At 54.0% G+C, this 54,436-nt stretch carries 54 protein-coding genes, 4 tRNA genes and 1 pseudogene (2 of these 59 running past the window's edge); 24 read left to right on the top strand and 35 right to left on the bottom strand.

Going from position 1 to position 54,436, the window contains the following annotated elements; genetic code table 11:
- The 8 genes from glmM to ACZ5ER_RS03165 form a co-directional block, all read right to left on the bottom strand.
- Positions 1-1,052: the 5' portion of a phosphoglucosamine mutase gene (gene glmM / locus ACZ5ER_RS03200; protein ID WP_050002056.1), read on the bottom strand. Its footprint begins 298 nt before the window's first position; only the first 1,052 of its 1,350 coding nucleotides appear in the window; the start codon lies at positions 1,050-1,052; its stop codon lies off the left edge, out of view.
- Positions 1,053-1,134: 82 nt separating this feature from the next.
- The gene (locus ACZ5ER_RS03195; protein ID WP_050002057.1) at positions 1,135-1,518 is read right to left on the bottom strand and encodes a hypothetical protein; all 384 of its coding nucleotides are present in this window, start codon (positions 1,516-1,518) and stop codon (positions 1,135-1,137) included.
- Positions 1,519-1,531: 13 nt separating this feature from the next.
- Positions 1,532-2,197, bottom strand: coding sequence for a hypothetical protein (locus tag ACZ5ER_RS03190; RefSeq protein ID WP_464934790.1), 666 nt, complete (start codon positions 2,195-2,197; stop codon positions 1,532-1,534).
- A complete protein-coding gene (locus ACZ5ER_RS03185) occupies positions 2,194-3,576 on the bottom strand; it encodes a hypothetical protein (protein ID WP_050002059.1) in 1,383 nt (460 codons plus the stop codon). Before ACZ5ER_RS03185 ends, ACZ5ER_RS03190 begins: the two co-directional genes overlap by 4 nt.
- Positions 3,577-3,702: 126 nt before the next feature.
- Complete coding sequence (locus tag ACZ5ER_RS03180) at positions 3,703-4,485, bottom strand: BtpA/SgcQ family protein (RefSeq protein WP_464934789.1); 783 nt, start codon at positions 4,483-4,485, stop codon at positions 3,703-3,705.
- Positions 4,486-4,575: 90 nt separating this feature from the next.
- On the bottom strand, positions 4,576-6,723 hold the full coding sequence (locus tag ACZ5ER_RS03175; RefSeq protein WP_050002061.1) for an alpha-amylase family glycosyl hydrolase: 2,148 nt from the start codon (positions 6,721-6,723) through the stop codon (positions 4,576-4,578).
- A gap of 129 nt (positions 6,724-6,852) precedes the next feature.
- On the bottom strand, positions 6,853-8,136 hold the full coding sequence (locus ACZ5ER_RS03170) for a TldD/PmbA family protein (protein WP_050002062.1): 1,284 nt from the start codon (positions 8,134-8,136) through the stop codon (positions 6,853-6,855).
- A complete protein-coding gene (locus ACZ5ER_RS03165) occupies positions 8,133-9,494 on the bottom strand; it encodes a TldD/PmbA family protein (protein ID WP_464934788.1) in 1,362 nt (453 codons plus the stop codon). Before ACZ5ER_RS03165 ends, ACZ5ER_RS03170 begins: the two co-directional genes overlap by 4 nt.
- Before the next feature lie 82 nt (positions 9,495-9,576).
- Here ACZ5ER_RS03165 and ACZ5ER_RS03160 point away from each other — a divergent pair, with 82 nt between their 5' ends.
- Genes ACZ5ER_RS03160 through ACZ5ER_RS03150 form a run of 3 tightly spaced genes read left to right on the top strand, consistent with a single transcriptional unit; the run spans position 9,577 to position 12,336 of the window.
- Positions 9,577-10,083, top strand: a complete 507-nt coding sequence (locus ACZ5ER_RS03160; protein ID WP_050002064.1) for a winged helix-turn-helix transcriptional regulator — start codon at positions 9,577-9,579, stop codon at positions 10,081-10,083.
- Positions 10,083-10,337, top strand: a complete 255-nt coding sequence (locus ACZ5ER_RS03155; RefSeq protein WP_464934786.1) for a hypothetical protein — start codon at positions 10,083-10,085, stop codon at positions 10,335-10,337. Before ACZ5ER_RS03160 ends, ACZ5ER_RS03155 begins: the two co-directional genes overlap by 1 nt.
- Positions 10,338-10,395: 58 nt before the next feature.
- The gene (locus ACZ5ER_RS03150; protein ID WP_050002066.1) at positions 10,396-12,336 is read left to right on the top strand and encodes a S16 family serine protease; all 1,941 of its coding nucleotides are present in this window, start codon (positions 10,396-10,398) and stop codon (positions 12,334-12,336) included.
- On the opposite strand, the gene ACZ5ER_RS03145 is transcribed toward ACZ5ER_RS03150, so the two are convergent.
- The 8 genes and pseudogenes from ACZ5ER_RS03145 to ACZ5ER_RS03110 all read right to left on the bottom strand — a co-directional run bounded on the left by ACZ5ER_RS03145 (position 12,267) and on the right by ACZ5ER_RS03110 (position 18,748).
- Positions 12,267-13,595, bottom strand: a complete 1,329-nt coding sequence (locus ACZ5ER_RS03145; RefSeq protein ID WP_464934785.1) for a phosphoadenosine phosphosulfate reductase domain-containing protein — start codon at positions 13,593-13,595, stop codon at positions 12,267-12,269. The two genes, ACZ5ER_RS03150 and ACZ5ER_RS03145, sit on opposite strands and share 70 nt — an antisense overlap.
- Before the next feature lie 34 nt (positions 13,596-13,629).
- Entirely contained in the window at positions 13,630-14,607 is a 978-nt protein-coding gene (locus ACZ5ER_RS03140; protein ID WP_464934784.1) for a transposase, read from the bottom strand.
- Positions 14,608-14,657: 50 nt separating this feature from the next.
- Positions 14,658-14,828 carry a hypothetical protein gene (locus ACZ5ER_RS03135; protein ID WP_158506630.1) on the bottom strand — a complete coding sequence of 57 codons (171 nt, stop codon included), beginning with the start codon at positions 14,826-14,828 and terminating at the stop codon, positions 14,658-14,660.
- Between the two features lie 291 nt (positions 14,829-15,119).
- Entirely contained in the window at positions 15,120-16,229 is a 1,110-nt protein-coding gene (locus tag ACZ5ER_RS03130) for a M20 family metallopeptidase (RefSeq protein ID WP_464934783.1), read from the bottom strand.
- The gene (locus tag ACZ5ER_RS03125) at positions 16,216-16,764 is read right to left on the bottom strand and encodes a hypothetical protein (RefSeq protein WP_464934782.1); all 549 of its coding nucleotides are present in this window, start codon (positions 16,762-16,764) and stop codon (positions 16,216-16,218) included. Before ACZ5ER_RS03125 ends, ACZ5ER_RS03130 begins: the two co-directional genes overlap by 14 nt.
- Positions 16,765-16,811: 47 nt before the next feature.
- Positions 16,812-16,889 (bottom strand) — tRNA-Ala (locus ACZ5ER_RS03120).
- An 89-nt stretch (positions 16,890-16,978) separates the two neighbouring features.
- Positions 16,979-18,159 (bottom strand): annotated as a pseudogene (locus ACZ5ER_RS03115) (RNA-guided endonuclease InsQ/TnpB family protein).
- Complete coding sequence (locus ACZ5ER_RS03110) at positions 18,140-18,748, bottom strand: IS607 family transposase (protein WP_050002071.1); 609 nt, start codon at positions 18,746-18,748, stop codon at positions 18,140-18,142. Before ACZ5ER_RS03110 ends, ACZ5ER_RS03115 begins: the two are co-directional and overlap by 20 nt.
- A 146-nt stretch (positions 18,749-18,894) precedes the next feature.
- Between ACZ5ER_RS03110 and ACZ5ER_RS03105 the strand changes: the two genes are divergently transcribed.
- Positions 18,895-19,644, top strand: coding sequence for a lipoate--protein ligase family protein (locus tag ACZ5ER_RS03105; RefSeq protein WP_464935068.1), 750 nt, complete (start codon positions 18,895-18,897; stop codon positions 19,642-19,644).
- 1 nt (position 19,645) lies between these two features.
- On the opposite strand, the gene taw3 is transcribed toward ACZ5ER_RS03105, so the two are convergent.
- Complete coding sequence (gene taw3, locus ACZ5ER_RS03100) at positions 19,646-20,284, bottom strand: tRNA(Phe) 7-((3-amino-3-carboxypropyl)-4-demethylwyosine(37)-N(4))-methyltransferase Taw3 (protein WP_464934781.1); 639 nt, start codon at positions 20,282-20,284, stop codon at positions 19,646-19,648.
- Between the two features lie 142 nt (positions 20,285-20,426).
- Here taw3 and ACZ5ER_RS03095 point away from each other — a divergent pair.
- The 3 genes from ACZ5ER_RS03095 to enfR all read left to right on the top strand — a co-directional run bounded on the left by ACZ5ER_RS03095 (position 20,427) and on the right by enfR (position 21,922).
- Positions 20,427-20,503 (top strand) — tRNA-His (locus tag ACZ5ER_RS03095).
- 338 nt (positions 20,504-20,841) lie between these two features.
- Positions 20,842-21,369, top strand: coding sequence for a cob(I)yrinic acid a,c-diamide adenosyltransferase (gene cobO, locus ACZ5ER_RS03090; protein WP_464934780.1), 528 nt, complete (start codon positions 20,842-20,844; stop codon positions 21,367-21,369).
- Positions 21,370-21,481: 112 nt separating this feature from the next.
- Positions 21,482-21,922: a transcriptional factor EnfR gene (gene enfR / locus ACZ5ER_RS03085; protein WP_464935067.1), complete on the top strand. Its 441-nt coding sequence runs from the start codon at positions 21,482-21,484 to the stop codon at positions 21,920-21,922.
- On the opposite strand, the gene ACZ5ER_RS03080 is transcribed toward enfR, so the two are convergent.
- Together ACZ5ER_RS03080 and ACZ5ER_RS03075 are read right to left on the bottom strand one after the other, a co-directional pair.
- Positions 21,890-22,561, bottom strand: coding sequence for a CidB/LrgB family autolysis modulator (locus ACZ5ER_RS03080; RefSeq protein ID WP_050002079.1), 672 nt, complete (start codon positions 22,559-22,561; stop codon positions 21,890-21,892). The two genes, enfR and ACZ5ER_RS03080, sit on opposite strands and share 33 nt — an antisense overlap.
- Positions 22,558-22,905 carry a CidA/LrgA family protein gene (locus ACZ5ER_RS03075; RefSeq protein WP_464934779.1) on the bottom strand — a complete coding sequence of 116 codons (348 nt, stop codon included), beginning with the start codon at positions 22,903-22,905 and terminating at the stop codon, positions 22,558-22,560. The genes ACZ5ER_RS03080 and ACZ5ER_RS03075 overlap by 4 nt, the downstream gene beginning before the upstream one ends.
- Before the next feature lie 84 nt (positions 22,906-22,989).
- On the opposite strand from ACZ5ER_RS03075, the gene ACZ5ER_RS03070 reads away from it, so the two are divergent.
- The gene (locus ACZ5ER_RS03070) at positions 22,990-24,456 is read left to right on the top strand and encodes a DUF2139 domain-containing protein (protein WP_464934778.1); all 1,467 of its coding nucleotides are present in this window, start codon (positions 22,990-22,992) and stop codon (positions 24,454-24,456) included.
- An 11-nt stretch (positions 24,457-24,467) separates the two neighbouring features.
- On the opposite strand, the gene ACZ5ER_RS03065 is transcribed toward ACZ5ER_RS03070, so the two are convergent.
- The 3 genes from ACZ5ER_RS03065 to tes form a co-directional block, all read right to left on the bottom strand.
- Positions 24,468-26,777, bottom strand: coding sequence for a methyl-accepting chemotaxis protein (locus ACZ5ER_RS03065; protein WP_464934777.1), 2,310 nt, complete (start codon positions 26,775-26,777; stop codon positions 24,468-24,470).
- A 220-nt stretch (positions 26,778-26,997) separates the two neighbouring features.
- Positions 26,998-27,297 (bottom strand): DUF3213 domain-containing protein, encoded by a 300-nt coding sequence (locus ACZ5ER_RS03060; RefSeq protein WP_050002083.1) that lies wholly within the window; start codon positions 27,295-27,297, stop codon positions 26,998-27,000.
- Positions 27,298-27,307: 10 nt separating this feature from the next.
- Entirely contained in the window at positions 27,308-29,083 is a 1,776-nt protein-coding gene (gene tes, locus ACZ5ER_RS03055) for a tetraether lipid synthase Tes (protein WP_464934776.1), read from the bottom strand.
- Positions 29,084-29,237: 154 nt separating this feature from the next.
- Here tes and ACZ5ER_RS03050 point away from each other — a divergent pair, with 154 nt between their 5' ends.
- The 6 genes from ACZ5ER_RS03050 (at position 29,238) to ACZ5ER_RS03025 (ending at position 35,077) form a co-directional block, all read left to right on the top strand.
- On the top strand, positions 29,238-29,588 hold the full coding sequence (locus ACZ5ER_RS03050; protein ID WP_464934775.1) for a hypothetical protein: 351 nt from the start codon (positions 29,238-29,240) through the stop codon (positions 29,586-29,588).
- 5 nt (positions 29,589-29,593) lie between these two features.
- The gene (gene udg / locus ACZ5ER_RS03045) at positions 29,594-30,181 is read left to right on the top strand and encodes a type-4 uracil-DNA glycosylase (protein WP_050002086.1); all 588 of its coding nucleotides are present in this window, start codon (positions 29,594-29,596) and stop codon (positions 30,179-30,181) included.
- Positions 30,182-30,491: 310 nt separating this feature from the next.
- The gene (locus ACZ5ER_RS03040) at positions 30,492-32,150 is read left to right on the top strand and encodes a Na+/H+ antiporter NhaC family protein (RefSeq protein WP_050002087.1); all 1,659 of its coding nucleotides are present in this window, start codon (positions 30,492-30,494) and stop codon (positions 32,148-32,150) included.
- Between the two features lie 63 nt (positions 32,151-32,213).
- Positions 32,214-33,128, top strand: coding sequence for a pantoate kinase (locus ACZ5ER_RS03035; RefSeq protein WP_464934774.1), 915 nt, complete (start codon positions 32,214-32,216; stop codon positions 33,126-33,128).
- Positions 33,125-33,349: a hypothetical protein gene (locus ACZ5ER_RS03030; RefSeq protein WP_050002089.1), complete on the top strand. Its 225-nt coding sequence runs from the start codon at positions 33,125-33,127 to the stop codon at positions 33,347-33,349. Before ACZ5ER_RS03035 ends, ACZ5ER_RS03030 begins: the two co-directional genes overlap by 4 nt.
- A gap of 48 nt (positions 33,350-33,397) precedes the next feature.
- Complete coding sequence (locus ACZ5ER_RS03025) at positions 33,398-35,077, top strand: ATP-dependent DNA ligase (RefSeq protein ID WP_464935066.1); 1,680 nt, start codon at positions 33,398-33,400, stop codon at positions 35,075-35,077.
- Here ACZ5ER_RS03025 and ACZ5ER_RS03020 read toward each other — a convergent pair.
- On the bottom strand, positions 35,061-35,882 hold the full coding sequence (locus ACZ5ER_RS03020) for a PrsW family glutamic-type intramembrane protease (protein WP_464934772.1): 822 nt from the start codon (positions 35,880-35,882) through the stop codon (positions 35,061-35,063). The genes ACZ5ER_RS03025 and ACZ5ER_RS03020 overlap by 17 nt on opposite strands.
- A gap of 123 nt (positions 35,883-36,005) precedes the next feature.
- Here ACZ5ER_RS03020 and pyrE point away from each other — a divergent pair, with 123 nt between their 5' ends.
- Entirely contained in the window at positions 36,006-36,554 is a 549-nt protein-coding gene (gene pyrE / locus ACZ5ER_RS03015) for an orotate phosphoribosyltransferase (protein ID WP_464935065.1), read from the top strand.
- Here the strand turns inward: pyrE and ACZ5ER_RS03010 are convergent.
- Both ACZ5ER_RS03010 and ACZ5ER_RS03005 read right to left on the bottom strand, forming a co-directional pair.
- Positions 36,516-37,340 (bottom strand): MinD/ParA family ATP-binding protein, encoded by an 825-nt coding sequence (locus tag ACZ5ER_RS03010; RefSeq protein WP_050002092.1) that lies wholly within the window; start codon positions 37,338-37,340, stop codon positions 36,516-36,518. The genes pyrE and ACZ5ER_RS03010 overlap by 39 nt on opposite strands.
- A 48-nt stretch (positions 37,341-37,388) precedes the next feature.
- On the bottom strand, positions 37,389-37,604 hold the full coding sequence (locus tag ACZ5ER_RS03005; RefSeq protein WP_050002093.1) for a hypothetical protein: 216 nt from the start codon (positions 37,602-37,604) through the stop codon (positions 37,389-37,391).
- Between the two features lie 109 nt (positions 37,605-37,713).
- Here ACZ5ER_RS03005 and rlmD point away from each other — a divergent pair, with 109 nt between their 5' ends.
- Both rlmD and lrpA read left to right on the top strand, forming a co-directional pair.
- Positions 37,714-38,964: a 23S rRNA (uracil(1939)-C(5))-methyltransferase RlmD gene (gene rlmD / locus ACZ5ER_RS03000; RefSeq protein WP_464934771.1), complete on the top strand. Its 1,251-nt coding sequence runs from the start codon at positions 37,714-37,716 to the stop codon at positions 38,962-38,964.
- 68 nt (positions 38,965-39,032) lie between these two features.
- A complete protein-coding gene (gene lrpA / locus ACZ5ER_RS02995) occupies positions 39,033-39,458 on the top strand; it encodes an HTH-type transcriptional regulator LrpA (protein WP_050002095.1) in 426 nt (141 codons plus the stop codon).
- Between the two features lie 164 nt (positions 39,459-39,622).
- On the opposite strand, the gene ACZ5ER_RS02990 is transcribed toward lrpA, so the two are convergent.
- Positions 39,623-39,700, bottom strand: a tRNA-Tyr gene (locus ACZ5ER_RS02990).
- 78 nt (positions 39,701-39,778) lie between these two features.
- On the opposite strand from ACZ5ER_RS02990, the gene ACZ5ER_RS02985 reads away from it, so the two are divergent.
- Together ACZ5ER_RS02985 and ACZ5ER_RS02980 are read left to right on the top strand one after the other, a co-directional pair.
- The gene (locus tag ACZ5ER_RS02985) at positions 39,779-40,357 is read left to right on the top strand and encodes a hypothetical protein (protein ID WP_464935064.1); all 579 of its coding nucleotides are present in this window, start codon (positions 39,779-39,781) and stop codon (positions 40,355-40,357) included.
- Entirely contained in the window at positions 40,354-40,911 is a 558-nt protein-coding gene (locus ACZ5ER_RS02980) for an aldolase (protein ID WP_464934770.1), read from the top strand. The genes ACZ5ER_RS02985 and ACZ5ER_RS02980 overlap by 4 nt, the downstream gene beginning before the upstream one ends.
- Before the next feature lie 18 nt (positions 40,912-40,929).
- Here ACZ5ER_RS02980 and ACZ5ER_RS02975 read toward each other — a convergent pair whose 3' ends face one another.
- The 3 genes from ACZ5ER_RS02975 to ACZ5ER_RS02965 form a co-directional block, all read right to left on the bottom strand.
- Positions 40,930-41,181 (bottom strand): UPF0147 family protein, encoded by a 252-nt coding sequence (locus tag ACZ5ER_RS02975; RefSeq protein ID WP_050002098.1) that lies wholly within the window; start codon positions 41,179-41,181, stop codon positions 40,930-40,932.
- Between the two features lie 232 nt (positions 41,182-41,413).
- Positions 41,414-41,491: transfer RNA gene (locus ACZ5ER_RS02970), tRNA-Gly, on the bottom strand.
- A gap of 13 nt (positions 41,492-41,504) precedes the next feature.
- Positions 41,505-42,137 (bottom strand): class I SAM-dependent methyltransferase, encoded by a 633-nt coding sequence (locus ACZ5ER_RS02965; protein ID WP_464934769.1) that lies wholly within the window; start codon positions 42,135-42,137, stop codon positions 41,505-41,507.
- 56 nt (positions 42,138-42,193) lie between these two features.
- Between ACZ5ER_RS02965 and ACZ5ER_RS02960 the strand changes: the two genes are divergently transcribed.
- Positions 42,194-42,829: a hypothetical protein gene (locus ACZ5ER_RS02960; protein ID WP_464934768.1), complete on the top strand. Its 636-nt coding sequence runs from the start codon at positions 42,194-42,196 to the stop codon at positions 42,827-42,829.
- On the opposite strand, the gene ACZ5ER_RS02955 is transcribed toward ACZ5ER_RS02960, so the two are convergent.
- From ACZ5ER_RS02955 to ACZ5ER_RS02935, 5 genes are all read right to left on the bottom strand, one after another.
- Positions 42,826-43,122 (bottom strand): DUF2103 domain-containing protein, encoded by a 297-nt coding sequence (locus ACZ5ER_RS02955; protein WP_464934767.1) that lies wholly within the window; start codon positions 43,120-43,122, stop codon positions 42,826-42,828. The genes ACZ5ER_RS02960 and ACZ5ER_RS02955 overlap by 4 nt on opposite strands.
- Before the next feature lie 31 nt (positions 43,123-43,153).
- Positions 43,154-44,860, bottom strand: coding sequence for an archaeosine synthase subunit alpha (gene arcS / locus ACZ5ER_RS02950; RefSeq protein WP_464934766.1), 1,707 nt, complete (start codon positions 44,858-44,860; stop codon positions 43,154-43,156).
- 9 nt (positions 44,861-44,869) lie between these two features.
- The gene (locus ACZ5ER_RS02945) at positions 44,870-45,775 is read right to left on the bottom strand and encodes a coiled-coil protein (protein WP_050002104.1); all 906 of its coding nucleotides are present in this window, start codon (positions 45,773-45,775) and stop codon (positions 44,870-44,872) included.
- A 219-nt stretch (positions 45,776-45,994) separates the two neighbouring features.
- Positions 45,995-46,939 (bottom strand): carbamate kinase, encoded by a 945-nt coding sequence (gene arcC, locus ACZ5ER_RS02940; RefSeq protein ID WP_050002105.1) that lies wholly within the window; start codon positions 46,937-46,939, stop codon positions 45,995-45,997.
- Between the two features lie 142 nt (positions 46,940-47,081).
- Positions 47,082-48,341 (bottom strand): phytoene desaturase family protein, encoded by a 1,260-nt coding sequence (locus ACZ5ER_RS02935; RefSeq protein WP_464934764.1) that lies wholly within the window; start codon positions 48,339-48,341, stop codon positions 47,082-47,084.
- 397 nt (positions 48,342-48,738) lie between these two features.
- Here ACZ5ER_RS02935 and ACZ5ER_RS02930 point away from each other — a divergent pair, with 397 nt between their 5' ends.
- From ACZ5ER_RS02930 to ACZ5ER_RS02915, 4 genes are all read left to right on the top strand, one after another.
- Entirely contained in the window at positions 48,739-49,395 is a 657-nt protein-coding gene (locus tag ACZ5ER_RS02930; protein WP_050002107.1) for a 4Fe-4S cluster-binding domain-containing protein, read from the top strand.
- The gene (locus tag ACZ5ER_RS02925; protein ID WP_464934763.1) at positions 49,392-50,300 is read left to right on the top strand and encodes an ABC transporter ATP-binding protein; all 909 of its coding nucleotides are present in this window, start codon (positions 49,392-49,394) and stop codon (positions 50,298-50,300) included. The genes ACZ5ER_RS02930 and ACZ5ER_RS02925 overlap by 4 nt, the downstream gene beginning before the upstream one ends.
- Positions 50,297-51,013 (top strand): hypothetical protein, encoded by a 717-nt coding sequence (locus ACZ5ER_RS02920; protein ID WP_464934762.1) that lies wholly within the window; start codon positions 50,297-50,299, stop codon positions 51,011-51,013. The genes ACZ5ER_RS02925 and ACZ5ER_RS02920 overlap by 4 nt, the downstream gene beginning before the upstream one ends.
- Before the next feature lie 210 nt (positions 51,014-51,223).
- Positions 51,224-52,606, top strand: a complete 1,383-nt coding sequence (locus ACZ5ER_RS02915; protein ID WP_050002110.1) for a hypothetical protein — start codon at positions 51,224-51,226, stop codon at positions 52,604-52,606.
- 57 nt (positions 52,607-52,663) lie between these two features.
- Here ACZ5ER_RS02915 and gor read toward each other — a convergent pair whose 3' ends face one another.
- Positions 52,664-54,436, bottom strand: partial view of a glyceraldehyde-3-phosphate:ferredoxin oxidoreductase gene (gor, locus tag ACZ5ER_RS02910; RefSeq protein WP_464934761.1) — the 3' portion only. The gene runs 186 nt beyond the window's last position; 1,773 of the gene's 1,959 nt are visible here — the last part of the coding sequence; its start codon lies beyond the right edge, outside the window; its stop codon occupies positions 52,664-52,666.

Genomic DNA, 54,436 nt, shown 5'->3' with positions numbered 1-54,436 from the left:
TCGCTCAGCGGGCCGAGCCTGTCAATCATCTCAAGGACGAGCGCCCCGGCAAAGATGCCATCGGGAGTGAGGTTCCACTGGGGGATTATCCACGTCCCGCTCGGCTCTCCGCCGAAAATCCCGCCGTGCCTGGCCAGCTCGTCCGCGACGGCCACATCCCCAACGCGAGTCCTTATGACCTCGCCGCCGAGGGGCCTGACGTAGTCATCTAAAGCAAAGCCGGCATCGACGGTGGTAACTATCTTTCCCTTCCCGAACTTCCTCAGCATGTAGCCGGCCATGAGCGAGAGCATGACCTCATACTCAACAAACTTCCCTCGATCGTCTACAACTCCAATCCTGTCCGCGTCGCCGTCGTGCGCTATGCCAACGTCGGCCTTCATGGCCTTGACCGTCTTCGCCAGTGCGGAGAGGCTCTTAGCGTTAGGCTCAAGCTCCCTCACGAAGAAACCCGTCGGGTGGGAGTTAAGGCTTATAACGCGGTTTCCAAGCTCGCGCTGGAGGTACGGGGAAAGAATGCTCCCGGCACCGTTTCCAGAATCGACGACGACGGTGTAAGAGTTATCGAGGTGGACCATCTCAAGGGCCTTTTTTATGTACTCGGCCTTCGGGTCGGCCCTTCTGAGGCTTCCAATCTCGTTCCAAGGGGCCTTCCTGAAGTTGCCAGACTCCAGAATCGCCTCAAGCTCGTTCTCCATCTCAGGGGTGTACGCCATCCCGTTGGGCTGCCACACCTTTATGCCGTTGTATTCAGGCGGATTGTGAGAAGCGGTGATAGTAACGCCAGCGTCCGCACCGTAGAGCCTGATTGCAAAGCCCGTGAGAGGGGTCGGCGCGAGGCCGATGTCTATAACATTAACTCCCGTGCTCAGGAGTCCACTTATTACCGCCCGCTTGAGGGTCTCACCGCTCGTTCTCGTGTCCTTACCGACCACCACCGTGCCGCCACCGAGGTACGTTCCAAGCGCCTTTCCGACTTTGAGGGCAAGCTCCGGCGTCAGCTTCTCGTTGACGACCTCTCGAATCCCGCTGGTTCCAAAGTACTTCCCCATGGGCACCACCTAAATTAGATTGACGAAGATGAAATTAAGACGTAACAGGAGAGAGTAAAAGGGAAAAAATATAACGCTTTCGTCACTTCTTGACGAGGCGGTAAATGCCAACGGAAACGGTGTAGCTGTCCACGTTAACTGGAGCTTTGTAGTCAACTCTAACCTGGAAAGGCTGGCTTGAGCCGTAGATAAGGCTGTTAGTCTCGGACTCCGTCAGGACATTGCCGTTCTCATCCAGGATTGTTATTTTCTCCACGGTCCCCTCGCTCTCGGCGGTTATCTTGTACTTGCCCGGCTCAAGCACGTGGCTGAGGTAGAAGACGTCGCCACTCACGGTCTCGGTCTTGACCTCGACTGGAACCTTATCGTAGGCTGTATCGTAATAGTACTGCATTCCAAAGATTGCCGCAACTCCGATGAAGAGGAGCAGGAAGAAGCCGACTATCAGTTTCTTCAGGATTCCCATTTTCTCACCCCCCTCAAGTTGAATCCTCCCTAACCGCATTCGCAAGTTCTTCGGCGGTAAGCTTCCCCTCCCACGCGTGGAGCAGATTCTCACTCGATATGGAGAACGTTGCATTCCTCTCGCCGATGTAAGTTATCCTGACTTCTTCGACCCATGGAGCGTTCTCCAGAACTGCGAATGCCATCTTGAAGTAGTCATTCCAGAAGGAACCCCCGTCCGCAAGGTATTCAAGCGATACCGCGGCGGTCTCGTTGGTAACGTCCACATCAAACACGTTCACGTCAAAGAGGGCAAGGTCAGTCCTTATCCTGAACTCCGGCGTTTTGATGTCCTCAAAGGTGTAGCTCCCGTTGGTCTTCGTGAGCCTCAGAACTGGCTCACCGAGGTAGTAAGCGTCAACCCTCGTCGCGTTCCTCTCGACCGCAACTCTGTAAAGCAGGCCCGTGAGGTTCTCGTTGACGGCCGGAACGTCCAGCCTGACGTAGGTGCTCCCGTTCACGGTCGAAACGCTGACGTTGCCCGGTATCTCTGAAGGCGTTAGGGTTGAAGTCGCGTCGCCGTTCTCCTTCCCTGTGAGGTCATTCACGGCCGAACGGACGTCGTCCGGGGAGATGTAGCCGTTGACGTAGGCGTAGGCCCCGAGGAGGAGCAGGATTAGAAAAATAACCTTCCCCTTCATAGCTTCCCCTCCTCGAAGAGCTTGTTTATGTAGAGCCTTATTCTGGCCTCCTGGTCAGAGTAGTCACCGCCAGAGTTCCGGTTGAGCATTTGAACCTTCTTCATGCCCTGTGTGGTTTCCATGACCTCGTTCACCGTGTTCCTGATAATGTCCCTGTACTTCAGTCCCATCTTCTTGTAGCGGACGGCGGTTTCCGCGGTCTTCCTGAACTCCCATTCGTAGTTCTGGGCGAGCGTCTTCTTTATGGCGACTCCCATTGACGAGAGAACAGTTTCAATGGGTTTTGTGGCAATCGAGGTCGGAACCGCGTTTTTGTAAGGGGATAGGGCTTTTTCCCTTGACTCAATCGAGTTCATCGTGTTGTACAAAGAGGCGCTTCTCTCGTTTACGTGAAGGTCTTTGGCCGTTTTCCTGACCGATTCGCTTTCGTTGAAGACGAGTGAGTCCTTGTATCCCTTGACGTAGTCCTTAAACAGACCGAGCGGACTGGGCAGGAGCGACGAGGCGCCGTCGATTAGGGAATCTAGGGCTTTGTTGCCGTAGTACTTGGCCTTCCAGCCGAGGGCGGTGCTGGCCCTTCCTGAGCTGAGCTTCACAAGTTTTCCGTTGGGGGTTTGGAGCTCTATGGAATCCCCGAGCGAGGCTATCCTCGCGGTTGTCGTCTTCATTCTCTCACGGGCAGAGGGGCTCAGAAAACCTCCCGAGCTCTCTGAGATGTTGTCGTTACCACTCGAAGTCTCGCCAGAGCCCTCTATCGAGACGTTTTCAGGAACCCTGACGGTGTTCCCCTCGAACTTGCTCAGGTAGAGGTTGAAGAGCCTCGGGAGAAGGGCATCAATACTGCACGGGGGCGAGTAGCTTGTCTGGTAGTACTTGGTCGAATAATGGGTGTTCAGCGTGACGATGTAGTCCCCAATGAGGGCATAGTAATAGTACCAGTAAACCTGGTAGTCCCGGCTGGAGTCGTAGTAGTCGTAGTCCTCAATCTGAAGGACGAAGAAGTAGTCATCGTCACCCGAAATCTCGTAGTGAATGCGGTGCGTCCCTATGACCTCCCCGCTCCAGAAGTCCTCAAGGGGACTCTCTTCCTCCTTGCGCCCCATAAAGTCTTGATAATACGCTCTAAACTCCTTCCCCGCACGGCCGTCCGGGTAATACGTCGCCATCAGCGTTATCGTGGTGTACGGCTCGCGGTCGTTGAGGCATATGAAGTCCTGGTATGAATTGGAGCCCCCACCCGGAACGCTTCCACCGCCGCCGTAGCTTATCCTGAGCCCCAGGGAGGAAGCCTCCTCCTGTGTTACGTGGGGAAACTGGGGCGTGGCCACGACTAAACCTGCGCTGATTAGAAAAAGGAGTACTGCAAAGAGCCTTCTCATTTTCTCACTTCCCAAACAACCCATCTCGCGGAAGAGAAAAGCGGGACAGGGTCACTTTGTACAACTTACGCGCTCAAGGGTAATAAGGCTTTCGGAAAAGAAAATTCGAAGAATGCTGAAGGAAAGCTAAGAACTTCTCCTCAACTTCTCAGCCAGCTCGACGAGCTTTTTAGCCCTCTCAAGGGAGACCTCGTTCTCGACCTTTCCGTCGCGCTTGAGCCACGTGCCGACGATGAAGGCATCGGCGTGCTTCCACAGCTTGGGCAGGTTGTCATAGGTCGTCCCCGAACCGACCACGACCGGAACGGGGGAGATTCTCTTCGCGAGGGCGAGCTTTTCTAAATCTACGGGCTTTCCGGTAGCTTTCCCGCTCACCACCACTGTATCGGCCAGACCGCGCTCGACGGTGTCCCTTATCGCGCCCTCGAAGTCGAAGAAGTGAACCGCGTGCTTGACGTGGACGTCGGCAAAGACCTTAATTTTGCTTGGGAGGAGCCTTCTGAGCCTGGCCAGCTCGTGGGCGATGCCCTCTATGACTCCCTGGTCGGTGAAGGCAATTCCACTCAGCACGTTAACCCTTATGAAGTCCGCTTTAATCGCGTAGGCTATTGAATAGGCCGCTATCCCGTCGTTCCTGAGGACGTTAATCCCAACTGGAACGCTCACCTCGTCTCTAACGGCCTTAGCTACCGTCGTGAAGGAAGCGACCGTCACCTTGTCAACGGTCTTTGGAAACGGGACATCGCCAAAGTTCTCAATCATTATCGCGTCGAAGCCCGCCTCTTCGAGAGTCTTGGCGTCCCTCAGGGCGAGCTCAATAACAGTCTCAAGGTTGCCGTCGTAGAGGTACGAGCCAGGGAGGGGCTTGAGGTGAACCATGCCGATGAGCGGTTTCCTCTCGAAGTCCATGCCTTATCACCGGTAGGGGTTGAGGGAGGGAGTATTAAACTTTGCCGGCGGGCCGCAGAAATGGAAAAAGAAAATGGCTCGCCAAAGCGTTTAGCCACGCTTCCGCTTCCAGACCGCGAGGAGAACCAGGAGAAGGGCCGCCATTCCGGCATAGAGCGGCCAGTTCTCTGACTGTCCCCGCGATTTGGTTTCCCCAGGTTGTACCGGTTGCTTAGGGGGTTCGTCGCTCAGGAGGACGACCGTGGAGTTCACGAAGCCGTAGAGGGTGACGTTGATGGGCTCAAGCTCTCCCCAAGGCGAACCGGCGTAGAGCTCGACCGAGAAGGCCGTCCCGTTGGGCAGGGGTGCAACTGTGAAGTAGTAGCCTGTGCTCGACCTCAGCATGGGCCTCGGCTCGGCCAGCTCAGGGATATCGCCCTTAATCCAGAGCTGGCCCGTGATGTTTGTGGCGTTAACGACGACGAGCGCGGGGACGTCGTTCCCGGAGTAGTAGCGCAGTTTTGCAGGGGCGCTTGTCCTACCGCCCCTCTCGACCACCACATCTACCCATGCGCTCTCCGTTTTGAGCTCAGGAACCTCGATGAGTATCTCAATCGGGCTCCACGAGAGAACCCTTGCCTCAACGCCGCCTACGAGAACCCTTCCGGAGGAGCCGAAGCCGGCCCCACCTATGAGGACTTTCTGGCCGGGCTGGGCGGCGTAGGGCGTCAGGGAGCCGATGAGGGGTTCTTTCTGCTCTCCCTCGATGTGGAAGACGTAGAAGCTGTTGTGCGGGAGCTCAAGTGTAGTCCTACCGTTGGAAACTACCATCTCCCCACCGTAGAGGGCGTCCTCATACCTCCTGTCAGGCCAGTCTATGCTGAGGGTCAGACCGACGGGCGAGCCCTTGTTCATGACAACTAGAAGCTTATGGCTTCCAAAGGTTCTCTCAAAGGCCCATACGGAGTAGTTGGCGTAGAGCGTCTTGAAGTCTCCGAAAGCGAGGGCATCGTTGGTCTTTCTCAGCCCCGCGAGGGTTCTAATTATCCTCGCCGCCTCGGTGGTGTTGTCGAAGACCATCATCGGCCTGTTGTAGGGGTCGCCCTTGCCGTCCCTGCTCACCAGGTAGCTCTCGTCGCCGTAGTAGATGACCGGAATTCCCGGCAGGGTCATCGTGAGGGCAAGGGCCATGTGGAAGCGCTCAACCGCGTCCTTTCTCCTGGCCGCGTTGAGGAAGCGGACGAGGTCGTGGCTGTCGAGGAAGTTCAGCTGCTTGTTAGGATAGACGAAATGAGAGTAGTACTCCTCAAGCGTCTTGGAAAGGGCCTCGAGGCTCCCCACGAAGCCGAGGGTTCTAATGATGTCCTCCCTTATCGGTATGTTGAGAAGGGGCGAGACGTTGGAGTAGCGGTAGAGCTCGTAGAGGTCGTCAGTCTTTTCGGGCGAGAGGGCGTAGTACTCGCCGTAGATGAAGAGCGGACCCCGCGAGTAGAGGCGCAGGTAAAAGCTCTCCAGCCAGCCCAGCTCCATGTGCTTGACCGCGTCTATCCTGAAGCCGCAGGCCCCGGAGTCCGCGAAGAGGAGCGCGCCCTCCGTGAGGTACGAGTCGACCCAGGGATTGAGCTGGTTGAAGTCCGCCAGGCCGAAGAGGTTGGAGTACTTGAGCGGAATGCCTTCCCAGGCGAAGATGTTGCCGTTGTGGTGGTAGATGTTCTCCTTGAGGCCAGTGTATGGGTTCACGGTCGCGTTCTTGATGTCGCGGTAGTAGTCGGTTACGAATGTGCCGTTGTCGTAGAGGGCCCCAAACTCACCGTCGGTTGCCGGGTTGGAGTGGTTTGGGACGTAGTCAACGACGATGCAGATTCCCCGCTTTCTAGCCTCCTCGACGAGCCTGCGGAAGTCCTCCCACGTCCCGAAGTGCTCCTCTATGCGCTTGTAGTCGCGCGTCCAGTAGCCGTGATAAGGGGCGCTCCCGGCGGCCATTTTGTTTATGTTATCGTTGAGCGGGGAGACCCATATCATCGAGACGCCAAGGCTCCTGATGTAGTCGAGCTTCTCTATCAGCCCCTCTATGTCCCCGCCCCAGTAGAGGCGGTAGTTCGTGTGCGTCGGATCGTAAAAGGGCCCGTTGTTGCTCTCGTTCCCGTCGTAGAAGCGGTCAACCATCACCTGATAAACCACTCCCCTCTCGGGGACGCTGTAAGCTCCGACCGGGGGAATCAGAAGGAGCAGTGCCAACAGGAGGGTTATACCACGCATTTTATCACCACAAGTGATACTCAGAGGCGCTTAAAAAGCTCACGCCGGTGCCGGCAGGGTCAGGGACCAACTGAACCAATCGCTATAGAGCAGTCCGCCCTCCAAAAGAGAGCAGAGAGAAGAAGGAAATCAGACGAGCCTTCCCCCCACGAGGACCCTCGGTGAGATAAAGCTCTGAACCCTCTCCGGTTCCTTTCCGGGCCTCAGCGTCCTGAGGAGCTCGAAGACGTTGCCGACGAGCATGTTGTCCTTGAAAGGCTTTAACTCGCCGTTCTCAACGACGTAGCCGAGCTCGACCGTCAGCGAGAAGTCCCCGCTCACTGGGTTTGCGGTGTGCTCTCCGAAGACCTTCCTGACTATGACCCCTTCGTAGTCCTCAAGGCTTTCTTCACCGGGCTCAAGGACGATGTTGCTCGGCCCTATGTGCGGTGTGCTTCTAAAAGTTCTCAGGGCGTTTCCCGTGCTCTCCATGCCCAGGAACGATGCGTAGGTGTGGTCGAGGAGGAAGTTCCTGACAACTCCGTCCCCGACGAGGGTTGTTTTCTGGCCCGGTGTCCCTTCCCCGTCAAAGGAGTAGCTGCCAGGGAGCTCAGGGATGGTTGAGTCATCAACGAGCGTGAAAGAGCCAACTTCCTCGCCGGGCTTAGAGAACCTGCTCCTGCCGTGGTAGACCTCGTCACCGTAGAGGTTGCTCAGGAAGACGCCGATGACCGACTCCAAAGCGGTTGGCTCCAGAACGAGCTCGCCAGAGTAGGGCTCAAGCTTCTCCGCCCTGGCGCTCAGCCTGGCTTCCTCGACGGCCTTCTCAACGGCATTCTCAAGGACTTCAAAGGGCTGGAGCGAGGTAAAGTTCTGGCTGTACGAACCGGTTCCAGGCGGGTCGCTGAGAACCGCGTAGGCGGAGACGCCCATGTAGGTGGAGCTCTCCTCCAGCTCGACCCCGTTGGAGTTGACCACCCCATTCGTCCCGACGGCAAGCGAGATTGAACCCGAGATTGTTTCCCCGGCCTTTTTACCCCTCATGAGCTCAGCGTACTCAAGGGCCAGCCCCTGGGCTTCCTCGAAGGGAATCTCGTCTATCTCCCTGTCGTAGATTCCAGGGACGCGCTTCACATTTTCATGGGCGGGAAAACCCCTAAACGGAACCTCGCTTATCTTTGCCAGCTTTACCGCCCTCTCCACCAGCTTTTCAAGCTCCTCCTCGCTCGGATGGAGTCCCGTGATGTAAGAAAAGCCGAGCCTGCCCTTTAACCCGACCCTGAGGCCTATTCCCGAATAGAACTTCCTCTGGGAGCGCTCAAGAGTTTCTCTCTCGATTTTAAACGACCCAGAGCGGCCGAACTGGTAGAACACTTCCCACTCGACGTCCTCGCGTTCGAGGATGCGGACGAGCCCCTCAACGGCTTCCATCATCTCAATCCCCCCACAAGGGCCCTTGTGAGTATGTGCGGCCCGCCGTCGTCAACGGGAACCCACTGGCCCTTTCCGCAGTAGCCTGGAAACTCCACACGGGTATCGTTTCCGATGGCCCTGATGTTCTTCAGCACGTCGAGGATTTTGCCCGAGAGCGCGACGTCCCTGACGGGTTCCTTGAGCTCGCCGTTTTCGACGATGTAGCCGAGCTTGGCCCCGAAGGTGAAGGTGCCGTTTGCGGTGTCAACCTCACCGCCCTTGTCCCCGAGCATGTAAAGGCCGTTCCTGACCTCTTCAAGCATTTCCTCAAAGCTCCAGTCGCCGGGTTCGACGTATGTGTTGCTCATCCTCACGAGGGGCTGGTAGGCGTAGCTCTCAGCCCTCGCGTGCCCGTTCGGCTCAAGCCCGAAGTACTCCGCGGTCTCCCTGTCGTTGAGGTAGTTAACCAGGACTCCATCGCGGATTATCTCGACGCGCTTCGCCCTAATCCCCTCGTCGTCGTAGGGGTAGCTCCCGAACTTGCCCGGCAAAGTGGGGTCGTCCACAACGTTCAGCCCCTCAACCGCAATTTTCTCCCCGAGCTTCCCAGCAAGGATGCTGTCACCGTTCTTGACTGAATCAGCCTCGACAGCATGTCCCAATGCCTCATGAATGAAGACACCGGTCAGCTCGGGGTCGGCTATGACGTCCATCTCGCCGGACGGGGGAGAGCTAGCCCTCAGGAGCTCAAAGACCTTTTCCTTGATGTGGGAAGTCCAGTAGTCTATGTCAATTCCCTCTATCAGCTCCCAGCCGACTGTGCCTCCGAAGCTCTTCCAGAAGTCCTGCATTGAGCCGTTTTCGCGGGCTGTGACTGAAAAGCCGAGCCTTATCCTCGGCACAACGGTTCTTATCTCACTCCCAAGGGAGTTGAAATATAACGTCTCAACGACGGAGTCGCCGTAGCTGACGTTCCTGTTGACGATTTTCTCTCCCTTGAGCATGCCGTCTATCTCCTTGACGAGCGAGAGGGCTTCCTCGATGTCAACGGCGGTGAAGGGCTTCTTTACCCTGAGCTCTACCTCGTCCCTAACCGGGTCGCCGAGGTAAATCCTCGCGTCTCCCCTGGATAATTTTGCTATCTTCATCGCGGTCTCGATAGCCTTCTCAAAGCGCTCGCGGTCGTTGGCGCTCGAAAAGCCCCACGCCCCGTTAAAGGCCCTCGCACCTACCCCCAGCTCGGAGTTGCTTGAGAGCTCCCTCAGCTGGCCGTTGCTCATGGCGAGCCTTCTCGACGTGACCTTAATGAGCCTGATTTCATAGTAATCGACGCCGTGCTTTCTCGCGAGCTCCTCAGCCCTCTTCATGAGCCACTCCATAATCCCACCGCTCGGCATAAACGGGGAAGGCCTTATATGGATTGCCATAGCGTGATGAACCACAGGGTTTAAGGGTTGAAAGATGGAGCGGAGGAAGGAGATACTCAACTACATCCGCAACAGACCAGGTATAACTTTCCGCGAGCTGGCAAGGGAGCTTGGACTGGGCATAGGCGACCTGCAGTACCACCTGGGAAAGCTTGAGAAAGAGGGGCAGGTGTTTTCAAGGAGGGCCGGAAGGAGGCGCTACATCTTCCCGGCGGGCTTTGAAGAAGATGCCCAGAGACTGCTGATGGCCATATCCACCGAGACAAGAAGGCAGATACTGCTCCTCCTCATGAAGGGGCCAATGAGCCAGGGCGAGATAGCGGAAAAGCTGGGGGTCAGCCAGCCGACGGTGAGCTATCACATGAAGGAGCTCGAAAAGCTCGGCATTGTGAGGGCCGAGAGAACGGGAAAGAGTATAATTTACCGCATCAACTACGACCCTGAGGCCCTCGTGAGGCTCATCAGGGAATACAGGCCAACACTGTGGGAGAGACTGGCGGACGGCCTTATAGACTTCCTCGCTGGGGTGGGTGAAGGTTAATGATGGGAATGCTCGTAGATATGGTGGTGGCCATACTCGCAGTGGCGCTGGTTGGTGTCAGCTATCTGGCGTACCGCAAGAGCCACATGAGGGCGGCACTCTACCTGGCGCTGGCCTTCATTCTCTTCGCCCTCAAGAAAGTCGTGGAGATTTCGGCCGAAGGCGGTGCCATAGAGAGAGACATCGGGCTAATCGTGGACTTCCTAGAAGTTCTCGTTCTCCTGCTCTTCCTGATGGCCATCTGGCGGCGTTAAACTGTTGAACCAAAAACGCTTTATTTAACCCTCTCCAATCCTCGAAACGGGTGAAAAGATGAAGAGAGCAGTCATTTTAGTTCTGGCAGTGCTCCTTCTGCTCCCGTTAGCGACGCCAGTGGTGGCTCAGTGCCCAAGTGAGGGACACACGGTGATAATGCACGCACCGGCAGTGGCCAAAACCTCGACGGGCGAACTGACCGGTGTCGCCACGGAGTTCGTGATTACAGTGGCTCCAGGAAGCGGGCACGTTTACATAGAGACGTGGCCGTTAGCAGAAGTTGACATGCAGGCCAGCGCCAGGCTGGCAACCCAGGTGGCGGGAAGGGTTCTCCAGGTGGACATGAGCCAGTACGATGTTTTTGTCCGGGTTCGTGCCGAGAGCCCCATCATAGGTGGGCCCTCAGCAGGCGCAACCATGACCGTCGGCATAATCGCGGCGCTGATGGGCTGGGACGTCAACCCGAAGGTTATGATGACCGGAATGATTAACCCGGACGGCAGCATCGGGCCCGTTGGTGGAATTCTTGAGAAGGCCTCAGCCGCCCACCAGGCGGGGGCGGAAGTCTTTCTGATTCCAGAGGGGCAGAGAATCCAGTACATCCAGGAGACCCAGAAGAAGGAAATCGGGGGGATTATCCAGATAGTGAACACCGAGACCCAGCCGGTTGATGTCGTTGAGTACGCCAGAGAACGCTGGGGGCTCAAGGTGATAGAGGTAAAGGACATCTACGAGGCAGTTTATTACTTCACGGGCCACAGGCTCCCGAAGCCCAAAGTGCCTGAAAACGTCCAGATTGACACCTCCTTCCTTAGAAACGACGCTCTGAGCGACTACCAGAACACCACCGAGTACTACCAGAGGGTCTTGGAGGCTCTCAAGGGGAGCAACGTCGGCTACGACACATACATGACCCTCCTTGCGGCCCTTGACAGCGCAGAGGAGAGACTTGCCCAGGCAAAGAAGTACCTGGACGAGGGGCGCTACTACACCGTCCTCAGCAAGGACTTCCAGGCAAGGATAGTGATAAGGCACGTCGAGTGGTACCTTAGTGTTGCCACGCCAGAGGACGTTGGGGAGCTCCTGAAGAACACGAGCAGGACGATAGATGAGACCGAAGCCTACGTTGAGGGCCAGGAGATAAGAGGCATCACGATGCTCCAGGCGGTAGCGGCCGCCGAGGAGAGGGTGGAAGACGCCAAGAGCAACCTTGAGGAGGCGTGGAAGGCCTACTACTCAGGAGATTATTGGAACGCCCTTGGAAACGCCGCTTACGCCTACGAGAGGGCAAAGACAGCAATCCTCTGGACTGACCTCGGGAAACGCTTTGCTAAAGACGAGACGATTGAAAAGGATGTAGTCAAAGCCACAGCGAGGGACTACATAGACGAGTCCACACTCATAGTCGCCTACATCGAGTCCATGTACGGGGACGTTCTCGGAAGCACCCTCACCGACACCATCCAGAAAGCCGAACAGTACTACGACAACGGCAAATATTCAGCGGCCCTCTTCACGGCCATGGAGGCCCGCGTCCAGGGTGAGGTGTTCCTCGACACTCTTGCAATATCCAACTGGACAGTCCTGCTGGACAAGCTCAACATGCTCAAAAATGACGCCAGAACCGCGATAGGCCTCGCGGAGAAAAACGGGGTGACCCCATTGCTTGCAATAGCATACTACGAGTTCGCCCAGAGCTTTGAAGACCTCGCGAGGGAGAACCAGAGCCTCAACGACCTCCAGACGGCGATGACATTCTACGCCTACGCCAAGGAGACCGCGAACCTGTTTCTCTCGACCCCGCTCAGCCCGATTGAAGAGGTGCCCGAGGAGAGCATACCTGTGCCGGAAATAGTTATTCCAAACGAGACAGAAACTCAAACCCAGACGCAGGCCCAGACTCCGGCCGGCCAGACGGATGAAGTGAACTACGAACTCATAGGTTTGTCCGTGGTTTTGGCGTTCGTCCTTGGAGTGTCCATTGGAAGGAAGCTCTGAGGGAGCGCCCTCACTCCCCTCTTCTTTAACAGCTCAACCTCCCACTCCGCCAGACTCGGACAGATTGTACAGCCAAGCCTGTAGAAGCCCTCGTAGTAGAGCGGGTGCAGTTTAAAGCCCCTCATGAGGATGAAGAGCTGAACCATGAGCCCGCTCCAGAACTTTATGGGCATAACCTCAAGGATTCTTCCGAAATCCGTCTTTCTCTCGACGACCGGTGGCTTAAGCCTTCTCCTCGCGCTCTCCCCGTCGCGGTCGCCGACGAGGAGAACTGGGTTTTCAAACTCCGAAACAACTGAATAGAGGGCCTCGACCTTCTTCCTCGTGCACCAGCGGTTCCGATGGGTCGGCATTCCGTATTTTTCGATTGGCATCGGGACGTCGACGCGAACGAGGTTAACGCCAAGCTTTTCCGCGAGTTCTTCAACGTATTCGTCCGTTCCTGGCATCTCGTACTCCATCCTGACGTAGACGGCGGTAACCTCGTCGAAGACCTCTTTCGCTAAGATAAGTGTGGCCGTCGAGTCCTTTCCCCCGCTCCATGGAACCACGATGTCGTAGTCCTCAAAAGCCCTGAGAAATGCTTTCGAAGCCTCGGCAAAGGCCTCTATGTAGTCCCTGTTAGCTGAGATAAGCGAGTCGAGCGAGACGTCCTCGATGCAGGGGCACTTCCAGAGGACCTCGGTCGGAAAGCCGAGCTTTTTGCTCACCTCGGCCACCTTGTTCGGGCCCGAGAAATAGACCTCCTGGTTCATAGTCTTCCTCAGGACGAGCGAGTTCTCGCCGAGCTCGACGTCGAGGAGCGAGCGCATGGCCCTTCTAAAGCCGTTGCCGAGGGCGAGGTAAACGTCGTAGTCCGGGTTAATTTCGAGGCCGAAGGGGTTCTCGGGGTTGAGGGCGTAGGTTCCCCGCCACTCGATGCCGAGGCGAAAGCGCGCCTTTATCTCCTCGATGTGGGAGTAGAGCTCGTCAACGCGCATGTTTCTAACGCGCTTCGTCCTCAGAACCCTCGCGTAGAAGGGCTTGCCCGACCCCCTCAAAACGGGGAGGAGCTCCTCCATGAGGTCTCTCTCCTTCTCGCCGAGGAGGAGAACCGGGATGTAAGGCCCTTCGAGGGCTCTCTCAAGGTTCTCGAGGACTTCCTTCTTAGTTCTGCCCCCGCCGAGGCTCTCAACCCTAAGAAAGCCCCCGTAGTTCCTCTCGTTTATGTAGCTTAGAGCCTTCGCGTCCTTCCTTGCCCTCGCTATGAGCGCGAACATGGAAGGGGTTAAAAGGGGAAGCTTAAAAGGATTGTTACCAAACAGGACTGTTTTTCTTTTGAGATTTCAATGAATTTAACCCCCACCAACCTATCACGAACGCCGACGAGAAGTGAACGTCCAAACCTAACCCTTGAGCAAGTTCCCGCCCCAACTTCGAAGAACCTGCAGGATTAACCAGATAGACCTCAAAACCCCTCTTCAACGCCATAACAATCCCGTGTTCGAGAAGCTCCTTCTTGGCGAAATTTGAGGCCTTTCGATTCCCTTTTCTCGAATTTGTTGCCTTTCCATTTTTCCTCTTAATCCTCTCCAAATCCTCAAAGAACACGACCCCAACACCATGATAAAACGCATAATCCAGAAGATGAGCGAGAGCCTTTAACCTCAAATCCCGAGCCCTCCTTTTCGAGAACCCCGGAGAATTAACTTCAGGAAAATGCTCAACCCTAACGTCCCGAATAATCCCCCTCTCATCGAGAATAACCATATTCATCCTGTCCGAATTCAAATCAAATCCAGAGTAAAGCTTTCCATAAGCAGTCCTCCCGTAGTGTTTAAGATAAACCTCAAAAGGCACTTGAACATGCAGATAAACTTTTCCATTTCGCAGAACAACTTGAGCACCGTATTTTAATTTCTGAACATCAAAGATTACCGGAAGAAAATTCTTGCCTGTCTTCATCTTAAAGTTTAGCCATTCACCGTTCGAGCGAATTCTAACGTTTAACCCTTCAATCCTTACGTTCCTGTTCCCCTTCTCGTTTTCCTTAGGCTTGCTAATGAGGAATTTTGATTTCAAGTGAATGTGCAGTGGATTTCCACCGTTTTGTTTTGCTCCCTTGAGAAGCATTTTCGCGTAATCCCACGCGCTGTCAGAATACCACCAGTTATTGAGAACCAGCCGGGAAACTTCCTTTACGCCTTCACTCTTTCTAATCCCCTTGAGCTGTAGCCTTATTGCGAGTTCAACGGCTCTTTTGAATTTTTCTGTCAGGAGAGCAAGTTTCAAGTAGTCTTCCGATGTTTTTGGTTCAAGCTTTGTCTTGATGGTTACGTAGTTTACTTCTGCTCGACGGATCGTTCGTGTTTTTCGAGCCATAACTCAATAGCCTCCGTTATGGCCTTCCCGAGAGCTCCTTTTTTAACTCCATAAACGTCAAGGATTTTCTTTCGGAATTTGACTTCCAGTTCATCTGGAATTTTCACTGTGATGACACCCATTGTATTCACCAAAATTCTTAAATACTTGTTTACTTAAATAGTTTTTGGCAATGATGCCGGCCCTGTGAAGTCTGTGAGCCAGGCGAGGTGGAGGTCTGGTTGAGCCCTGTGGGTGTTCGGGCGACCCGTTCCGCCGTAGTGTGCTGAAAGAGAAGGAGAGTGGGCGGGGCGGTCTAAGTCCGGGCACCCCCGTAACTCGGGGAATGAATCCTCGTGTGTGAGTCTTGTGAACTCACGAAGGGGGACCCCGATGAGGATAACTCCCTGCCCTGAGCGGTGATGAGACCGGCTTTCCCGAGGCTACACCAGCGACGCGAGGAAGGCTCTGTATGTTTCCTTCACCCTTCTCATCGATGAAACGCTCACCCACTCGTCGCTCGCGTGCCAGTTGCCTCCCTCCGGCCCGAAGACGAGGGTTGGCTTGCCGAGGTAAGTCGCGAAGTAGTTGAAGTCCCCAACGCTCCTGCCGTAGGTTACCTCGGGGCCCTCGCCCGTCGCCGAGGTGTAGGCCCTCTTAAAGAGCTTGACCTCGTGGAGGTTCTCCCTCACAACGTAGGGGAGCATGTCCGGCGTTGGCCTCGGGAACTTCTCGATTTCGAGCTCAGCTTTAACGCCAACCCGTTCCGCGAGCTTTCTCAGCTCGGCCTCAACGCGCTCCCAGTCCTCCCCTATGACGGTGTGTCTATCGATTATCGCCTCCGCGTAATCGGGGACGCTCAGGCCGTCGGCTTCGCCCCTCATATAGAGCGTGCAGTACGAGCCCCTGCCGAGTTTCAGGTGGCTCTTTGGCCTTATCCTTTCAAGGTTCGAAACGAGCTTTGCCAGCTCCTCGATGGCGTTTACACCAAGCCATGGCCTCGCGGCGTGGGCCTTCTTTCCTCTGGCCCTAACTGTGATTACAAAGCGACCCCTCGCGCCGAGCATCAGCCTCTCACGCGTCGGCTCTGCCACGAGAACCAAATCGGCATTCTCGAGCTTCCCGCTCTTTATCAGCTCCCACGTTCCGCGCGAGTAACCTTCCTCGTCGCTCACGGCGGTGAAGAGTAGGTTCGGCCTCTCCCGCTTTGAAAGCTCACCCATCTCGACGAAGAGGCTCAGCAGAACGGCCAGGCCAGCTTTCATGTCCGCGCTTCCAAGGCCGTAGAAGCGGTCGCCGTCGAGCTCGCCCTTCGGGTTCCTCGTCCAGCCCGGCGAGAGGTTTACCGTATCCATGTGGCCGTTGAGCACGACCGTTAGGCCCCTGCCGGGGAGATATGCCAGCACGTCGTCGCCAAAGCCCTCAACAGGAAGTGTTTCAACGTCGAAGCCATGCTCCTCCAGCAGGGACGTTATAAAGCGTGAAATTTCCCCTTCCCTGCCGAAGGGAGACTCAATGGCAACGAGCTTTTTAAGGAGTTCAAACTCGTCCATCCCTATCACCAACCAGCTCCTTAACGAAATCGGAGAACTTGGCCTTTCGCTCAAAGGTTTCAACCTTTTCAAGCTCCTTCTTTAGCTCATTCACGTTGTTTTCTATTTCCTCGGCCAGGTCTCTGAAGAGCAACCCTTCCTCAGAAAACTCAGAAAGGTATTCAAAGGCCTTCAAACCCATCAGTTCTAAGCTCATGGCACTTCTGAGGACTTTAACGTAGTCTTCAACCGTTTCCACGTTGAACTCCTCAGAAAACTCAAATTTCCTCGTCTTCAGCCCCGGGTACAGTTCTCTGGCAATGTGGCGCATGTTCTCGATTTGTTTCCTTTTCTTTTCTACAAAACGCGAGAACTTGACCCTGCCGTAACTTCGGGGAAGTGAATCTCGCATAACGATGTAAAGGGACAACGTGGCCTCAGAAAGCTCAATCAAGTACGAAAAGATTTCTCCAGGGGACAATTTAGAAACGTCCTTAAGCTGTTGGAATAGCCTCTCAACTTCGTCGGGCTTTGAAAACAACTCGAGGTCTACCATCCCACCACCTAATTATGAAGTCCGTAGTTAAGCGTAAAAACGTTTTGTGGTGGACCGGGCGGGATTTGAACCCGCGGCCTCCGCCTTGCGAGGGCGGCGCTCGTACCAGGCTGAGCTACCGGCCCACTCCCGGTTATAGTGGAGTGCCCGGGGTTTTAAAAAGTTTTGGTATATGCCATGTGCTCAGTGGTGACCGCTCTCATCACCGTTCTGGTTAGCCGTAACTTGTGTAAAGTTCGTAAACGTCGTTACGGCTAACCTTCCCCACTCCTGTCTTCATTGTGGGGCTTTCGGGGGGAACGGAAACTCCCCACATCTTCAGGGCCCTCAAACGGATATTCCAACTTCCAATCACATCACGGTCGGCTTCAAACCCACAATTCGAACACTTCAAAACCCTGTGCCCATTCGGGCTTAATTTCCCCCCACATACCGGGCACAGGGAAGAAGTATGAGCAGGATTCACGAAAACAACCTTAACCCCTCTCAGTTTGGCCTTGTATTCGATGATTGACTGAAGTTTGCGAAAACTCCACCTGTGAAGTCTCCCATTCATCTCAGCTGAATACCTAATCGACTCCCTAATTTCCGTTAAATCTTCGAGGGCGATTCCGCCGTATTTCTCCGCCACCTCAACGATTTTATTGGCGAGCTTATGATAAAGGTCATTAAGCCTGTTCTTCTCCCTCTCACCGTATTTTTCGAGGAGTTTTTTCCTCCTCTTCCCACTCCTAATCTTCCGCTGGATTTTTCGTCTCTTCACGAAGTAGCCAGTCCTGATTTCACGCTCATGGGTTATGATTTGGAGAAACTCACCATTAGGGAGGGAAAGCGTTATGTTGTTCTCATTCAAATCCATACCAACAAAGGCTTTAGGCTCTTTAACCTCGACTTCCTTCGAGAAGACGACGTTTAGGAAGACTCCCTTCGATGTTCTCACTAACCACGCTTGACCAACCTTCCAGTCCTTGAACTTCTCGTGGTATCTGGCAGGATAAAACTCCAACTGAATCCTCCCGCTTGGAGTGGAGAGTTTTACGGTTTTGTTCTCCAAGTCGAGTTTGAACAGGTGGTCATCGAGCATAATAACTTCTTTTTTGAAAACTGGTCTTCCCCTCGCTTTACCCTTCTTTTTCCTCTTCCTGAAGCTTTTAAAGATTGCAGTCGCCATCTGGCAGGCCGTGTAAAGGTAGTGACTTGGGAGTTCTGGATACTCTTTGCGAAGACTTTTGTAAGTCTCCTTTTTCAGCCGGTAAAAGCTGTGATGTTGTTCTCAAAAGCGTGAGTGATGAGAAAGTTCACGATTTCTCGATAAGTGGAGAAAAGGTCATCTAATCCGTCGGGTGTCCCCTTGAGTTTGAATTTGGCAGTGAGTTTAATCGTCTCGGAGGGCATTCTTTACCGCCTCGACGAGGCGTTTTTTCTTGTGAGAACGCATACCGTAAAGCTTTCCGGCGAAGGAAGTTACGATTGCCAACAAGTCTTCCACGAGTTCCTTTTCCGGTGTTTTCTCCTCATCGTCGAAAATTACTTCAATCTCAACACCGTGAGAGTTGAAGTATTGTTCGAGGTATTTGAAGCCGAAGCGGGTAAGCCTGTCCCGGTAAGTTATGACGACTTTCGTAACTTCCCCGCTTTCGACGAGTTTGAGAAGCCGTCTTAATCCCTTTCTGTTCTCGTTCAATCCAGAGGAAATGTCCGTGATGATTTTGGCCACTTGGTATCCTTTGGACGAACAGTAATTCTTGAGGTATTCGACTTGCCTTTCCAAGTCCTCTTTTTGGTCTCGGCTTGAGACTCTGGCATAAATAACGACCTTATCAGGGATTTTGCCCTCAAGAATTCTCTTGATTTCACTTTCGGGGATACGGTATTCTTTGCCAATCCGATACGCTTTAATCTCACCGGATTTTATCTTCCTAATCAATGTTGGCTTGCTGATACCTAAGAGTTGTGAGGCTTTGCCCGTCCGATAAAGCCTCATATCTTGCTCCACCAAAACAAGCTATGAAATGAAAATATTTAAACTTTACGCTTTTAACCGTTTATGAAACAGCCCCTCAGGAGGGCTTGGGCGTCATCATCGCTGGGCTTAAAAACTCACGAGCCCTTTTAACCCTGGTGGTTGAGATGCGCTTCATACCGCTCATCGTCGCTAAACCGGAGGTTCAGATGGCGATAGACGAGGCGATAATGATTGCCAGAATCGAGGGAAGGGTTCCCGACACTGTAAGGTTGTACGCCTTCTCGCCGAGTTCTGTGACGATAGGCCGCTTCCAGAGTGTCGTCCACGACGTCAACCTTGATGAAGCCAGAAAGCTCGGTATTCCCGTCGTGCGCAGGATAACCGGTGGAGGAAGCGTTTTCCACGACGAGTTCGGCGAGATAACCTATTCGGTCGTTGTCGGCGAGGACCTTCACCCAGCTTTGAGGAACGTCGAGACGAGCTACCGCTACTTAGCCGGTCCGCTGGTTGATGCGCTGGAAGGACTGGGGCTTGAGGCCGGCTTTTCAGGGTTAAACGACATCGTAGCCAACGGGAAGAAGATAAGCGGCTCAGCCCAGACAAGGAGGAAGGGAGTAATCCTCCAGCACGGCACCTTCATGTACGCGACGCGCGTTGATATACTTGGTAAAGTTCTCCGCGTTTCGAGGGCTAAGCTCGCGGACAAGGGCGTTTCAAGCATCTGGGAGCGCGTTACGACCCTGGAGCGCGAGGGAATAAAGCTGAACCGCTGGGAGGCCTACGAGCTTTTAAAGGAGAGCTTTTTCAACGCCTTCGAGCTTGAGGAAGGCGAGCTTACAGACTACGAGCTCGAACTCGCGGAGGAGCTGGTAGAGAAGCGCTACGGCAACAAAGAGTGGAACGAGATGAGGTGAGCTAAGGTAGCTCCCACGTCTCATCTATTTTGTGCTCGCGGGCCAGCTCGTAGAAAAGCTCGTCCTCACCGAGCTCCTCGCGAAGCCTCTTAAAATTCTCCATCAGCCTCGGAAGCCTGCCCTTGCTCCTCCGCAACATCGAGTTGCCTATTTCGAGGGCGAAACGCAGGTAGTCGTCGCTGACGAGGACTTTTCCATCCCTGCCGAGCGGTGCCGTGAGATACTCTGTGGCGTTTATCTCGACGAGGTAGCGCTTTGAGATGACCTTGAACGTAGTGTACTTAAAACCAGAGGCGAGGCCGAGCTCGTGGAGCTTTTTGGCCCGCTCAAGGTCTTCAGCAATGACATGGAATATCGGGGGCTGGCTCTTCAGGAAGATAAGGCCTTTCTCAGCGTTCTTCAGCGCGGCCTTGGCCTCTTCGAACTCGATTGGGTGGTGCTCCTTTATCAGCCACCTGCTGAGGGGCTTAGCACCGAGGGCAGGCTCCTCTATGATGCCTATCCTCCCGGAGCACGAGCTTGTGGTGTAAACTCCCCTGATTGAGTTGATTAGAAGGAGAAGGTCTATTATATCCTCATCAACTTTTCCCTCTCTCATTGCTGTGAACAGGCTAACTAGGGCCTCACGCTTCGCTTTCATTCGTTAACCCCCCGTGCGGTTTTCAACAGCAGTTTTATGACATCTATGCCTTACTTTCGGATTAAAGCAGAACCTACGACCTCCGCTCCCGGCATCTGACGAAAACTTTATAAATCTAACCCGAAAGCTTAAGCTGGACGTGGCCGGGGTGGTGTAGCCTGGTCAGCACAGGGGACTGTGGATCCCCTAGCCCGGGTTCAAATCCCGGCCCCGGCCCCATAACAGCCCTTTGCTTCGCAAAGCGCTGGCGGAAAGATGGCGTGCAATTCTAAAAACGCTTGTCCTCTAAGTGGTTTACACTTCAATTGCCACTTTTACAGTGTTTCACTTCCCACAAGGCGTTCAACGAACGCCAGAATAAAAAGCGAAACCCGCTCAACAGTCTATTTTAAAGCCAAACACTCATCGCAGGCAAATTTCAGAGCGCACGCTTTATTCTCTGCCAGTTCAGCAGGAAAGGAACATATTTTGGTGAAGCTTTTTCCAAAAGCTTCATGTATTCTCAAACACCCAACATCTTTAAAACTCCTGGCAATTATATCCACAGGGTGAGTTTCATGACGTGGAAGGAAAAACTTGGCCTTGTCCATATCTACACAGGGAACGGGAAGGGGAAGACGACGGCCGCTTTTGGCCTGGCTATCAGGATGCTTGGCTCCGGCGGAAGGGTGATAATCATTCAGTTCATGAAAGCCGGAGGAGTGTACGGCGAGCAGAAAAAGATAGCGGAGTGCGGCGCTGTCATAGAGTCCTTCGGTCTGCCGAAGTTTGTGCACGGGAAGCCCGAGCCAGACGACATCGAAGCGGCCAAAAGAGCCCTGGAAAGGGCAAAGGAAGTCGTCTCGAGCGGCGAGTGGGACCTGGTAATCCTCGATGAAATCTGCGTTGCCCTCGGCTTCAAGATGCTCGATGTTGAAGACGTCAAAGAGCTCATTAAGAGCAAGGCACCCAACACCGAGCTCGTCCTCACGGGCAGGTACTGTCCGGAGGAGCTGTTCGAGCTGGCGGACTACGTCACGGAGATGAGGGAGGTAAAGCACCCATACCAGAGGGGAGTCATTGCAAGGAAGGGTGTGGAATACTAGCCCTTTGTTGTCAGCAAACCCCAAAAAGCAGACCGAAGACACGCCAAGCTTGGGCCAGGCCTTACCTAAAAATTTTTAATCCCGCTAGTTGTGTTAAACTAGGGTGTTTAAAGTGGGGGGCAGGAGCTTTCTGACAGAGCAGCAGATTAAAATCCTCAGGCTCAGGGCAAAGGGCCTCAAGCAGAGCGAGATTGCGGAGCTTCTGGGCACAAGCAGGGCCAACATCAGCATACTGGAGAGACGGGCCCTCGAAAAGATTGAGAAGGCGAGAAACACCCTCCTCATATGGGAGCAGATAAACTCCAAGGTGAGCGTCGAAGTGAGGGCTGGAGATGACATATTCACGGTTCCGGAAAAGCTATTCAGGAAGGCCGACGAGCTCGGCGTTAAAGTCCCCTACAGCACGGCCGAGATAATTGCTTTTCTCGTGGAGCACGCACCGATACACGACAGGATAGCCAAGCGGGACTTCACGCTCTTTCTCGACGCCAGAGACCGGCTCAGGATAAGCGAGTGCATCTTAGAGGACTTCGATGAGGTAAGGAAGGACTAAAGCAGTAAAGACGCCGTTCAGGGCCATCGCCAGCCCGCTAACTGCTCCCGCCAGCTCGTCCTCGGTTATTATCCTCGCCGTTCCGAGGCCGTGCGAAGATACACCCGTCGCAAGGCCCCTCGCTATTCTGTCCCTCACCCCAAAGAGGTTCAGCAGCTCTGGCGCGAAGGCGTTGCCGAGAAGCCCCGTGAGAATCACGAGGACTGCGGTTAGTGCCGGAATGCCCCCTATCTCCTCGCTCACGCCGATGGCTATGGCGGTGGTAACGCTCTTCGGGGCAATGCTCAGAACGACTTCTCTGCCCCCTCCCAGGAGTTCGGCAATATAGAACGCGCTCAGGATTGCAGCTGTCCCGCCGACGGCTATCCCAAGCGCTATCTCTCTTGCATATGCCTTTATCGTGTCTCTGCCCTTGTAGACCGGGACGGCCAAACTAACCACCGCGGGCCCGAGGAGGAACTTGAGAAAGGCCGCGCTCTCCATGTAGGATTCGTAAGAGAAGCCGCCGAGGGTGAGGAGTCCCGCTATAGTGGCTATCGAAAGGAGAACAGGGTTCGTGTAGAAGGCCTTCCTCCTTGCGTGGAGCTCCGAGAACAGGTAGAACACGACGAGGGTCAGGGTTATCCCATAAGGGTTCATTTTCTTCCCCTCCTGAGGATTTCAACGGTCTTTGCAGTCACCAAGAGGGTCACGAGGAAGCTGATGACGAGCGCCCCCACGATTGGCACGGCCTGGCTCTTTATGAGGGCGGTGTAAGTGACTATCCCCACGCCGGGGGGAATGAACATGACGCTCATGTTCCTCACGAGGAGTTCTGCCTCGCCCTCCACCCACTCAAGCCTAACTGCCCCCGAAAGGAGCGCCGCGAGGAGAAAGAGCATTCCAAGTACGCTACCCGGCACGGGCAGGTCAAGGGCCGAGCTCGTGAACTCGCCCAGCGCGTAGAAGCCGAATATTATCGCCAGTCCCCTGTACGGCCTCATAGTCACTTATAGGGCCCCGGAGTATAAAAACCCACCCCCGAAAGGGCAATAAAGGACAATGTTATACTCACCCTGGGTGATACAATGCTCCTGAAGAACTACCGGTTCCCTGGAAGGTACGGCCCGGAGTGGGGCAGCGGTGGAATCTTTGGACTGAGGTACCACAACGGGACGCTCTACTTTACGCTGGCTTTCGAGGCTGAGGCACACTTCATAGACTTGGAGAGCGGCGAGGAAAAGGTATACGACTTCACGCTCCTCGGCGACGCCCCGACGAGCGGCGGTGACACATACAACGCTGTTGAGACCGTTGACGAGTTCATATACTTCGGCGGCTGGGTTCACGCACCGGCCATCTACCGCGAGGAGGAAAGGATACTCTTCCACAACAAGTACTCCCACGTCCACGCCTACGACACAGAGGAAGGAACCGTAAAGCTCCTCTGGAAGGACTCAATCCACCACGAGACAGACTGGGCCGGAGAAGTTAGCGACATCATCTACGACCCTGCCAACGACAGGCTACTCCTCGCGAGGGAGGACGGCCACGCGAACCTCGGCGTCTACGCCCTCGACAGAAGAACAGGGGAGGCCAAAGCCCTTATCAACGGGCCAGTGCCGAAGGGGACAAGAGTCCACGACACGGCGTTTTTCGGCGTTGGAAACAACTTCACAGGCGGCTTAAGGGAGATAAAGGCCCTCGACTTGATAAGCGGAAAGTGGGAAATCTTCAAGCCGGGCGGGAGCGTGGACGGAAGGCCCTACATAAGGCCGGAGCTCGGTGCTATGGCATCCGCATACAACAGGGCCTTTGCCTTCGTCCGTGGGGGCATACTGGCGGGCAACCCGTTCATGGGTGAAGACTTCAGGTTCTTCCGCCTCTTCGAGTTCTACACCTTCTACGCCCCGTTCAGGGTGAACGCAATAAACGTCGGTGGGGGGATCCTCACGGCATACAACGCCCACCACGACGCCTCATACCGCCCAAGCTCAGAGGACGCCGGCGTTCACTGGGCCACAACCAACACGATATCCGGGCCGAGCGTCCTCATCTACGTCGCCCCGCCGATGGTCAAGATAGTTGGCGCCTTCGGGGCTAGGGTCACGAGCATCGAGAAAGTTGATGGAAAGCTCCTTGTCGCCACGAACACGACGCCGAACACAGGTGCAACGGAGGCGACGCCCTTCGACACCGGCAGCAGGGATATAGTTGTTCTGGACGAGAAGGTTATCCAAGAGAGGCCCCCTGCGGTGAGCTTCTCCGTCCCGCTCTCGCTTCCTGCCATAGCAAAGAAGATGGGTGCGGGAACCTTCGGAGGAATTCCGCTCGACGGCTACCGCGAGCCGAGAATGGTTCTCCACCTCAGCAGGGACAACAGGCTGACTGTCCACGAGTACGACCTCTCGTTGCCGGCCGGAGAAGCCGTCTCGGAGACCTTTGACGTGAAAGCGGGCAGAAACGTCATTGACCTAAGCTCTTTCAGCGGAATCGTGGGCTTCGAGCTGGAAAAAGAAGATGTAAGAGGAAAAGCAAGAATAGAGCTCCGCTGAGCTTTTCTTTTTCACAGTTTGAATTTGCTGATGATTTCTCTGAGTTGTTTGACGATGTTTTTGAGGTCGTCTGCAGCCCTCTGGAGTTCTTCGGTAGCGGCAGTCTGCTCCTCCACAGCGGAACTAACCTCCTCGGCACTGGCAGTTGTTTCTTCAGCACTGGCAGCCAAGTTCTCCAAAGCCCTAAGAGCCTTCTCAACCTCCTCCTGAGTCCTAACAATCTGCTCCTTCACCTCACCCATCCTACCACTAGCATCCTGCAACAAATCAGCAATATTCGCCAAGTAAGTTATAGTCTCCTTCAACGTGTCCGCACTTTCACTCACCACCGAAACACCCTTCTGAGTACTCTCCACAGCATCATGAATCTCACTGGTTATCTGGTCAATGATACTCTTGATGTTGTCTGCGGCCTGCTTGCTCTCCTCGGCAAGCTTCCTAATCTCCTGGGCAACCACTGCAAAACCCCTGCCAGCCTCACCAGCACGAGCAGCCTCAATGGCGGCATTCAAAGCAAGTAAATTCGTCTGCTCGGCAATGTTGGTAATCACATTCGTAATCTCCTCAATACTCCTACTCATCTCAGCAACCTTGCTAACGGCGTTCTCAATCCTGCTCATCATCTCCTGAATGCTTTCAATTTGTTTGGCTGAGACTTCGCTTTTCTCCCTGCCCTCATTGGCGATGTTGACGACTTCATTTACAGCACCCTCGAACTCGTCCATTGCCCTAACGCTTTCGGCGCTGGTTTCTGCCACAAAGCGCATTCCTTCGGTAATCTCGTTAATGTGCTCCTGCTGGCGCTGGGCTTCAATGCTGACCTGCTGGACGGCTTCATTAACCTGGTTGATTGCCTCCGTAACGTCTGAGGCAATTCTTGCAAGAACGTTGGCGCGCTCTTCGAGAGTGTCGGTGATGCTGACGACCTGTCCAATGAGTTCTTTGAGTTTGTGAGTGGTGTTCTTCAGGTCTTCGAGGATTTCTTTGAGTTCGCCCTTGGCTTCCATGGTGAGGCCGTTGCTCAAGTCGCCCTCGGCGAGACGCTCAAGCTTGCCAGCTATAGCGTCGAGGGTTCCAACGAGGTCTTTGCCTACCGCTTCAAAGGCCTTTATGAGGGCTCCAATCTCATCATCCTCAATGTAGTGAATCTGCTGAAGCCTCTTACGCACTTCGCTGAGTCTACCTTCAGCGAGGGCATGAGCAACATCCCTAAGAGCCTCAAGCGGCTCAAGTGTTCCTTGGAGGTTTCTATACCCGATGACTAGCATTACGAGGCCCACCAATGCCGCTAAGAGCGCCCCCGTCATGGTTGTCCTGATACTGTCGTCAACAACCTTGTTAATGGACTTGGTTATCTCATCCGTGCTCTCGTTAACGGCGGCGGATATGGCATTGGTCAGCGGGTCGGTGAGCTCGTGGAGCGGCACTGTAGCCAGAACTATCCATCCGGTGGTTCTCATCCTCTTGTAGCCGGCGACCTTCTCGACTCCCTGGAAGGAGTAAACGACCCAACCACTGTCCTTGTTTTTGTCGAGTTCATCTGTGAGAGATTTGAGGTTGGGATCGTCGTGTATGTTTAATGTTTGAACCAGGCTCTCATCAGGGTGCACAATGATGGTGCCGTCCTTGTTTATTATCGCTATGTAGCCGCTCCGGCCAATCTTTATCTCATTGGCCTGCTTAATTAGGTTGGACACGAAGACGTCAACTCCTATAACACCTACGAGCTTGCCGTTGATGTAAACGGGCTCAGAATAGGTAACGACCCACTTGCCTGTGGACGCATCTTTGTAGGGCTCGGTCCATACCGGGCCGTTCTTTGCTACGGCCTCCTGGTACCACGGCCTCACACGGGGGTCATAGCCTTCCGGCAAAGGCTCGTCGGGCCACATGTACATGTTACCGTCGGTGCTTCCAAAGTACACGTAAGCAACGTTCGAGTCGAGGTCTTTCACCGCCTTGAACCTGTTGAGCAGAAACTGCCTGAACGCGGAATCATCCGGGTTGTAGTTTGTGTAAGCAACATGAACCGCCTCTATTGCAACCTTCCCCATCATTCGCATCTTGTCAAAGTAGTCATCAAACAGCTTTGCACCAAGCTCCGCCGAACCTATCGCTATCGTTCCCGCTTCCTCCGTTATTGGGTCTTTGATGTGCTCCGATACAAGCTCCGGAAGGTGGTGGTTCAGCTCTGTGTCGAGGGAGGCCCGTACGTTGTCCCTCATATGGAGGGAGGAGTACAACACTATGGTAGAGCCCATCAATATCGTAACGAGCAGAACCACGGCCATGGTAAGAACAATCTTTTTCTTGAACTGCATGGGAACCACCTCGCGTGGCTGGCAACAATGGCCAGACTACCCTAAAGGGATCCGGCTATCTTGATTATACCATCTCAGAACTTAAAGCAATTTTGTGTAGGGTAATGTGTAGGTGGTTACTCCTTTTTGGCGGATAAGGGTTTTAAAGATTCTGAGCACTCAACAGAGAAGCGAATGAGCCGTGATGAGTATAAGATAAAAAGGTACCAAAGAAAAAACTTCAAGCATTCGAAAGGACGTTGTTCCAGGAGTAGCTGGACTCCAGGAGTTCCTCCACAGTTATTTGTTCTTCTTTGACGATTTCTGGCTTGAGGTCTTCTAGCTTCTCAATGAGTTCTTTCTTGGGCATTTTTTCTTCGTCAAAGACTACGATGCCCTTCTTGGAATAGCCGTTGATGAAGGCCCTCCAGACCCGGACGTCTGTGAGGAGCTCGTACTGCTTTGCGGTGGCCTTTTCCCAGTCAACGTTTTCAAATTTTAGGGTAATCTTCGTGAGCTTCTTCTCCGGGCTGACGCTCATTTTCACCACCTCAGTTCTTGGTGTTCACTCCGAAGTAGTCTTCTATGTCAATGTAGGTCTTCCTGTAGAGCTCGCTCTTCTTCATCTTCTCGACGAACTCCTTGCTCCTGAAGTACTTGTCCTTCTTGTAGTCCCAGTCTGGGTGGAGCTTCTTCCATTCGTCCCAGGTGTAGCTGAACTGCGCCTGAACCTTGTCCCTGTAGAGCTCCGGAATCACGTTGAACGTACAGAACGGCACTATCCTTCCGTCAGGCATCGCGTAGTGTATGACACAGCGCTCAACCCTCTCAACGTCGTAGTTGTACTCGTCCATGAAGTGCATCATTCCTATGAAGAGCGCGTTCTCGTGGAACTTGCCGAGGGCATCGTAGGTGCCGTGAACGAAGGCGTTCTTTATGAGACCGAGAACGTCCAGTCCCTTCGGTGCGTACTTCTCGTCGTAGAAGCTCTTGAACTTGAGGAATATCTCCGCTCCAAGCTTGAGCTTCTGGAGCCTGCCGAGCTTCTTCCACTGCTCTATTTCCTCCGCCTTGGTCTCAAGGTACTCGACGAAGCCCTCAACGTCTATGAAGCGCGGAATCGGGACGACGCGCTTGTTCTCGCGGTCGAGGAAGACGTATGTGGCAGCTCCACAGGCGAAGTGGCTGGTCATGTAGTAGCGTGAGCCGGTAAAGGCCTCAAAGAACCTCGCGATGTGGCCGGCTATCGGGATTGGGTACCAGTCCTCCTTTGTGATGACACCATTGGTCTGCTCCTCTATGCGCTTTATTGCTCCCGGAATCGTTATCCTGAACCTCTGGCGCTCCTTCTTCGGAACTCTACCGACCTGCGAGATGGGCTGGAAGTTTACACCGCGAACGATGTCGAGGTGGTTGAGGCCGAAGTTGATTATGGCTCCGAGCTCGTGGTCGTTGACGTTCCTTATCGTGGTTGGCACGAGGACTATTCCCGGCCCGCCGGCCTTCCTCACGTTCTCAAAGATGAGCGGAATCTCCCAGTGGTTCTTCCAGTTGGTCTGGGGTGTCATTCCGTCGTAGCTCAGGTAGAGGGTGTTGGTTCCGGCCTCGCGGATTTTCTTCACGAGCTCCGGCTCGAAGGCGAGCTTTATTCCGTCGGTGTTGAGCTGGACGTGGTCGTAGCCTTCCTCCTTGGCGATTTTGATGATTTCAATCAGGTCGTCGCGGAGGGTCGGTTCACCGCCGGTGAACTGGACGGCGTTCGCTCCTATGGGGTGCTCCTTCTTGGCGTTGCGGAGCATCATGCGTATCTGCTCAAGCGTCGGCTCGTAAATCGGCTGGCCCTCCTTGGCGTAGAAGAAGCAGTACCAGCACGAGAGGTTGCACCTGTTGGTAAGGACGATGTTCAGAAGGTTCGTGTGGGAGCGGTGTCTAGCGCACAGCCCGCAGTCAAGGGGGCAGTTAACACCGGTGTTTTCAACGTTTGCACTGAAAATCTCTTTCTCCGTCCAGAGCCACCTCTTAAAGCGGTTGTAGGTTTCAACATCCTCGTAATAGAGGTCAGTTATCATGCCCTCAGGGCAACGTTTGGTTATCCAGACCTTGCCGTCCTTCTCCCATACCACGGCGGGGACAACCCGTCTTGTTTCAGGACAGAGGGAGTACGTCCTGTGGGGCAACTCCCCCCCGTAACCCCTGCTGGCGGTTTTAAGCATCTCTTTAAACTCTTCCTCGCTTATTTCAGGAAAATCGACGATATCTCTAATTCTCTTGGTGGATTCAGCGAACTCTTTCTCGCCGCTGGGAATTTCACCAATGTTCTCAGCCATGGGGCTTCACCTCTAGCTCACATCTGCCATTCTTTCAATCGCGGAGTATAAAAGCTTTTGCGTAAATATGAAGGTTTTCCTTCATAGGTATGCCCCAAATCGGTAAAGTCACTAAGGTTAAAAGCACTTCCGACGATGCCACACGGGTGATAAAATGCCGGCTCGCGAGATGAGGATGGAGATGTTCGTCAGGGCCCTCCTTAGAAGGGACTTCAGCAGGGCAAAGGGCCACTTGGAAAAGCTCATCAAGATAGCAGGAAGCGATGAGTGGGGCAGGGGCTACTCAAGGGCCGTCGAGGGCATAATGAACGCTCTCAAGGACAACGACACCGATTCACTGATTGTCCAGCTGATTTCTGGCAACGACAGGGAGAGGGCAGAGGAGTTGCTTGGGAACTACTCAAAGCTCGCCGGCCAGGACTTCCGCGACGACTACGAGAGGGGCTTTTACACGGCCTGGAGCGAGTTTCTGAAAGCCTACCTGAACCAGAAGACACTCGCGTGATGCCGATGGGGAAGGAAGAGCTCATGAAGAAGCTTGAGGAGAAAATCAGGAACTGCCGGAAGTGCCCCCTCGGCAAGCTCAGGACGAACGCGGTGCCTGGGGCTGGAAGCTACGACGCCAAGGTGATGTTCGTAGGCGAAGCGCCGGGCTACTGGGAGGACCAGAAGGGGCTTCCCTTCGTCGGCAGGGCTGGAAAGGTTCTCGACGAGCTACTGGCGGAGATAGGCCTGAGCAGGGACGAGGTTTACATAACCAACATCGTCAAGTGCAGGCCACCCGAAAACCGCGACCCGACCGAGGAGGAGATAAAGGCCTGCGCCCCCTACCTAGACAGGCAGATTGACATAATAAGGCCGAAGGTGATAGTCCCTCTCGGCAGGCACTCGATGAAGTACATCCTTGAGAAGTTCGGCTTCAAGGCGGAGCCGATAAGCAAAATCCATGGAAAGACTTTCGAGGCACGGACGCTCTTCGGGAGGATAGTCATAATGCCGATGTACCACCCGGCCGCGGCCCTGTACAGGCCACCAATAAAGGAGGAGCTCAGAAAGGACTTTCAGAAGCTGAAGGAGCTCCTGAGCTCCGCGTTATGAACCTTTTTTCACCTTTAAGATTACTATTCTGAGTGAACAAGCCCCAGTGCGGTTTTTGTCGAGATTTTCCTTGCCCCTTGCAGAATTTTTCCGGGAAAGGTTTTTATGACATAAAAGAGCAATATAGTACTTGAAGGTACCCAGTAATGCACGACAGCATTGATACATGCTAAACTATGCAGTATAATACCCCCAACTGCCATAGTAGTCCAGCAATATTTTCGAAGATTTAACTATCTGCCAAAGATGTTACGACAAGATTTATAAATCGCCGATATTTATGGGTTCAAAACCCGCTGGAGGTGAATTCATGTCGGACTTTGGTGTGCTGGCTCTGCTTCCACCACTGGTTGCGATTGTTCTGGCGATATGGACGAAGAGGGTTATCCTGGCGCTGTTTGCTGGAGTCTGGATTGGTGGAGTAATGGTCGCAGGGGGTAACCCGATAATGGGAACAACCCAGACGCTGGAGTGGGTTGTTGGTAGCGTTACAGACGACTGGAACGCAAGGATACTCATTTTTGACTTCCTGATAGGTGCGGGTGTTGGTCTTGTGTACAAGTCCGGTGCTGTTCACGCCCTTGCGGCTTCCCTCGCAAAGAGGGTCAAGAGCAGCAGAGGGGCCTCGCTTCTCGGGTGGCTCCTTGGCGTCCTGGTGTTCTTCGATGATTACACCAACACGATAGTCGTCGGGAACACCATGAGGCCCATAACGGACAGGACGAGGGTCTCAAGGGAGATGCTGGCCTATATAGACGACTCCACAGCCGCACCGGTCGCCGGGCTGGCGCTGATATCCACCTGGATAGGATACGAACTTGCCATGATAGGAAGGGGTTTCACGAGCGCAAAGGTCGATTATGGCACCTACGACGCCTGGCTCTCAAGCGTCCCGTACAGGTTCTATTCAATACTTGCAATACTGCTCGTCTTCATTGTGGCTTACACCCACAGGCACTACGGCCCCATGCTCAAGGCCGAATACCGCGCCAGAACCACCGGAAAGGTGCTTCGCGACGGTGCGAAGCCGCTCATGAGCACGGAGACTGACCTCGGAGCGCCAAAGAGGAACGGAAACCTCTGGGACTTTGTAATCCCAATCCTAGTCCTCGTTGGCGTATCAATGGTGGGCCTCTGGTACACCGGCGCGGCGAACCTTGAAGCATACAGCCAGGATTTGGGGTGGTGGACCGAGCTGGACGACCCCTTCGGCGTAAACTTCCTCAACTACGGCTTCGTTGACTCCTTCCGCGAGGCCGATGCGGCGACGGCCCTCCTCTGGGGTTCATTTGCCATGGTCGTCGTCGCCAGCGTAATGCTCCTCGGCAGGAAGAAGATGACGATAGAGGAGTGGGAGGACACCATAATAAGGGGAATGAAGCAGATGATATTCGCAAACACAGTCCTCGTCCTCGCATGGAGCCTCGGCACTGCCGCTGAAACCGTTGGAACCGGCGACTACATCATCAGCCTCGCCACAGGCTCCGGGGCGAACCTAGGGCCGTGGATGCCTCTCATAATGTTCCTCGCGGCTATGTTCGTCGCCTTCACCACGGGAACCAGCTGGGGGACGTTCTCAATCATGGTTCCGCTCGGTGTCGAGCTGAGCCTTGCCTTCACCGGGGGCCACGTCAACGAGATAGTCTTCGCCACAATAGGGGCGACGTTTACGGGCTCGATATTCGGCGACCACTGCTCCCCGATAAGCGACACCACCATAATGAGCTCCATGTTCAGCGGCTCCGACCACATAGACCACGTAACAACCCAGGTGCCCTACGCCGTCACGGTTGCGGCAATAGGCGCCGTGCTCTACGTCCTCTTCGGCCTCGGAGTGAGAAGCTGGGCGATCCTTCTCCCCATCGGAATAGTGCTTCTCATCGGTGCCTGGTACGTCCTCAGCGAGTGGTACGGCAAGAAGTACGGCATACCTCACGGTAAGGTGCCAATCTATGTAGTTGAGGAGTGATTTCTCTCTTTTTCTTCTAAACCTTTTAAAAAGCCCAGTTCAATTCCTTCTGGAGGTGACGCAATGCTCGTCAGAGCCTTCGTTCCGGCCCATATCACGGCGTTCTTCGTCCCGCGCTTTAACGATGACCCCCTCAGAGCGGGCTCACTCGGTGCTGGAATCAACCTAGATAAGGGCACAAACATCTTTGCGAGCATAGAAACTGGAACGCTGGAGAGGCACATACACGTTGCCTTCAACGGTGAACCAGTAAAGAGGGAGGAGGCCGTCATAAGCTACTCCGTCGCAGAACGGCTCGTCCCGGAGGGGTTCATAGGCGAGGTCGAGGTATGGCAGTACTTCGACTTCCCCAACGGCTACGGCTTCGGCAACAGCGCCGGCGGTGCCCTGGGGACTGCCCTGGCACTGAGCTACAGGTTCGGGGGGACGTGGCTCAGGGCGGCTCAAACTGCACACGAAGCCGAGGTAAGGCACAGGGGCGGGCTCGGGGACGTCATAGCCCAGCTCGCAGGCGGAATTGAGGTCAGGGTTAAAGCGGGCGGGCCAGGGATAGGCGTCGTTGACAACCTGTTCTTTGGGGACTACAAGGTTCTGGTCGTGCCTCTAGGGAAGCTCTCGACGAGGGAAGTACTCGACGGGGACGTCGTCAAGGCAATAGAGGCAGAAGGCTCAAAAGCCCTTGAGAAGCTCCTGGCGGAGCCGACACCCGAGCGCATGATGGCCCTTGCGAGGGACTTCGCCGAAAAAACCGGCCTCCTGAACGGTGAAGTCCTTGAGCTGGCGAGGGAGCTGGACAAAGTCATTTCCACTCCCAGCTCGATGATAATGCTCGGAAAAGGTCTCTTCGCGCTCGTAAGGGGAGAAGAGGTTGAGAGCATTAAGGCGATTCTTGCAGACCTCGAAGTGCCATATGACATCGTGGAGATATACGAAGGGAAGCCGAGGGTCGAAAGGTGGTTTGAAGGGGGGTCAAAATGAACACCACACTGTTTGTCCTGGCGGTTGCATTCATAATACTTGCCACCTACGCCAACATGAAAGGTGCCCACAAGCCAGGACTTGCGCTTTCGGGAGTCGCAGGCGGGCTCGCCACTATGGTGCTTTTTGAGGGCAAACTCAACCCCAGCATAGCGTTTGCAGTAGGGTTCGTAGCCACAGTGGCCTTCGAGAAGGCAAGGTTTTCCTGGACAAGGCGCTGAGTTTTTATCCCCTTCGCCGTATTTCTTCCGGTGGTGGGAGTGAGCGATATGAAGTACTCCGAGTTGGCGGAGCTCTACAGGAGGCTCGAAAAGACGACGCTCAAGACCCTCAAGACCAAGTTCGTTGCAGACTTCCTGAAGAAGACGCCGGACGAGCTTCTTGAGGTAGTCCCGTACCTTATACTGGGAAAGGTCTTCCCGGACTGGGACGAGAGGGAGCTTGGGGTCGGCGAGAAGCTCCTGATAAAGGCCGTCTCCATGGCCACGGGTGTCCCCGAAAAGGAAATCGAGGACTCTGTTAGGGACACTGGCGATTTGGGTGAGAGTGTTGCCCTGGCTTTGAAGAAAAAGAGACAGAAGAGCTTCTTCAGCCAACCCCTCACGATAAAGCGCGTCTACAGCACCTTCGTCAAGGTTGCAGAGGCGAGCGGAGAGGGAAGCCAGGACAGGAAGATGAAGTACCTGGCGAACCTCTTCATGGACGCCGGGCCGGAGGAGGGCAAGTACATAGCCAGAACCGTCCTCGGGACGATGAGAACTGGAGTTGCCGAGGGAATCCTGCGCGATGCCATAGCAGAGGCCTTCCGGGTGAAGCCCGAGCTTGTGGAGAGGGCCTACATGCTCACGAGCGACTTCGGCTACGTGGCGAAGGTTGCCAAGCTCGAGGGGAACGAGGGGCTCTCGAAGGTCAGCATACAGATTGGGAAGCCGATAAGGCCGATGCTTGCCCAGAACGCCGCCAACGTCAAGGAAGCGCTGATAGAGATGGGCGGTGAGGCGGCCTTCGAGATTAAGTATGACGGGGCCCGCGTTCAGGTCCACCGCGACGGCGATAGGGTTGTTATTTATTCGAGGAGGCTGGAGAACGTCACCCGCTCGATTCCAGAGATAGTCGAGGCGGTAAAGGCCTCGCTGAAGCCTTCTAAGGTCATAGTAGAGGGCGAGCTGGTTGCCGTCGGCGAGAACGGTCGCCCAAGGCCCTTCCAGTACGTCCTGAGGAGGTTCAGGAGAAAGTACAACATCGAGGAGATGATTGAGAAGATCCCGCTCGAGCTCAACCTCTTCGACATCCTCTACGTTGAGGGGGAAAGCCTCATTGACACGAAGTTCGCCGAGAGGAGGAAGAAGCTCGAGGAGAGCGTTGAAGAGAGGGAGAAGATAAAGATTGCTGAACAGCTCGTGACCAAGAAAGTGGAGGAGGCAGAGGAGTTCTACAAGAAGGCCCTGGAGCTCGGTCACGAGGGCCTGATGGCCAAGAGGCTAGACTCCGTCTACGAGCCCGGAAACCGCGGAAAGAAGTGGCTGAAGATTAAGCCCACGATGGAGAACCTTGACCTCGTCATTATCGGGGCAGAGTGGGGCGAGGGGAGGCGCGCACACCTGCTCGGCTCGTTCCTCGTTGCGGCCTACGACCCGGAGAGCGGTGAGTTCGTCCCGGTGGGCAAGGTTGGAAGCGGCTTCACCGATGAAGATTTAGTCGAGTTCACCAAGATGCTCAAGCCCCTGATTATCAGGGAGGAAGGGAAGTTCGTCGAGATTGAGCCCAAGGTCGTCATCGAGGTCACCTACCAGGAGATACAGAAGAGCCCCAAGTACAGGAGCGGTTTCGCGTTAAGGTTCCCGCGCTACGTGGCGTTGAGGGAAGATAAAAGCCCGGAGGAGGCAGACACGATAGAGAGGGTCGCCCAGCTCTACGAGCTTCAGGAGAAGTTCAAGGCAAAGAAGTAAAGCCCTCCGGGTCTTCGTCCTCGTTTTCCTCTTTCTGATTCTCTTTTTCAGGTTCTTCAACCCCAGGCATTTCTTCATCCCCATATCTGAGCACCTCATACCTCTCCTCAAAAGCCGCGTACATCTCCCTCTTCCGCTCCACGAGCTTCCTGGCATAGCTCACCGCGAACCCAAAGGCATCATCAACGGCCCCGTTGATGTAGATAAGTGCGGCTATGCTCACCGGGACGATGAGACCCGCGAGACCCCTGAGGGGGTAGATGAGCATTATGGGCGCGTCGTAGAGGCAGTGGAGCAGTGCCGCCTTAAGGTAGCCGTCCCACAGGGAGCCTCTGAGGGCCCCTTCAAGCGCTATCGCAGTCCAGGCGACGTGGAACATCACGACCACGCCCCTGAGGATGGCGCCGAAAAAGTTCCCCATCGAAATCAGGAGCACAAAGTACATGAGCGCCTCGATGATTCCAAAGAACAGCGCCGTCCTCACGGTAAGGTGCCACCGGGTCATTGCGTTTTCGTCCTGTTTGACCACAAAGGGGAGAAGCTTGGCACCTTCCTCGATGGGGCCGACGACAATGGCCAGAGCAAGCATTGCAGTTGAGATTTCACGGGAGAAGCGCAGGACGAGCGACTCAAGAACCATGGCAGTGAAGAACGCCACAATTCCCCACCCCAGAACCGAGTAGAACGGCACCGGGAAGACAGTCCTGTCTGTCTCAGAAAGCCATGAAACGGTCTTGAAGAACACCATTATTCCAACGCCGATGGCGATGAGAACGTAGACCACGATCAGGAGTTCCCCTATCATGTGACCACCGTTTAACTTTTGGTTGTGGTAACTTAAAGCTTTTGGTTGAGCCCATCATGTTAATTTCCCACACAAACCCAGCAGGTTTTTAAGCAAATTTGCCAAAGACCAACGGTGGTTCCCATGGGGAGCAAGGACGAACTCATCGAGATGTTCTTCAGCGAGGGGGCGATACTGTTTGGCCGCTTCGTCCTCACCTCTGGGAAGGAGAGCGACTACTACATCAACGTCAAGAAGCTCATCACGAACCCCAAAGCCCTGAAGCTCATCGCGGAGCTCATGAAAGAAAAAACCGAGGAGCTGGGGATTGAGTTCGACCGCGTTGCCGGCCCCGAGCTCGGAGCCGTCCCGATAGCAACGGCGCTTTCCCTCGAAACCGGAAAGTCCCTCGTAATCGTCAGGAAGAAGCCGAAGGGCCACGGCACGGGGAGCCAGATTGAGGGCGAGGTGAAACCAGGGGACAGAGTCCTCCTCGTAGAGGACGTGACGACGACTGGAGGAAGCGTCCTCCGCTCGGCTGAGGTGCTGGAAAAGGAGGGGGCAGAAGTAGCGGCTATCCTCGTGGTCGTGGACAGGGAGGAAGGCGCCCGCGAGAACCTCGCTGACTACCGCTTTGTTCCCCTCGTTACGGTCTCAGAGCTTTTTGCCAGAAGGGGTTCCGTGGAGGACTGACAGAAAAGCTTCCTTTATCTTTTCCCAGAGGCCTTTCTTTTCCCGCTTCCCAAACATCCGCTCGCTGAGGAGCATTCCCGCGGTTTTTATGTCCTTTGAAGCCTTTGCGTGGGGTGCAAACGCCAAAACGGGAACTCCCTCGTTCTGGCTCGCCGGCACAGTGGGGTCGTAAGAGACCACCCCCACGACGGGGACGTTAAAGCTCCCCTCAAGGAACTCAACGACGTCATCTATGACGGGCTCCGCCTCGCGGACTTTGTTCAGCAGGACACAGACATTAAGGCCGTAGGCCTCACCGAGGGCTTTGAGCTTTTCGACCTCGTTCTCGACCATCCTCTGAAAAGAGTGGATTGGCCCCCTCTCAACCTCGACGACTATCAGCTGGTACTGTGCCAGCCTGAACGTCGAAATCGTGTCGAAGGGGATTCCCACGGGGGAGTCTATTACCGTAACGTCGTACCTCGACCGGACATCGAGGACTACCTGCCTGAGCCTGCCCTGGTCAATGTCGAGGACGTCGTAAAGCTTCGAACTTCCCGGGAGAATGTCCACTCCAGTCCTCACGTCGCGGTAAATTGACTCGTCGAGGCTCGAATCTTCTTTTAAAAGCGTGTGGATGTTCGTCACAGGGTTGTATATCCCAAAGTGAAAGGCCAGTTTTGGCAGGTAAAGGTCTCCATCAACCGCGAGGGTCTTCAGGCCCATGCTTGAGAAGTAACTCGAAAGGTTGGCCGTCATCGTCGTCTTCCCGGCCCCGCCCCTTCCAGTAACCACTATCGCTACCATAAAGCATTATCTCCACCTTTTGTTGACTTAAAGAAAATGATTAGAGGGTTAGATGTAGTCCTCAAGCGTCTTGGCCTTCACCATGATGGCCGCCTTTTCGCGGCCGTAGAAGACTTCAACGAGCCCTTCGGACTCAAGCTCCTTAACGGTCTTGAGCAGGGCAGGGGTTGGAGTTTCAAGCTCGGCACTGAGGCTCTGGAGGGCAACGGCCCTCTTCTTGGTTGCCAAAACCTTATAGACTATATCCTTACGGCGCCCGAACATGAACTCGGCACCGATAGTAATACGACGTTAGACTAGATAAACCTTCCGTGAACACCTTTGACAGATAGTCAAAGGGCAGGTTTATAAGAGGTCGTGAGCATCGCCGGCCATGAAGGGAGTAATAGAGAGGCTCAGCGATGACGGCCTGGGAGTGCTGCGAGAGGGGAAGCGAGAAGTCCTTGTGCCCTACACGGCCCCAGGAGACACCGTCAAGGTCAGGAAGTGGCGGAGAAAGAAGAGGAAGCTTATAGCCACTGATTTCGAGGTAATCAGCCCGTCCGATATTAGAGTTGAACCCAAATGCCCTTACTTCGGGGTATGCGGCGGCTGTCTGCTCCAGCACCTGCCTTACGAGGAACAGCTCCGCTTCAAGGCCTCCAAGCTCTCAAAGTACCTCGGCATCGACGTCGAGGTGATACCGTCTCCAAAGATATACGGCCACAGAAACAGGATTGACGTCGTTATTTCGACCACGGGAATCGGATTCAGGCGCTACGGGACGTGGTGGGATGCGGTTGACATAGAGGAGTGCCCGGTCTTCGGCAAGACGAGCGGAAAAGTCCTGAGGGCGCTTAGGGAGTTCATCGAAGACGAAAAGCCTTCGCTCTACGATATACGCAGGAACAAGGGCTTTCTGCGCTACATCGTTATCCGCGAGGGTAAGTTCAGCGGGGAGGTCATGGTAAACCTCGTGACGAAGGAGGGAACCCTTCCGGAGTCCTTCCCCAAGTACTTCCCCTTCGCCACATCGCTCTACTGGAGCGTCAACAGGAGCGAGAGCGACGTCTCCTACGGCGACGTCGAGCGGTTCTGGGGGGAGCCGTTCATACGCGAGAGGCTGGACGACGTGACCTACCTCATCCACCCGAATTCGTTTTTCCAGACCAACAGCTACCAGGCGGTAAACCTCGTGAGGAAGGTCGCCGAGCTCGCCGACGGGGAGAAAATTTTAGACCTGTATTCCGGTGTCGGCACGTTCGGAGTTTACCTCGCGAAGAGGGGCTTCAGCGTCGAGGGAATTGAGATTAACCCCTTCGCAGTCGAGATGGCCAACAAAAACGCGGAGCTAAACGGTGTAAATGCAGAGTTCCACGTCGGGAGCGACCGGGACGTCGAAGACCTCTCAAAATACGACACGGTGATAGTCGACCCGCCCAGGGCAGGCCTCCACCCGAAATTGGTTCGGAAAATCTTAAAAGACGGGCCGGAGAGGGTAATCTACGTCTCCTGCAACCCGAAGACGCTTTCAGAGAACCTCTCGACCCTAAAAGAAAGGTACCGCGTTGAGAGTGCTACTGGCCTCGATATGTTCCCACACACCCCGCACATTGAGGCCGTTACAGAGCTAAGAAAAGTTTGATGACTAAACCAAATAAGGCCGATACTTTAATAAGAAGGTGTGCGTAATTAGAACTAAGGTGGTGAGATATGCTCGACGAGAGGGATAGGATTATACTGGAGATGCTCACCAAGGACGCGAGGACGCCCTTCACGGAGATAGCGAAGGTTCTCGGCATCAGCGAGACGGCGGTGAGAAAGCGCGTCAAGGCACTTGAGGAGGCCGGTGTGATAAGGCAGTACACGATAGTCGTGGACCCCGCCAAGCTCGGCTACAACCTCGTGAGCATCACGGGGGTAGATACCAAGCCGGAGAAGATATTCGAAGTCGCCAGCAAGCTCAAGGAGTTCGACTTCGTGAGGCACGTCTACCTCACGAGCGGAGACCACATGATAATGGCAGAAATCTGGGCAAAGGACGGAGAAGACCTTTCCGAGATAATCTCCAACAAGATTGGCAAAATTGACGGCGTCGTCAAGGTCTGCCCCGCGATTATCCTCGAAAGAATGAAGTGATGCCTCTTTTCTTAAATTTCCGAGGAATCTGCGTAGGCTATTTAAAACTCCTGAATTTTCACGGAAGACAGCACCTCTTCTCGATATTATGAGCACGCATCAAAACGATGGCTAAAATCCTCTCTGGATTTACAGTGAACCACAAGAAGCGTTTAGAATTCTGGTGGTCCCGCGGCCCGGATTTGAACCGGGGACCTGCGGATCTACAGTCCGCCGCCACTCCCAGGCTAGGCTACCGCGGGACCCTACTGCCTGGCCCGAACCATAATCTTCGGGGCAGGTTTATAAATTTTTCCCTCCAAACACCGATGGTGGAGAACATGCAGGAGCCAATAGCGGTCGCGGTTCCGCTCGCGAAGAGGATGATGGACGTCATGGTCACGGAAAAACGCCTTCCCAGCGGAGAAGAAGTCAAGGAATCCCTTAAAGAGCTCGGTCTTGAGGAGCTGTACTCGGGGAAGGGCCTGGCCCTGCTCAGGAGCAGGGACGTCGTGGCGCTGATATTCCCGAGGGAGAACATAGTCGTTGACGTGCTCCCGGCCAGCGGCGAGGTTAGCGACGCCCTTGAGGTCATCGCATACCACGACAAAAAGCTCAACTCCCTGATACTTGAAATCCTCCCGGCCAACGACCTGGAGTACGAGGGCAACATAGGCATAGAGCCCGTGATAGTGAACCTCGAAACAGGGGAGCTTGAGAGCGTCCCAGTCCTGGGCGACTTCGAGGAAGACAAGGACGGCTTCTACCTCGTTATAGACGAGGAAACGTTCGAGCGCTGGAAAGAGGAGGGAGACCTCAACACCTGCCCCCTCTGCGGGGGAGAGCTTTCGTGGCGCGGGAAGAAGGCGTTATGCCTCGACTGCGGCTACGGCGTTAAGGTGAGGGGTGGTAACGAATGAGCAGAACCGCCAAGCGCCAGCTTGTCCTGTACTCAAGAAAGGCCCACGAGAGGGGCCTAACGGCCGCTTTCGGCGGGAACCTGAGCGTCCGCTCGGGGAATCTGGTGTTCATCAAGGCAACTGGGGCGGTTATGGACGAGATGACCGAAGAGCAGGTCGCGGTTATTGATCTGTCCGGAAAGCAGGTGTCAGGGGTCAGGCCTTCCTCCGAATACAGGCTCCACCTCGCGGTTTACAGAGCAAGGCCGGACGTAAGGGCAGTAGCCCACTTGCACCCGCCCTACTCGATAGTGGCCTCTACCCTGCTCGAAGGAGAGCTGCCGATAATAACGCCCGAGGCCGAGATATACCTGAAGAGGATTCCGATTGCGCCGTTCCGCCCGGCAGGCACGGAAGAGCTGGCGGAAGTAACGGCGGAGGCATTGAAAAAAACGGACGCGGTTCTGATGGCAAAGCACGGGATTGTGACGGTCGGCAGAAGTCTTAGAGAAGCGTTCTACAAGGCAGAGCTCGTAGAAGAGAGCGCAAAGCTCTGGTACTTAAGCAGGAAATGAGCGGGAAAAATCAAAGGCTCACTTGACCTGCTCGAGGGCACCGAGAACCTCCCAGATGATGGTCCTCGTGTGCATGGGCATGTTCGGGTCCTCGCTAATCTCCTCGAGAATGGCTATGGCATCGGCGGCCCTGACGGCCGGCTCCTTGCTCTCGTCGAGGAGGACCTCTATGGCCTGCTCGGCCGCCCTCCTAATGTTCCTCGGAACAACGGTGTCCTGAACAACCTGCTCCTTGAGAACCTGCACAATCTGCTGAATCAGGTCGCTCATTTTCTCACCCCCTCCGTGTTATCCTAAAAAATTGTTACTAAAACCTTCCCGGCTTATCTTAAGCATTCTTAACTAAAAAGCTTTTCGGTTTTTGAAAAATCTTTTCAGCATTCAAACACCCACAGGCCCCATGAACCCTCGAAAGCGTTTCTATCAATAAATCCACTCCTACCAGAAACTACAATAGATACCACTGCCCCCAGATGACTTCAAGAACAGGCAAAAATTGGTGTGGTGCGGTGGCCGGGATTTGAACCCGGGTTACCGGCTTGGGAGGCCGGTGTCCTAGACCAGGCTAGACTACCACCGCGCGCCCGTTATTCTTAAGGAGAGGGGACTTTAAAAGTTTTACTCTCCTCAATCTTCCGAGCGACGATTAAGCGGACTATTCCGCGGTAATAACTCTCCTCAAGCTCGACTTCAAAGTATTTCGAGACGAGTTTGTGCGTCTCCCGTAGCGGGTCGTCATCGAGGAGAAGCTTCAACGGCAACTTCAGGGGAAGAAGAAAGAGGTAGTTCAGCAAAGTTGAATCGCTCGTCGTGTGCTCAAGGAGAATCGCCTTCCCTCCGGGTTTCAAGACCCAGAAGATTTCCCTCATACCCCTCTCAGGATTGGGAACGGTGCAGAAGGCGAAGGAGCTCAGAACGGTGTCAAAGCTGTTGTCCGGAAATGGAAGCTTCTCAACGTCTGCAACCTCGAAACAGGCGTTAAGGTTAAGCTTTCGGGCCTTTTCTCTGGCAATCTTGAGTGTCTCGGGGACGGCATCGACGGCGCAGAGCTCAACATCACTCGGATAATAACGTAGTGTTTTCCCAACCCCAACACCGACTTCCAGAGTTTTTCCCTTAACCAACGAAACCGCCCTCTCGCGCAGGGGACAGAAGAACCTGTCGAGTGGCTTCTCAAGGGCCTCATAGTGCCTTGCCATGCGTGAATACTTGGCTTTGAACGACATAGGTTGAGTTGGGAAGGACTTTTAAAAAGTTGAACCCAAAGGGGGGCGGTGAGAGCATGCCGTACCTCGTGATCGAGCACCTCGAGGAGATAAGCGACTGGCTGTGGCTGGAGTACAAGCACGTGAGCGAGTGGTGGAAGGAGGGACTGATTTTCACCAACGTCCTGCCGGGGGAGAGGGAGAAGCTCGCGAAGCTCGGAAGCGTCATAGGTGAGAGCGTTACCAGGTTCCCGTTTGACCGCTCCAAAATCATAGTCCTCGACCTCCAGGCGGAAGAGGAGCTCAAGCCGGAAGACATTGATGATGACACGATAATAGTCGTCGGCGGAATCCTCGGTGACGCCGTCCCGAGGGGCAGGACGAGGGAGTTCATCACGTCGAAGATGGAAGGCGTTAAAGTCAGGCACATCGGGAAACCCCAGTTCTCGATAGACGGGGCCAGCATAGTGGCCAGGCTCATCGCGGACGGCAAGAGGCTCGAAGAGATTGAGTACGAGCTGAACCCGACGATAAAGCTGGACGAGTTCAGCGAGATAACGCTCCACTACGCGGTTCCGAAGCTGGACGGGAAGCTCCTCCTAACGCCAGGCCTTATAGAGCTCCAGAAGAGGGAGCTGGGCTACACGGAAGCGGACGAGGAAATAAGCGACGATGAACTAATCGAGTTCTTTGAGGGGAAGAGGGAGCTTTAGTCCCTCCAATCCTCCGCTAATCTTTCAATTTCCGCCCAGACCCTCTGCCTATCGGCCTTATCCACGACGAGAAAAACTTCCTGAACGGAGCCATCACTCTTGGCGACGAGCTTCAGGCCGGTCCGCGTCTCCCGCGTCACCTTAATCTCGAAGCCCCTTGAGTCGCTCGCATAAATCCTTCCAGGGATTACCTTCTTGACACCCAGAATCGAGGCTATCTCATCCAGCGGCTTCTCAAGGCCCTTCAGGAAGTGGTGCTCCCTCTTGACTCCTCGTTTGAAGTACTTGGGCATGAAGGAAGATAAAAAAGCGGGTTTTTAGGGGTTACGCCCTCTTCCTCACCTTGACGGCGACGCCCTTCTTCGCCCTGACCATCTCTTCGCCGCTCAGGACGGCCTTGCCCACGCCAACGACCTGCTCGTCCCTAACGACCGCAACGATGTCGTCTGGCCTTATTTTCTCGTCGGCCTCGTTAACGCCCACCGCAAAGACGTCGCCGCGCAGGTCGAAGTCAATCTTCACCCAGTAGGCATTGAGGGAGTCGTAAATCCTCTGCATTCCGAAGGGCGTGACGCTTATGACGCCGTCCCTGAAAGTTCCCGTCTGCTGGTTTTCAACGAAGAGGCGGAGCATTTTAGAGCCTTTGACGTGGCCGTTATCCGGGAGAACGGCCTCACCAGCGCCGATGCCGAAGTAGAAGTCGAAGACCTTCCTGATGTTCTCGAAGTAGCGGTACGTTCTATCTTCCTTCATGCCCTCAAGCTCGAACTCCTTCAGCGTCTCGGTGAGCGAGCTGAGGCTCTCCCTGCTCGTCGTTCCGTTCTTCACGTCGGTGAAGATTATCTCCCTGCCGGAGAGCTCGCTCGCGAGCTTCGCTATCTCAACGTAGGCCTCGTCGAGGTGGGCTATTATCGGGACGTCCTTCGGGTACTTCTCAAGGGTCTTCGCGAGGAGCTCGGCCGCGGGCTTAATCTCCTCCTCTCCCCAGTGGCCTGTAACCACTATGTCGTACTTCGCTAGCCACTCCCACTCCCTCGGGACGACGCCGAAGGGTGAGGTGAGTATCAGCTCGTGGACTCTGCTGATTCCAGAGCCGAGGGCCTCTTTTACAGCCCTGCGGTAGAGCGTGTGGCTCCTTGAGAAGGAGTAGGGCTTCCTAGCCGAGCACGGGAAGATGAGCACGAGCTCGGTGTTCTTGGGCGGGGTGAAGCGCTCAACGACGCGGGAGTGCCAGCGCCTCACTTCGGGCCTCCTGATGGAGGCGTCGCTGATGAAGTAGACGGTCTCCTTCTGGATCGGCGTGTACTTCTCGAGGTAATCGGCGTGTTCCAAATCCGCTATGCGGAGAATTCCAGCGTGGTACTGGGTGTAAAACAGGTTCTCGACGAGGTAGCGGAGCTTACCGCTCTCAAGGGCCTTCCTCACGAGGAGTATCGTCTCCCTGGCGAAGTTGAGGGAGTTCGGCTCCTTCCCCCAAAGGAAGGGGCTGTACTGGGTGAACCCCTTGCTCTCGAAGTCGTAGAGCCTGAGTGAGCGCGTGTCGAAGGCGTCAACGCCGAGGTAAACTGCTAACGGATAGAAGAACGGCTCCAAATCCGCTATAATCATCAGGTTGGGGAACCTCTCGCGGAGCGCGCGGAGGATTTTAACGAAGTAGCGGTACTCCTTGACGAGGATTTTGGAGTTGCCGAGGTAGACGGCATCGAAGTTGTACCGCTCGATTATCTTGAAGAACTCCTCGAGGTACTCAGTTTTCCGTAGGGCTGGAAGGTAGAAGGCGTTGAAACCTTCGTAGTTAACGCTCCAGAGCCTTCCAAGGGCTTTCCCAATGACCTCAGCTGGGGTGTAAAAGCCGAGGGGTATGGACGGAGCCAGGTTGAAGTCGTAATCGCCCGGCTCCTTCGGGTGGAAGAATGAGTTGAAGGGCGAGAGCGTAAAGTCTACCCCGGCCAAAGCGGGGGTTCTGAAGGAGTAGTCCTCTAAGCGGACTAACCCAAGCCTCCCAGGCCCTTCGTGCTTGATGACCTCCATAGGCAAGCCTCAGACGAGGTTGTACCTCTGGAGGAGCAGCAACTCGTCGAGGGTGAGCTTCTCACCGCGCTTGAACTTCTCAAGGGCCTCAACGGCCTTCTCGAAGCTGGCGTCCTTCTTGGAGCGCATCTTCGCGACGAGCCTGTAGGCGATGAGCTCCTTGTGCTTCTCATCGTACTCGCGGATCTTCCTCTCGATTTCCCTGAGCTCCCTCCTGAGCTCCCTGACCTTCTCGCGGAGCTCGACGACCTTGGCATGGTACTCGTCGGCCTCCTTCTTGACCTCGTCGGCCTTGTTGAAGGCCTGAATCATCTGCTCGTGGTACTGCTGGCTCTGGTTGGCGAGCTTCTGTATCTCAAGGCTTATGGCCTTCCTGGCCTTCTTGAGCTGGTCGACCTTCTTCCTCGTCTCGACGAGCTTCTTGTGGAAGCGGTCAGCCTGCTGGATTATCTCAAGCTCGGTCGCGAGAACCTGTATCTGGTCGACTATCTGCTTCTCCCTCTCGGGAGTGATGTTCGGGTTGGTCTGGAGCTCCCACTCGAGCTTCTCTATCCTCTCCTGAATCTTCTCCGGTCTCATCTTGAGCCTCCTGAGCTGGTTGTACTCGTCCCTCTTGGTCTTGTACTCAAGGATTTCCTGGTAGAGGAGGTCGAGCTTGGCGTTGATTTCCTCCCTGTTCTTCTTGAGCTCCTGAATCTTCTGGTTTATCTCGTCCCTCTTTGCCTTGTACTCCCTGCCCTTCTGGCGGAGCTGCTGCACTTCCTTATTCTTCTCATCTCTCTTCTGAATCCAGGTCTGTAGCTCCTTTTCGAGCTCATCTAATTTGGCCCTTATCTCGTTTCTCTCCTTTTCAAGGGCCTCAATTTCTCTCTTGATCCTCTTAATCTCCTCTGGGTCTACTTTAACCGTTGGCATTTCTCTTACCCCTCTCCAATTTTTAGAACAGCTCTGTTCACTCCAAACATCTGGACTGAAAAATGAGGAATCAAATAAAAACTTTTTGGCCAGAGGAACTGAAAAGTCCAAAGAAAAACACCCTCAACGCCTCCGCTTCTAGAGGGGATATAAATCCAACCGTGAGGGACACACAGGAAATTCAAGCGTGTCCGGATAAGGAGAAAAGTAGAGACACGGTTATGCCCTCACGACCTGAGTCCCGGTCTTTCCTTCGAGCGCTTCAACCGCCCTGTCGAGCGAAGCTATTATCGCCCTCTCTCCACCCCACTCGATGAACCTGATAACCGCGAGAACCTTCGGCCCCATGCTACCCTTCTTGAAGTGGCCCTCCTCGTAGTAGCGCTTGAGCTCCTCGACGGTGACCTTTCCGAGCCATTCCTCGTCGGGCTTTCCGAAGTTTATGGCCGCACCGTTGACGTCCGTGAGTATCATAAAGATGTCCGCGTTCACTTCCTCAGCAAGCCGCTCTCCAGCTAAATCCTTGTCTATGACAGCCTCAACGCCCTTGAGCTGGCCGTTTTCCTCGATGACTGGAACCCCACCGCCGCCGCTGGCTATGACTATGAAGCCCTTCTCCACGAGGTCTTGAATAACCGGGGCCTCAACGTGGTGCTTGGGGTCTGGGCTCGGCACGACGCGCCTCCAGCCCCTGCCGGAGTCCTCTATAACAGTCCAGCCCTTCTCCCTCGCGAGCTTTTTGGCAGTTTCCTCGTCGTAGAAAGGCCCAACCGGCTTGCTCGGGTTCTGGAAGGCCGGGTCGTCCCTGTCAACTACCGTCTGGGTCACTATCGTTGCCACAGGCCGTTCTATTCCACGGGCGCGGAGCTCGTTGATTAACGCCTGTTGAATCATGTATCCAATCTGTCCCTGTGTCATTGCCCCGGCAACGTCCATGGGCTGGGCCGGTATGCCGTGAACCTGCTGGCCAGCGTCCATGTGGAGAAGGAGCGCACCGACCTGAGGGCCGTTGCCATGAGTAATGACGACCTCGTAACCCTTCTCGATTATATCGGCTATCTGCCCGGCAGTTCTCCTCACGTTCTCCATCTGCTCCTCGTAGGTTCCCTTTTGGCCCCTCTGAAGGATTGCATTACCGCCAAGGGCTATTACAACTCTCTTCACAGCATTCACCCCCATTGATGGATAATTCCGGGTATGAGAATAAAAACGTTCGTTAGGTACCAACGATGTCCATTTGAAAAAGGTTCGGCCCATTTATGCCGTAATTTACAAATGCAAAGAATAATGGGAGAGAGGCTTTCATTCATAAATACCATTCCGAAAAGCTTCCAAGACCGAGTTTCTCAAGCGTCCTCATCACGCCCAGCGCTATCCCCTCGACCTCTATCCCTCCGGGGAGCTTGTAGGCGTCGCCGACGACGTAAACGTCCTCGACCGGGAAGCCTTCAACCACCTGCCCACTCGCCACCCTGTTCACGGGGTTTCCGTCTAGGTATGTCTGAATCAGCAGGATTTTCCCCTCCTCGTCGAGGTTCGGGAAGATTCTGTAGATGTCCTCGATACCTTTCTTCTGCTCGGCCTTCACGTTCCTGCTCTGAAGGGCATGGTGGAGCATTATCAGGGTGTAGCCCTCTTTGGCGAGCTCGGAGCTGAGCGATGAAGGCTCGTTGTAGCCGTTTATCCTCTCGGTGTCGAGGGTGAAGACGACGGTGTTGCCTATCCTCGGCCCACCCTTCAGCGCCACGTTGTACTTTATGCCCTCGCTCGGCTTTAGGGAATCAACCCGCTTGAGGTAGTCGCGGTCGAAGTGTTCCCGCCCGATGAGCTCGACGGTCTCCTTTATGCCGATGTTTGAAATCAGCACGTCGTAGGGGAACTCCTCGCCATCGGCGGTGATTACTTTCTTTGAGTCGGCATCAACCTCAACGGCCTTCTTCCTCGTGAGTATCTTCCCGCCGTTTTCCCTCACAATTCTTGCGAGCTCCCCGGTCAGGGCCTTACAGCCGCCCTTAACAAGGCCGGGCCCGCCCCACTTCAGGGCGGCCTTGATTTCTCTCGCCAGCTCTCCGGCCGGGACGTCTAAGACGCTGTCAGCCCAGCCAAGGAAGCTCTTGATGAACAGATCAACGAACTCGTTGTCGCCTATCTTCTCCCGAATCCACTCGCGACCGCTCATCTCCGGGTCGTCCACAGGCAGCTTCCCGCGCTTAATGTCGAGGAGAAGCTTCGTGGCCTTCGCCTTCTCGGTAATGCTCAGGTACTTCCAGCCCTCGCGGTAGTGGAAGGTCTTGCCCTCATAGAAAATCATGCTCTTCGGGTTGGAGTTGACTATCTGGACTTTCGCGCCGAGCAGTTTCAGGAGATAGGCCAGAGGCCCATCCTCGCCGTGGGGGAGCATGTGGAAGGCACCAGTGGAGAGGCCGAAGCCCCCGTATGGAAGGTTCGCAAACCTGCCACCAATTCTCGGGGACTTTTCGAGCACCGTAACCTCATAGCCGTTTTTGGCGAGAAATGAAGCAGTCAGAAGGCCTCCGATTCCAGAGCCTATTACAACTGCCCTCATTCTACCACCTAAGAAGATGTCGGGATAGATATTATAAAGGGTTTGGCTGTTGCACGACTATGCAACTCTTTTACTCTGGCTTCTTTTGGTCCGTTCTAATAGGAAAACTCAGGTTCGAATAAGCTCATACTCTAAAAAAAAGAAAGAACCTATACCTAAAGTAAAAGGAAAGATTTATAAGTGGAAGTTGGTTAAAATATAATGCAAAAACTTTAGGAGGTGATGACATGGAAGAGTTGATTGTACTGGAAAAAGGTGCATTCGGGTTCAACGAGCCAAACTTTTTCATCTGCGGGAGCTTCTGTAATCCTGTAAAGGATAACCCGAACTGATTGTGTTTCTTTATTTTTTACTACTTATTTTATTTCAGATACTATAAAAATTAGGAGGTGTGAATATGGAAATGAACGGGATCAAACTTTCAAGATATACTCTCGCTGTTCCATATCAGGGACGTGTGATACTATTTAATACCCTTTCACGCTCTTTAGTTGCCATTTCAGAAGAAGTTTGGAACAGACTTAAAAATAGTATCAACAATGCCAACGTTGGTATTGATAATGGAACGCTTAATGATCAGCTAATTAAAGAACTAACAGCTTTAGGATTTTTGATACCCTCTGAATTAGATGAAAAAGAGCTGATGCGAACCCATGTGAATATTCTAAAATATACGCCAACACACATGGGAATGTTTGTGAACTTAACCTCAAGATGTAATCTCTCTTGCCCTTATTGTTACCAAGATTTAAGAAAAGCTCTAGATAATAATCAAGATTTAACAACTGATGGCTGGAATAGAATAATGAAATTAATAAACAAGCGGACAAACATTCTGAGAAATGTTAATGTTGTATTCTTCGGAGGAGAACCAATGTTAAATTATGATACTCTAAAAGTGGCAGTAAGAGATTTAGATTCTTTAAGGGAAATTGGCATTAAAGCATCAAAATCCAAAATTTCCTGTAATATAGAACACCTACAGAATTACAGCGAATTTCTAACACTTTATGTTAAGTCAAGATACAAAAAACTCCTGGAGGGTGAACAATGAACGTGATAGAGATTAACGACCTCACCAAGGTCTATCCCGACGGAACAAAGGCCAACGACCGAATTTCAATCAAAGTTAGAAAGAACGAGATTGTAGGCCTCATCGGGCCCAACGGTGCGGGAAAGACAACACTAATACGTCAGCTGTTGGGGCTTTTGAAACCCACCGAAGGTTCCATTCGAGTCGTGGGCGAAGACATAGCTGAGAATCCAGACGTCATAAAAAGAACGCTCGCCTACGTGCCCCAGTACCCCCTGAGCTTTCCATCCCTGCGGGTTGAGGAAGTTCTTGAATACGTTTTCAGGATGAGGCACGGGAACGCTCCACGGAAGGAAATGGAGAAAAAGATCTCGGAAGTTCTGAGCCTTGTTGGGCTCGACGGGGCATCAAAGTTCTTCGGGTATCAGCTGTCTGGTGGCATGAAGAAGTCCCTCCTGCTCGCGATGGCACTCGTCCAGGAGCTTCCCGTCCTTGTGCTCGACGAGCCGACGAGTATGGTGGATATCGTTACAAAGCACAGGTTGTGGGAGGCAATAATGAACTCAAATCGCGAGGGAATTCTCCTCGCCAGCCACGACATGAACGAAGTTAAGGCCCTGTGCGATAGGGTGTATCTTCTCGTCCATGGAAAAATAGTGGCCTCAGGCACTCCTGCCGACATAGTTTCAATGATTAAAATGCCCACTGAGGTTCGTTTAATACCCCAAAGGGAGATACCCGCAAGCATCCTTCCCAAGGAGCACAAAAAACGCGGAGACCTCTACGAGATGGCATTTGATACGCTTGAGAAAGCTCTGGAGACCGTTGAGACTATCACCAAGAGCGTCGGTGTGTCTTATCTCGAACTCGAGTCTCCCTCCTTTGAAAACCTCGTTATAAATCTCATTGGGAGGGATAGAGAATGATTCGGCCCCTAATCGGAATGGAGCTAAAGGGAATGAGAATTTACAAGACTTTCCTCACAGTCAATCTCCTTATCATGCCGCTCGCCCTTCTGTTTATGATGATAATGAACTCAAGCTCAAGAACTCCTGAGGATATTTCATATCTCGTGAGCGGTTTCATCGTCGTTTCGCTGGTGAGTTCTTTCCTTGGAACGCTGACGAACAGGGTCAGCAACATCTTTGAACCCAGCGTTCTTGAACTCTACTCGACGTTGCCACCAAAGATTTCCACAGTTGTTCTCGCACAGTTCCTAACGTACTCTCTCATGGTCATTCCTCAAGTACTAATAGGTCTCACCGTTATACTCTATTACCAAGGAGTGAGCAGGATAAACGTTCCGCTCTTAGTCCTGGCACTTTTGCTCACCTTCCTTGAACTAGGAGCATTGGCAGTCGCAATAGGGGCAAGGATTGGAAACCCCTACAAGGCAATGGCCGTTACGGGAATACTTCCCTGGCTCTTCGTGGTGTTCTCCCCTGCCTACTACCGCTCAAGCTTTCCGGCGCTCTACCTGAATCCCGTTACGCATCTCCTCTTGTGTGTCCGCTCAGCAATTGGGCTTCAGGAGATAAGCCCAATACCCTGGCTGGTATCCGGAGCTCTGACGGTTATTTTCACAGCCTTTGCAATCAGAAACGTTGGCTCCAGCTATATGCTTGAAAAGCCGTTTTAGCCTTTTTTATCCCTCATTTTTGATGTTTGCCCAATTGCCCAAGAAACGGAAAGCACATCCTAGGTGTCCCATGGAACTACTAGTCGCCCCGATGGATAATTAAACTACAACAGTACTCGGAAAAAAGCAGAAATATTTACTTGAAATAGGAAGGAAACTTATAAAGATTAATTGCACATTTAACAACGGAAAACTTGTGGGGTGAAGGCAGTGCGGAAGAGGCTGTTTATTGGACTTCTACTAACGGCTTCACTCCTCATCGCGGTAGTTGCCACGGCCACCCCGATTGGAAAAGTCGAGGTTGATGTCTCAACTCCTCCCGCGTTCCAGGGGGCTAAGATATACTACGCGGTATGGACATTCGCTGAAAATGGAAGTCCAATAGTAATAAAAAGAGGAGTACTTAGTGACCACTTGTTTTTCAAGGACAGCATTTACCTCTCAAAAAGTGAACTTCAGAGGATAGAAAACACGGCAAAGAAAATTGGGTCGAAAACCGCGTTCATTGGAATAGACGTGTGGGTGGAAAAAGATGGCAAAGTGTACAGTTTGGTTGATGGATTTGACAGGTCCTTGAGCGGATGGGAGCTCGAAAAGAGCATAAAGTTCAAATTAAACCTCAAAGAGGCCTCCGTTGTTTCTATTCCATCACCCCACATAATTAGAACTTCGTCCAAAGAGATTACTCCGATGAGTCCAACGAAGCACTGGTACGAGTGGAGAACGGCTGATGAACGCTATTTTACAAACATCAAGATACCTTTACTCATAATTCACAAAAAGTCGAAAACAAAAATCAGTGCCACAGTCCAGCTCGGAGCAAAACATGGCTCGTACATGGGGCCCGACATCACAGTCGCTTTTGGAGACCAGATTTCGAAGAAAGTCTCGTTTGATCCGAGTTCAATAAAACTGAAAGTTTTAGGAAGGTCTTTTACAGACTGGTACCGCGGTGGCAGTATTATAAACATGGAACCCAGCAACACGTGGGGGTACATATGGGTGAAGGGCACTATCCACTACATACATCAAAAGGAGTACTTCTGCTACAAGAGCGCGTATCACCCCAATCCAACATGTCTCTTTACTGGAAATGAAAGGTACTTCGCAAAGATTGACCGCTTTGAGTATTCATCTCAACATGGATCAGTTAAAGACATAGAATCTGGAGTAAGCTTCGAGAAACCTCAATTTTACCCGGAGGACGTTCCAATGGAATACGTAACGTTAAACGCCCCCAGGGGTAAAGACGTCTACCTTGCGGACTTCTTTGACAAAATATACACTGAAACAAAAGGATATTCCTTTGGAATAGGTGCACCCGTTGGAGCATTGATAAACTACCTTACAGGGGAAAGACTGCCCCCCTGGTTTAACTCACTGCTCGTGGGCTTCAGCGTTGAGGGATACTCCACATATGCAGTCATGGGTGAAATCCGGAACGATGGTTCAGTCAACAATGTGAAGTTCTCAGCGGCAAAATCGGCTTACAAAATCTCGATTCCAATCAACAAGCCATGGTGGGAGTTCTGGAAGTCAGACCACGTTAATACCAACGTCCCGGTCGGGTTCTACGTTGAAGTCTTCAGTTAACTTTCGTTTTTCACTTTTCAACAAAAAGGACACATAAAAAAGGGTGTAGAGGTACTCTCAAAGCCTCCACTCCACTCCAAGCTCCTCGCTGTACGCATCGAGAACCCTGCTGAGGTACTCCTTCGCCGTGCCGACCTTGTCAATCTTAAAGCGCTCGGCCCAGCGCTCGTTCCCGAACTCCTCGCTTCCAGCGGCCACGAGATCTATGACGCGCATGCTGTCCCAGAAGGCCGGGGTGTAGCCGGCTTTCCTGGCATACTCTATAAGGCGCCTTATCTGCTTCCTTGCGTGCTCTTCCATGTCAACGTTCTCGCCGTAGGCCTCCATGAACAGGGCCTTGAGGACGGGCTTCATCCATCCCCTGTGGAAGCGGCACCAGCCAACGTTGTCGTACCAGAACTCCCAGAGGGCGCTGGCTATTATCTTCTGGGCGAGCTCCTCCGGCTCAAGGAAGACGCCGAACTGGTAGAACGTCCAGTAGCGGCCCTGGATTGGGAGCGGGATGTAGTTGCCTATCGCCCAGTACATCGTCGGGGTCATCTCACCGTCCTCGCCGAGCGGGGTGAAGACGGCGTAGTCCTTGAAGCTCTCACCGTAGCTCAGCCTGTCCTTGAACTTCTCGTCGAAGATTACGCTCGCCTTCCTCTTGCCGAGGCCGATAATCTTGGCAATCTCGTTCTCGGCGAAGGCAACGCGGTGCGCCAGCTCAGCCACGAGCTTCGCGTTGACCTCGCTCGCCTCGACCGGGCGCTCGATGAGTGCCTCCTTCGTGAACTCGGGCTTTCCGCTTATGCCGACCTCTTCGGGCTTGAGCAGACCGCGGTGGACGAGCTCAAGAACCCAGGCAGCTGTTCCACCGAACTCGATGGCGTCGAAGCCCATCGCATCAACGGCGTGGACGCTTATGTCGCTGGCGCGGAGGCTTATACTTCCGCTGAGCGGGCCGTTGGCCTCGTAGGGCTCGTACTCGACGTGGTGGCCGCGGCGGTACTTCTTACAGACGACCGGACAGGGCTCGCCGCAGGTCGTCCAGTTCTTGGGCTTTATCGCCTCCTCATTGAAGGGCTCCCAGTAGTGCTTCATTATGTTCTCGTGGATCTTAATGCGCTCCTCCTTCGGGATGTAGGGCATCTGCCAGTTGAGTATCGGGACAAAGTCGCCTTCAGCGGGATAGTTTCCGCCGAAGGTTCCGCCGGTGTTGAGCTTGGGGTTGAAGCGGTACTTGGTGGTTTTCTCAGCAATAATCTCGTTGTAGGGCTTTTTGTGCACGCCCTCAACTATCTCCTTCGCCGTCCTGAAGTTCGAGATGTCCTCGCCCGGGAATTTCCTCTTCCTCGGCTTTCCGCCAAAGATAATTCCAACGACGTTGTGGGCACGGAGGAGAACGCTTCCCGAGCCACCTCTCGCGGCCCAGTCCTCGCTGCCAACAAGCCTCTCTCCCTTCCTGAGGGCCTGGGAGAATATCGCACCGTAGTTGGTGTTAAGAGCCGCCGGTCCGACAACGGCTATGCGGTACTCGAAGTCAAAGCGTCCGCCGAAGGTGTCGATGAGGTACTGGGTAAGGGCATAGACACCCTCCTCGCCTTTGTAGCCCCTCCAGATTTCAACGACCTTCTCAAGTTCGATCTCGTGGAGCTCAACTTTAATGTTCTCGCCGTCGTTGTAGAGGAGAACCACGACGGGCTTCTCGGACTTGCCCTCAAAGGTCACGAAGTCAACGCCGACGTTCTTGAAGGCGTAGGCCGCTCCACCCATAGCGGAGGGGAACAGCGTCCCGTAGAGCGGTGAGCGGAAGAAGAACATGAGCCTGTGCGCTCCGGGGAGAGTCGA

It is taken from the genome of Thermococcus marinus (genome assembly GCF_055389025.1).
Note: the sequence above shows the minus strand (reverse complement) of the source record. Positions and strands in the feature narration are given on the sequence as shown.

Excerpts from the sequence above, each read along its gene's own strand:
- ACZ5ER_RS03150 (WP_050002066.1), top strand. The coding sequence starts at position 10,396 with ATGAAGAGAGCAGTCATTTTAGTTCTGGCAGTGCTCCTTCTGCTCCCG.
- ACZ5ER_RS03125 (WP_464934782.1), bottom strand. The coding sequence starts at position 16,764 with ATGGTAGACCTCGAGTTGTTTTCAAAGCCCGACGAAGTTGAGAGGCTA.
- ACZ5ER_RS03175 (WP_050002061.1), bottom strand. The coding sequence starts at position 6,723 with ATGCGTGGTATAACCCTCCTGTTGGCACTGCTCCTTCTGATTCCCCCG.
- lrpA (WP_050002095.1), top strand. The coding sequence starts at position 39,033 with ATGCTCGACGAGAGGGATAGGATTATACTGGAGATGCTCACCAAGGAC.
- ACZ5ER_RS03075 (WP_464934779.1), bottom strand. The coding sequence starts at position 22,905 with ATGAGGCCGTACAGGGGACTGGCGATAATATTCGGCTTCTACGCGCTG.
- pyrE (WP_464935065.1), top strand. The coding sequence starts at position 36,006 with ATGGGGAGCAAGGACGAACTCATCGAGATGTTCTTCAGCGAGGGGGCG.
- ACZ5ER_RS03160 (WP_050002064.1), top strand. The coding sequence starts at position 9,577 with ATGGAGCGGAGGAAGGAGATACTCAACTACATCCGCAACAGACCAGGT.
- ACZ5ER_RS03190 (WP_464934790.1), bottom strand. The coding sequence starts at position 2,197 with ATGAAGGGGAAGGTTATTTTTCTAATCCTGCTCCTCCTCGGGGCCTAC.
- ACZ5ER_RS03105 (WP_464935068.1), top strand. The coding sequence starts at position 18,895 with ATGCGCTTCATACCGCTCATCGTCGCTAAACCGGAGGTTCAGATGGCG.
- ACZ5ER_RS03010 (WP_050002092.1), bottom strand. The coding sequence starts at position 37,340 with ATGGTAGCGATAGTGGTTACTGGAAGGGGCGGGGCCGGGAAGACGACG.
- ACZ5ER_RS03145 (WP_464934785.1), bottom strand. The coding sequence starts at position 13,595 with ATGTTCGCGCTCATAGCGAGGGCAAGGAAGGACGCGAAGGCTCTAAGC.
- taw3 (WP_464934781.1), bottom strand. The coding sequence starts at position 20,284 with ATGAAAGCGAAGCGTGAGGCCCTAGTTAGCCTGTTCACAGCAATGAGA.
- ACZ5ER_RS03170 (WP_050002062.1), bottom strand. The coding sequence starts at position 8,136 with ATGATGGAAGCCGTTGAGGGGCTCGTCCGCATCCTCGAACGCGAGGAC.
- arcS (WP_464934766.1), bottom strand. The coding sequence starts at position 44,860 with ATGGAGGTCATCAAGCACGAAGGGCCTGGGAGGCTTGGGTTAGTCCGC.
- ACZ5ER_RS03180 (WP_464934789.1), bottom strand. The coding sequence starts at position 4,485 with ATGGACTTCGAGAGGAAACCGCTCATCGGCATGGTTCACCTCAAGCCC.
- ACZ5ER_RS02945 (WP_050002104.1), bottom strand. The coding sequence starts at position 45,775 with ATGCCAACGGTTAAAGTAGACCCAGAGGAGATTAAGAGGATCAAGAGA.
- ACZ5ER_RS03070 (WP_464934778.1), top strand. The coding sequence starts at position 22,990 with ATGCTCCTGAAGAACTACCGGTTCCCTGGAAGGTACGGCCCGGAGTGG.
- ACZ5ER_RS03195 (WP_050002057.1), bottom strand. The coding sequence starts at position 1,518 with ATGGGAATCCTGAAGAAACTGATAGTCGGCTTCTTCCTGCTCCTCTTC.
- ACZ5ER_RS02965 (WP_464934769.1), bottom strand. The coding sequence starts at position 42,137 with ATGTCGTTCAAAGCCAAGTATTCACGCATGGCAAGGCACTATGAGGCC.
- ACZ5ER_RS02955 (WP_464934767.1), bottom strand. The coding sequence starts at position 43,122 with ATGCCCAAGTACTTCAAACGAGGAGTCAAGAGGGAGCACCACTTCCTG.
- ACZ5ER_RS03040 (WP_050002087.1), top strand. The coding sequence starts at position 30,492 with ATGTCGGACTTTGGTGTGCTGGCTCTGCTTCCACCACTGGTTGCGATT.
- ACZ5ER_RS03050 (WP_464934775.1), top strand. The coding sequence starts at position 29,238 with ATGCCGGCTCGCGAGATGAGGATGGAGATGTTCGTCAGGGCCCTCCTT.
- ACZ5ER_RS03005 (WP_050002093.1), bottom strand. The coding sequence starts at position 37,604 with ATGTTCGGGCGCCGTAAGGATATAGTCTATAAGGTTTTGGCAACCAAG.
- udg (WP_050002086.1), top strand. The coding sequence starts at position 29,594 with ATGGGGAAGGAAGAGCTCATGAAGAAGCTTGAGGAGAAAATCAGGAAC.
- ACZ5ER_RS03065 (WP_464934777.1), bottom strand. The coding sequence starts at position 26,777 with ATGCAGTTCAAGAAAAAGATTGTTCTTACCATGGCCGTGGTTCTGCTC.
- ACZ5ER_RS02975 (WP_050002098.1), bottom strand. The coding sequence starts at position 41,181 with ATGAGCGACCTGATTCAGCAGATTGTGCAGGTTCTCAAGGAGCAGGTT.
- ACZ5ER_RS02935 (WP_464934764.1), bottom strand. The coding sequence starts at position 48,341 with ATGAGGGCAGTTGTAATAGGCTCTGGAATCGGAGGCCTTCTGACTGCT.
- ACZ5ER_RS03130 (WP_464934783.1), bottom strand. The coding sequence starts at position 16,229 with ATGGACGAGTTTGAACTCCTTAAAAAGCTCGTTGCCATTGAGTCTCCC.
- ACZ5ER_RS03060 (WP_050002083.1), bottom strand. The coding sequence starts at position 27,297 with ATGAGCGTCAGCCCGGAGAAGAAGCTCACGAAGATTACCCTAAAATTT.
- ACZ5ER_RS03035 (WP_464934774.1), top strand. The coding sequence starts at position 32,214 with ATGCTCGTCAGAGCCTTCGTTCCGGCCCATATCACGGCGTTCTTCGTC.
- ACZ5ER_RS03165 (WP_464934788.1), bottom strand. The coding sequence starts at position 9,494 with ATGGAGTGGCTCATGAAGAGGGCTGAGGAGCTCGCGAGAAAGCACGGC.
- cobO (WP_464934780.1), top strand. The coding sequence starts at position 20,842 with ATGACGTGGAAGGAAAAACTTGGCCTTGTCCATATCTACACAGGGAAC.
- ACZ5ER_RS03080 (WP_050002079.1), bottom strand. The coding sequence starts at position 22,561 with ATGAACCCTTATGGGATAACCCTGACCCTCGTCGTGTTCTACCTGTTC.
- ACZ5ER_RS02930 (WP_050002107.1), top strand. The coding sequence starts at position 48,739 with ATGGAAATGAACGGGATCAAACTTTCAAGATATACTCTCGCTGTTCCA.
- ACZ5ER_RS02925 (WP_464934763.1), top strand. The coding sequence starts at position 49,392 with ATGAACGTGATAGAGATTAACGACCTCACCAAGGTCTATCCCGACGGA.
- ACZ5ER_RS03030 (WP_050002089.1), top strand. The coding sequence starts at position 33,125 with ATGAACACCACACTGTTTGTCCTGGCGGTTGCATTCATAATACTTGCC.
- ACZ5ER_RS03185 (WP_050002059.1), bottom strand. The coding sequence starts at position 3,576 with ATGAGAAGGCTCTTTGCAGTACTCCTTTTTCTAATCAGCGCAGGTTTA.
- ACZ5ER_RS02920 (WP_464934762.1), top strand. The coding sequence starts at position 50,297 with ATGATTCGGCCCCTAATCGGAATGGAGCTAAAGGGAATGAGAATTTAC.
- ACZ5ER_RS03025 (WP_464935066.1), top strand. The coding sequence starts at position 33,398 with ATGAAGTACTCCGAGTTGGCGGAGCTCTACAGGAGGCTCGAAAAGACG.
- ACZ5ER_RS02960 (WP_464934768.1), top strand. The coding sequence starts at position 42,194 with ATGCCGTACCTCGTGATCGAGCACCTCGAGGAGATAAGCGACTGGCTG.
- rlmD (WP_464934771.1), top strand. The coding sequence starts at position 37,714 with ATGAAGGGAGTAATAGAGAGGCTCAGCGATGACGGCCTGGGAGTGCTG.
- tes (WP_464934776.1), bottom strand. The coding sequence starts at position 29,083 with ATGGCTGAGAACATTGGTGAAATTCCCAGCGGCGAGAAAGAGTTCGCT.
- ACZ5ER_RS03020 (WP_464934772.1), bottom strand. The coding sequence starts at position 35,882 with ATGATAGGGGAACTCCTGATCGTGGTCTACGTTCTCATCGCCATCGGC.
- ACZ5ER_RS02980 (WP_464934770.1), top strand. The coding sequence starts at position 40,354 with ATGAGCAGAACCGCCAAGCGCCAGCTTGTCCTGTACTCAAGAAAGGCC.
- ACZ5ER_RS03110 (WP_050002071.1), bottom strand. The coding sequence starts at position 18,748 with ATGAGGCTTTATCGGACGGGCAAAGCCTCACAACTCTTAGGTATCAGC.
- ACZ5ER_RS03155 (WP_464934786.1), top strand. The coding sequence starts at position 10,083 with ATGATGGGAATGCTCGTAGATATGGTGGTGGCCATACTCGCAGTGGCG.
- ACZ5ER_RS02985 (WP_464935064.1), top strand. The coding sequence starts at position 39,779 with ATGCAGGAGCCAATAGCGGTCGCGGTTCCGCTCGCGAAGAGGATGATG.